The following is a 57,671-nucleotide window of genomic DNA, read 5'->3' as shown; positions in this document are numbered from 1 at the left end:
GTATGACAGGCGCTCTGAAAATCACGAGGCGATCGACGTAGCCGCCCGCAAGAAACGAAGCGGCGAGGCCGGCTCCGCCTTCCACGAGCAGCGAGTTGACGCCGCGTTCCCTGAGCGTCCTCAGCGCTTCGCCGAGGTCGTGCGCAGGAATGGCATCCACGCCGAGGCGCGCGAGTGCTGGCGGAAGCGTGACGGATGACGATGTGACAAGCAGCGTCGGAATGTCGCGTGCGGTGCGCGCCAGCACGGTCTTGGGCGAAAGGCGCGCCGAGCGGTCGAACACGATGCGCGTCGGCAGCACGCGCGGCGGTGGATCGGTTCGCGCGGTGAGTTTCGGATCGTCGGCGATGGCCGTTTGCGCTCCGACCGCGATCGCATCAGAGTTGGCTCTCATTCTCTGAACCACCGCGCGCGACTGTTCGTTGGTAAGCCAGCCCTTCGTGCGATGCGCGCCGGAATGCGCGCCGGAGATCGCGCCGTCGAGCGAAAGCGCGAGCTTGAGCGTAACCCACGGACGGTCGGAGGTCATTCGATGGATGAACGGCGCGTTCAGCTCGCGCGCCTCGCGCTCGTGAACGCCGAAGTCCACAGCGATGCCCGCCGCCCGCAGCCGTTGAGCGCCACCGGAGGCGACGGGATTCGGATCGGGCATCGCCGCGACGACGCGCGCGATTCCCGCGGCGATAATCGCGTCAGTGCACGGCTGTGTGCGGCCGATGTGGTTACACGGCTCGAGATTGACGTAGAGCGTGCCGCCGCGCGCACGACCCCCCGCATCCGCCAGGGCCATCGCTTCGGCGTGCGGAGCTCCGAACCGGGCGTGGAATCCCTCGCCGGCTTTCTCATTGCCGTTGAATACCACCGCACCAACCATCGGATTCGGTGCAGTCTGCCCCCATCCGCGCTGCGCGATGGCCAGCGCCATGTCCATGCGCGCGGCATCCAGATCTTCCGGCTTCATTCTCCCGAAGGAGGTGACGTTGGCGGAGCGCGCCATGGAAGCGGTGTCAGCCAATCCGGACCTCACCGTTCCCCTCTCTGACATCGCCCATGACCCAGCCGACCACTCCGGCGACGCGCGCGCTTCCAACAATGGCGTCGGCCTCGCGGCGATCAGCGATCACAACCATGCCGACACCCATGTTGAAGACGCGCAGCATTTCGTCACGCGGCACATTCCCCGCCGCCTCGAGAACCGTGAAGACCGGTGGCACCTCCCAGCTTCCCGCATCAATGATCGCGTCGAGCGACTGCGGAAGAGCGCGATCGAGGTTACCGGGGAGTCCGCCTCCGGTGATGTGCGCCATCGCGTGAATTCGCGGAAGCACGGGCTCGAGCGCGCGAAGATACGAGCGATGGATTGCCAGCATTACGTCGGCGACGGACGCGTCCATGTCCGGGAAAGCTGCGTCGTAGCCGAGCTTCAGCCGCTCGTGAACGATCTTCCGCGCCAGTGAATAGCCGTTGGTATGAAGTCCCGAGCTCTCGAGCCCGATGAGCACATCACCGGTCATTACGCGCGAGACGCCGAGGACGGCGTCCTCCTCGACCGAGCCGACAATGAATCCGGCGAGGTCGTAATCGGGCGGCGTATAAAGTCCGGGCATCTCGGCCGTCTCTCCGCCGACGAGAGCACACTCGTTCTCGCGGCAGCCGGCTGCGACTCCCGCCACGACAGCTTCGAGGACAACCGGGTCCAGCCTGCCGAATGCGACATAATCGAGAAAGAAATGCGGCCGCGCGCCCTGGACCAGGATGTCGTTCGTGCAATGATTGACGAGATCGTGGCCGACCGTATCGTTGCGTCCTGACTCGATCGCCACCTTGATCTTGGTACCGACGCCGTCGGCGCTCGACACGAGCACCGGAGACCGCATCCCGGCGGGCATCCGGAACATCCCGCCGAATCCGCCGAACGCTCCGACTGATCCCGCAGTGCGCGTCGAGGCGACGAGCTTCGCGATTCGCGACCTGGCGTCGTCAGAGGCGTCGAGATTGACGCCCGCACTCCGGTAGTGGAGCGCATCGGCGGTCAAGCGGGCAGCTCCTCCTCGAACGCCACGAGCTTACGCAGGTCTCCGATGCGTGCCGCGATCTCCTCGCGCGTCAGCGTCATCAGGCGCTCGGTCGAGAACTTCTCCACGGCGAACGATCCCATCGCCGATCCGTACATCACCGCGCGCCTCATGTTCGCTTCGCTCAGGTCGCCGGTGCGCGCGAGATATCCGATGAATCCGCCGGCGAACGAATCGCCCGCTCCGGTGGGATCGAAGACGTTCTCGAGAGGAAACGCAGGGGCGAAGAAGATGCTCTCGCGGTTAAACATGAACGCGCCGTTCTCGCCCTTCTTGATGATGACGTGTTTCGGCCCGCAGTCCATGATCCATCTCGCGGCCTGAACGAGGTTCACCTTTTCGGTCAGCTGTCGCGCTTCACCGTCATTGAGCGTGACGAGATCCACGTGTGAGAGCAGCTCGATCAGATCCGGACGGCGGCTCTGTATCCAGAAATTCATCGTGTCGCAGGCGACGAGGCGCGGCCGCTCGACCTGCTTCAGCACGTCGAGCTGCAGTCGCGGGTCTATGTTGCCGAGAAAGACGAACGGCGCATTGCGGAATTGCTCGGGAATCTTCGGACTGAAGCGCGAGAACACACCCAGGTGTGTCTCGAGCGTCTCCGCCGAGTTGAGGTCGTGGCTGTAGCGTCCCCTCCATCTGAACGACGGGCCTTCCGCGTGCTCGAGACCGGAGAGATCTACCCCGCGGTCAGCCAGCGGCTGGAGCTTCTCGACGGGATAATCCGTGCCGACGACGCCGACGAGCTGTACCGGCGTGAGCAGGCTCGCGGCGGCGGAGAAAAAGGTTGCTGATCCACCGAGCACGTCATCGGCCTTGCCGAATGGTGTCTCGACCGAGTCCAGCGCTACAGATCCGACGACAAGTACGGACATTGAATTGAGTGAAGGTGGGTTGCGGTCAAGCGGCCGGCTACATGCGCTCGGGGGCGTTGATCCCGAGGATGCCGAGTGCATTGCGGATGACGATCTGGGCGGCGCGAGCGAGGGCGAGGCGGGCCTGCATGATGAGCTCGGGCTCTCCCAGCACGTGATGCCTGTGATACCAGAGATGCGCGAGGCGCGCGGTCTCGGTCAGATATGTGGCGATCCTGTGCGGCTCCAGTGATGCGGCGGCAGCGGCGACGACCTGCGGAAAATCGGCGAGCGCCTTTATCAGCTCCTGCTCTTCGGGCTCGCGCAGCACACCAAGGTCAATGCCGTCAGCGGAGAAAGTCTCACGGTCGATCTCGCCGACGCGGAAGATGCCGCACATCCGCGCATGCGCCATCTGCACGTAATAGACGGGATTCTCCTCCGACTGCTTGAGCGCCACGTCAATGTCGAAAACGAGCTGCGAATCGCTCTTCCGCATGAGGAAGAAGAAGCGAACCGCGTCGCGGCCAACCTCGTTGATCAGATCGCGCACCGTCACGTAGCTTCCTGCGCGCTTGGAGATCTTCACCTCCTCGCCGCTCTTCATCACCGTCACCATCTGATGAAGGACGTACTCCGGATAGTCGGGCGCGATGCCCATGTTGAGCGCCTGGAGGCCGGCACGGACGCGCGTCGTAGTGCTGTGATGGTCGGCGCCCTGCACATCTATGGCGCGATGGAATCCGCGCTGCCACTTGGTGACGTGATACGCGACGTCGGGGAGAAAGTACGTGTAGGTGCCGTCGCTCTTCCGCATCACGCGGTCCTTGTCGTCGCCGAACTGACTGGTACGAAGCCAGAGTGCTCCATCCGACTCGTACGTCATGCCCGCGGCATTGAGAGCCTGGACGGTCTCATCCACTTTGCCGTCGGAGTAAAGCGACGACTCGAGGAAGTACCTGTCGAACTTCACACCGAAGGCCTGGAGATCGAGATCCTGCTCGGCACGGAGCGCCGCGATCGCGTAGTCCTTCACGTCGCCCTCGTCGCTCCCATCCACTGATCCGCGCTCGCGCGCGTACCGCTCGGCGATCTCGCGGATGTACTCCCCGTGATAACCGCCTTCGGGAATGATCATCTCACCGCCCTGCGCAGACTCGATCCACGCACGCACGCTCGCCGCGAGATTCTCGATCTGCGCGCCGGCGTCGTTGTAGTAGAACTCGCGCGAGACATTCCATCCGGTCCACTCGAGGAGCGTGGAGATCGCATCGCCGAGCGCCGCCTGCCTGCCGTGGCCGACGTGAAGCGGGCCAGTGGGATTCGCGGACACGAACTCGACATTTGCGCGCTCGCCGTGCCCGACGTCGGTGCGGCCGAACTTATCGTTCGCCGCAATGACGTCGCGGACCGACTCGGCGATGCTCGCCGGATCGAGCCAGAAATTCATGAACCCCGGTCCGGCGATGTCCACCTTCTCCACGGCGGCATCGGCCAGATGCATGCGGTCGCGCAGCAGTCCGGCGATCTCGGCTGGGCGCTTGCGAAGAGGGCGCGCGAGCGTCATCGCGAGGTTCGTCGTCCAGTCGCCGAGCGAGGGATCGCGCGGCCTCTCGATGACAGGGTCCACGGATTCATCCGCGCCCAGCTCACGGGCGGCGGCAACGAGCTCCACGCGAATGCGGTCGGCAGAGCTCATTCGGATTTCCTGGGCGTCGCAGCCAGCTTTGCTGGCGTCGCGGCCGGCTTGGGCTCCGAGACTGCTTTCGGCGCGTCCGAGCCCGAGCTGCTCTCTGCCGGCTTTGCCGGCGTCGCCTCGGCCGTCGAGGGCTTGGTTTCCGCCGATGTGGTTTTCGCGGCGCTGCTGGCTGCAGCAGCCCGTTCCGCCTTCTTTCCGTCCTTTCCGTAATCCGTGATGTAGAAGCCGGATCCCTTGAACACGAGACCGGTCGCGGAGATTCGGCGCACGGCTGTGGCGCCGCACTCGGGACACTTTTCCTCCGAGCTGGCGGAGCCTATGGAGCGATAGAATTTTTCGAAATCATGCCCAATCGGGCAGCGAAACTCGTACAGCGGCATGCTGAATTACGGGAAGGGACGCACTTGGGACGCGAACCTTCAAAGTTACGAGGGCGCGGTGGCTCCCTCAAGCGACGACCCTATCTACAGTAGTGGGTCAGTTTCGAGTTGGCAGGATGGAGGCGAGCCGCCCTGCTTGCCACGGAGACACGAAGACACGGTGAAAAACGCCTCAATCTTCGTATGTCGATTCCAGCAATCCCGGTCCAGGATGCCGATGCACTTCTATCGCAGCGCCGATAATACGTTTCGTGAGGCTCTCGGTCTCCTTATGGCTCAGGCTCATGCTCAATGGAGGCCCTCAGCACCGCACTATGCGTGGTCCCGCAGTTCCCCCAACAACCGTTTCCCTCCGTGTTCTTTGTGTCTCCGTGACGAGTGCAGAGACATGGCAGACGACCGGTCACGCCGGTGGCCTGTACTGACCCCAGCGCTCGACGAGCACCGAAGAAATCTCGCCCACTGTCGCTCTCGCACGCACCGCGTCAATGATGCAGAGCATCATCGGAGCCGAGCCGGCGCTCTCCATCAGGGCGGACGCAGCTTCTCCGAGGGCGGCGAGACTTGCCCGCACCGCACCGTCATCGCGCCGTTGCCGGACGGACGCGAGAGCTGAACACTGATCCGTCTCGAGGCGCGAGAAATCTGGAGCCGGAATCGGCGGCGGCGGCTCATCGTCGGTGAAGCGATTGACGCCGACGACAGTCGTCGCTCCGCTTTCGACGCGCAGCTGATGCTCGTACGCGCTGCGCGCGATCTCTTCCTGGAAAAATCCGGCGGCAATCGCTGCTTCGGACCCGCCCAGCTCGTCCGACCTGGCGATCAGCTCGGTTGCCCGTTTCTCCAGCTCGCTGGTGAGATGCTCGACGTAGTAACTGCCAGCAAGCGGATCGACGGTTGTCGCGACACCGGATTCGTATGCCACTATCTGCTGCGTGCGCAGGGCGAGGGTCGCCGCCCCGGCCGTCGGAAGCGCGAGCGCTTCGTCGTAACCGTTCGTGTGGAGCGACTGAGTGCCGCCGAGAGTCGCTGCCAGCGCCTGCACCGTCACGCGCACGACGTTGTTGAGCGGCTGCTGAGCGGTCAGCGTGACGCCGCCGGTCTGTGTGTGAAACCGCATCCGGCAGCTGGCGTCGGCGGCTCCGAATCGCTCGCGCATGATGCGCGCGTACATGCGGCGCGCGGCGCGAAACTTCGCGACTTCCTCGAAGAGATCATTGTGAGCCGCGAAGAAGAACGAGAGCCGGGGCGCGAACGAATCGACGGGAAGCCCCGCGGCGATCGCACGGCGCACGTACTCGATCGTGCTGGCGAGCGTGAAGGCGAGCTCCTGCACCGCTGTCGCGCCCGCCTCGCGTATGTGATAGCCGGAGATCGAGATGGGATTCCAGCTCGGCACCTCAATCGCGCAGAAGCGGAAAACTTCGGAGATGAGACGAAGGCTTGGCTCGGGCGGATATATGTACGTTCCGCGCGCGATGTATTCCTTGAGGATGTCGTTCTGAATGGTTCCGCTGATCGAGTGCCGCGGAATGCCGCGTTCTTCGGCGACGACGATGTACATCGCCAGAAGCGTTGCCGCGGTGGCGTTGATCGTCATCGAAGTGGAGACAGTATCGAGGGGCAGATCGGCCAGCAGGGCGTGCATGTCTTCGACGGTATCTATGGCCACGCCGGCCCGGCCCACTTCTCCCAGCGAGCGGGGCGAGTCCGAGTCGAGGCCCATCTGCGTCGGCAGGTCGAATGCGACGGAGAGCCCGGTCTGGCCGGCCTCGAGCAGATGGCGGAACCGCTCGTTGGTGTCCCGGGCCGTTCCGAATCCGGCATACTGGCGCATCGTCCAGAGCCGGCCGCGATACATCGTCGGCTGAACACCGCGAGTGAACGGCCAGCGGCCCGGGTCGTTCAGGTCGGCCGCGTAATCGAGCGGCGCGTCCGCGGGCCTGAGGACGGCGGCGACCGGGATTCCGGACGGCGACAGCTTTTCGGCGGACTCGCCGCCGGCGGAGCTCATCGGGCCGCTAGCGGCGTCTCATCCGGAACGGACCCGGCGAGCATCGAGGTCGCGATGTCCACGTCGCCCTTGCTGCCGATGTACAGCGGAGTACGCTGATGCAGATCAGTCGGCTCAAGGTCGAGAATCCGGGTGTCGCCGTTGGTCGCCGCGCCGCCAGCCTGCTCGACGATGAATGCGAGCGGATTTGCTTCGTACAGCAGCCGCAGCTTTCCCTTGGGGTTCCTGGTGTTCGACGGATACGCGAACAAGCCGCCTCCGAGAAGGTTGCGGTGGAAGTCCGCGACGAGAGATCCGACATACCGGACACTCATCGGCGTCCGCTCGCCGTCGATACCGCGAAAGCGCCGCATCACTGCGCGCACCTTGTCCGACCACAGCTGCTCATACGAGTCGTTGACCGAGAGATACCTGCCGCTGTTGGGAATGCGGATGTTCGGGTGCGAAAGGAGGAACTCGCCAATGGATGGATCCAGCGTGAATCCGTGCGCGCCCCGTCCCGTCGTGTACACGAGCATCGTGCTCGATCCGTAGATGACGTAGCCGGCAACGACCTGGCGCCGTCCCGGCTGCAGCATGTCCTCCATCTCGCCGCGTGCGCCGCGGCTGATCTTCTTCACCACGGAGAAAATCGTCCCCACGGGCACGTTCACGTCAATGTTGGACGAGCCGTCGAGCGGATCGAACAGCAGGCAGTACTTGCCGCACTTGAAGTTGTCCGGAATCTGGATGATGTCCGGCTCTTCCTCCGACGCCAGAGCGCACAGACGGCCGCCGTGATCCACCGCCTTGATGATGATCTCGTTGGAGATGACGTCGAGCTTCTGCTGCGTCTCGCCCTGGACGTTCGTGTGGTCAGCGGATCCGAGGATGTCGGCGAGCCCGGCGCTGCGCACCTTGTTGGCGATCATCTTCGCCGCGAGTGCCAGATCGTAGAGAAGGCCCGACAGCTCGCCGGTCGCGTCCGGGTGAAGCTTTTCCTGCTCGATGATGTACCGCTCGATCGTCACGACCGAAGTAGCCGTATGCTGCACCACGTTATGCATCCTCTTCGGACCCGGATCCGGTAGCGCGCGCGAGGCGGCGAGCGGCGTAGCTGCGCGCGTCGGCCTCGTAGCGATTGGCGTGATAGCCTCTCCGCAGACTCTCCCAAATGTAACGGAGGGGAAACGATCTGCGCTCGGAAAACTGCTGGACGTGACGAAGCTCGTGCAAGAGCAGCTCAGGGTCGAACCGGGTGGCAGGCGCAAGAAAGATCGTTCGTCCCAGAGTGATCGCCGCAACGGTCGCCTGACCGAGCAGCCAACCGCCTATCCGCAGCGGCAGGCCGCCCCGTCTGAAACGCAGCGTGACGAGCTCCGGCCACGACTCAGTCAACGCCTCCGGCAGGTCCACCGGGTTGCCAACAAGTTCCTTCCCTACTCTCGCGAGATATCCCAATGCTCTCCGCCCGCTTCGAACGTTATGCGCGTGCCGTCGCTCCGGACAACGACGGTTCCCGATCTGTCGGTTCGCACGGTCCGCGCCCCGACGCGCCCGAGCGCGGCGAGAACGTCGGCGCTCGGATGCCCATACAGATTATCGGCTCCGACGGAGATGATCGCCAGCGACGGATGCACGGCCGCAAGAAAATCGTCCCCACTGCTCGTCGAGCTCCCATGGTGTCCGACCTTGAGGACGTCGGCGGCAAGATCGCTTCGCGCGTGATCGAGGAGCCAGCTTTCCTCCGCACGCTCAGCGTCGCCGGTGAGCAGGAATCGCGTCGAGCCGTATTGCACGAGGGCGATCGTGCTCGCCTCGTTTGGATCGGCGAGCGACGACGTCCACGCTGAATCCGGCGCGAGAAACTGAATGAGCACTCCATCCACGCGCAGCGAGTCGCCCGCATGCACGCGCCGCCATTCCACACCGTTACTTCGCGCCGCCTTCAGAGTCTCCTCGTAGACGCCGCTTCCCTGTGGAAACGCGGAATCCCAGAAGACGCGCGGACGCAGTGACCTGATCACCGACACCGCGCCGCCGACATGGTCGGCGTGCGCGTGCGATAACACGAACGCGGAAACCGCTCCGCCGCGGCTCATGATATACGGAACGATTGTCGCGCGACCGGCGTCGCCCGAGCTCCATATCCGCCCGGCGTCGAACACGATCCACCGGCCGCGGTCCGACCGGACCAGGATGGCGTCTCCCTGCCCCACGTCGAGCACGTGCATCTCCATGCCGCCGCCATAGGGCAGCGGTAATGCGGGCGCCCACGCGATGAAGCAAAGGCACGCCGCACCCGCCACTATCGGCCGCCCTGGATAGCGGCTCATGCACGCGGCCACGAACGCAGTCACGGCCGCCCCGCCGGCGACGACAGCGAGCAGCGAGGGAATTACCGTGACCGATGCGGCCGGCAGCGCGGCCGAGACCCTCGCGATGTCGTCGAACAGGATCAGCATGGGATGCGCGGCATCGGCGAAGAACTGAGCGAAGACCGGCGCGGGCGCGAACGCCAGCGCCAGGAAAAGCGTCGGCTGAAGTATCGAGATGACCGGACCAGCGGCGAGGTTCGCGAATGGCCCAATCAGACTGATGCGGCCGAAATACCACGCAATGAGGGGCGCGGTCACCACCGTCGCGACAACCGATGTCAACAGCGCCTTCCCAATCCTGAGCCGCCATCCGTCGAGGCGATTCACCAGCACCCTGCGAGCGAGCATTCCGCTCGCGATCAGCCCCGCGATCCCGACGACGCTGAGCTGATATCCGAGATCGAGCACCGTGCGCGGCACTATCAGCGGCGCGAACGCGCCCACCGCGAGCCCCGCCCACGGAGAAGTCGGCCGCTGCGTGGCCCGCGAGGCCGCGATGATGGCGAGCATCATCGCCGAGCGCACGGCCGGGGCCGGAGCTCCGATTACAGCAACGTAGAACGCCGTGATCCCGACACCGAGAAGCGTGGCCGTGCCGCGAGGTATTCGCGCGGCCTGCAGCAGCAGGATCACTGCGCCGGCAACTATCGCGACGTGCAATCCGGAAATCGACAGCATGTGCACCATGCCGGCGCGCGCGTAGCGGTCACGCATTTCGGGAGGAATGCGGTGCTGATCCGCGATCAACAGCGCACGCGCCATCGGAGCGTCCCGCCCGAAGTATCGATCAATTGCGCGCGAGGCCCGGTCGCGCATGCCTTCGAGAAGCTGATTGGCGTCCTGACCCTGCGTCACAGCGGGCGGACGCGCGGCATCGGCTGGCCTCGGGGCATGTCGCCGAGTCGGCGCCTGCGAAGTCAATGGCAACAGCGCCCCGCCGATGAGCATCAGAGCAAGTGCCGCAGTTTTCGTACGGCGGCACACCGCGGCCACGAGCAGAGCGAACAGCCCCATCGTGCAGGCGATCCAGGCGAATCCACCGAAGCCCGCGACAAGGCCCGCGGCGAACCAGAAATATGCGAACGCGATCAAAGGCAGCGGGCGATCCTGTGCGGCAATCGTCCCACTATGGTCGCGTGAGCGAATCGCGCGGCATCACTTCGCCGCGCGGGACATGCTACTGCTGCGTCAGACCGCTACCGGCAGATGGGCCCTGTCGCGCACGATGGATCCGGTGAACGTGGATCCCGTCGTGCCTGTCAGCTCCACCGTCGCGTAGCTGCCGATCAGCGACGCCTCCCCCGGAATGATGACGGTCTTGAAGTCGCGCGTGCGCGCCTGGAGCAGGCCGCCGCGGCGCGCTTCCTTCTCGACGAGCACCTCTCTTCGCTCGCCGAGCATGCGCAGATTGCGCGCTCGCGTTCCCGCGCGGACCGTCTCGATGAGCCGCGTCAGTCGCTCGCTGGCGACGTCATCGGCAATCGTCTCGCTGGACGGCATCCGCGTCGCCGGAGTACCTTCGCGCGGGGAGAACCTGAACGTGTAGGCGTCCTCGAATCCGACCTCCCGAACGGCGCTCAGCGTCTCCTCGAAGTCGGCATCGCTCTCGCCGGGAAATCCGACGATGATGTCCGTCGTCAGCGAGAGTCCCGGCACCGCGCGGCGGAGACGCGCGACGCACTCCATGTACCCTTCGCGGCTGTAACGCCTGAGCATGCGCTTGAGAACCCGCGTGGACCCGGACTGCATCGGCAGATGAACATGCTCGCACACCGCCGCGGTCCCGGCGATCGCGTCAATTACACGGTCGCTGAAGTCGTTCGGATGCGGACTGGTGAACCGCAGCCGACGAATGCCGGAGACGCTTCCCACCTCACGAAGAAGATCGGCGAAGTCATGCCGGCCATCGGTGTAGGAGTTTACCGTCTGGCCGAGCAGCACCACTTCCGACATCCCTTCGGCGACGACTTCGCCAGCTTCACGCACGACTTCCTCGAGGCGCCGGCTTCTCTCCGGACCGCGCGTCGTCGGCACGATGCAGTAGGTGCACCGGTAGTCGCATCCGCGCTGAACGGGGATCCACGCCTTGACCTTGTCGAACCGGCGCGGCTTGAAGTCCTCGTAATGCTCCTCGAGATCGAAGTCGGTCGCCGTCGCCTTCATCCCGCGCCGCGCGTTTTCCAGGAGAAACGGCAGCGAGCGATATCCATCGGGCCCGATGACGAGGCTCACATGACCCGCGCGCTCGAGAATCTGAGGACCCAGGCGCTGCGCCATGCAACCCGTGACGCCAAGTATCGCATCGGGCTTCATTCTGCTTTTCATTTCGCCGAGGCGGCCCATGACACGCTGTTCCGCGTGCTCACGGATCGCGCAGGTGTTGACCAGAATCACGTCGGCCGCTTCGGGTGTCTCCACCTCGTCATACCCGGACGCAGCGAGCTTTCCGAGCATTAACTCGGAATCGCTGACGTTCATCTGGCAACCGTAGGTCTCGATGTAGACTGTGGAGCGGTTCACTTCTGTCATGCCTGGGTATCGCCGGCAGGAAACGCGATGAGCTGGCCATCAACATCGCGAAGAACTCCCGTGAAGCGGGAGCATCTCGGCATGGATGCGTCCGAAACCGAGACCGAAAGATAATCCTCGGTGAGCCCTTTGCCGCGCCCAGTGACGACGACGTCGCAATCCCCTCCCGCGCGCCTCGATCGGTAAGTTGCCGCCTTCTCCTTCGCGAGCTCGCGGAGCTCGCGCGCACGACGGCCGGCGACCGACGCTTGCACATGATCGCCGAGCCCGACAGCAGCGGTCCCGGGACGCGGCGAATACGGGAATACGTGCAGCGACGTGAAGGGCAGCCGCTCGACGAGTCGAACGGTGTCCATGTGATCCGATTCGCTCTCACCGGGAAAACCGCTGATGACATCGGCGGCAAGGCCGAACGGCCGCCCGGTCCCCGTAAGGCGGAGGACAGCCGCCTCGTACGCCGAGGCTGTATACCAGTGTCGGCCCATACGTCGAAGTACCGAATCGGATCCGGACTGGAGCGGTGCATGAAGATGGGGCGCCAATCGCGACCCACCGGAGCCAAGCAGCGCGGCGAGGCGGTCATCCACTTCGGTCGCTTCGACGGAAGACAGACGAAAGCGCACATCCGGGATGCCGCCGATCAGTGTCTCGACCAGCTCACCCAGTGACGATCCGATGTCGAGTCCGTAGCTCCCGATGTGAATTCCGGTCAGGACAATTTCCGGGTGTGATACCGCAAGCCCTCGCGCTTCGTGAAGAACATCGGCAACCGCACGCGAGCGGCTCGATCCACGCGACAGCGTCGTCGCGCAGAACGTGCAGTGCTCGTCGCAGCCTTCCTGGATGCGAAGCAGCGCACGAGCCCCAGTCTGCATTGCAACTTCACCCGGTGAAGCGGCGCCGGCCGGTTCGGAGCGCCGTATCCCCAGCGCGGCGGCGACGGCCGGAACATCCGCGCCGGCGACGATCTCGCTCACACGCGGAAGCGTCCTCAGCGGCGCAACGCCCTCGTCCCGCCCGGGAAGTCCCGACGCGCAACCCATGATCACCGTCCGGATGCCGGGATTGCCGCGCGCCAGCGCCCTGACATCGGAACGTAGATCCGCTTCCGCCGATGCGGTCACGGTGCAGCTGTTGAGGACAGCGTAATCTGCTTCCGAAGGATCTACGGTCTCTTCGACGCCGGCGGATGCGAGCATCTGTCGCACCGCTTCCGTATCGTACTGGTTCGCGCGGCAGCCGTACGTGCGTACGAAAACCTTCATCAGCCGCCCGGGAGCGTTCCGCGTGAGCGCGTCCGTGGCGCGGTTCCCTCCTCGGTGCCGGAATCTTCGACTGGCTTGATGGGAATCTGCACGAAGAACGCGCTTCCCTCCCCCTCGTGGCTCCGCACCCAGATCATCCCGCCGTGGAGATCCACTACGAGCTTGCAGAAGGTGAGTCCGAGGCCGGAGCTGCGAACACGTGGCGTTTTGGTTCCGGCGACCTGGCCGAACTTGCGGAAGATCACCTCATGATACTCCGGTGGAATTCCTGGCCCATTGTCGGAGACCGTGAACAACACCGAATCTCCCGCCTGGCGCGCGCTCATCACGAGATCAATTGGACTGGACGAGTGCGTCACCGCGTTCTGAATCAGGTTCGAGAACACGCGCTTGAGCAGCGCCTTGTCGGCGTGGAAGACGGGAGTGTCCTCGTCCACCTTGAGCGAGGCAGTCGTTTTCTCCTGCTGGAACCGGTGCTGCCACTCGTAAACCAGTTCACTCAATAGCGCCGCCGGCGCGATCGGCGTACGCGACAGCTTCACCGCCGACTCCTCGATGCGCGACACTTCGAGGATGTCCTCGATGAGGGCGAGAAGATCCTCCGCCTTCCCCTCAGCGTCGCTCACCGCGCGCTTCTGGTCGTCCGTCAGGCCGCCGAAATCACCGTCGGCGAGCAGCTCGAGCGTCGCAAGCACGGATGTCAGCGGGGTCTTGAGATCGTGCACGATCATCTTCATCAGGTCGTCGCGAACCTTCTCGAGCTCGCGGAGCTTGCGATAGCTGTTCTCGAGCGCGTCGGTCGCCGCCTTCAGCTTGAGCAGGCTGCGAACGCGGGCGCCGAGCACGAGACGATTGTGCGGCTTGGTGAGAAAATCGTCTCCGCCGGCCTCGATGCCGCGCACACGATCGGTCGTGTCGTTCATCGCCGTCACGAATATCACGGGGATGCGCGACGTGCGGGGGTCGCGCTTGATGCGACGGCAGACCTCGAAGCCGGTCGAGCGCGTGTCCACGCCCAGGTCGCCCGCGGGCATGGACACATCGAGAATGCAGAGATCGGGATTGTGCTCGAAGCACGCGGCGACCGCTGAAGGGCCGTCATGAGCGCCAATCGTCCTGTATCCGAGCGTGTGGAGCTGGTCTATCAGCAGCTCGACATTGGTCGGGACATCATCGGCCACCAGAACGAGCGGGCCCGATTCAATAACCGGCTCGGCCATGATAATTACGGGCGGACGCGCAGCCCGAAGCTGAGGATGAACGCACGCTCGCGCGCGTCGAGGCTGCCCGCGCTCACGGAACGCCCCGCGCGCTCGACCGTCATGTCGAACGTCGCGCGGTTGCGGAAGAACTGCGCGCCGATTCCTCCGGCGAACGACAGCTCCTTCACCTCGTTACCCGCGGCGGTGAACGGCAGCGTGCGATACCGCGCGCCCAGTCTCAGCACGGTCTGCCTGTCGGCGACGCGAGGGCCGAGCGATTCGACGCCGAACCCGCCCTCCCACGTATCCACCGCGTTTGCCGCGCTGGATCCGAGGCCGTTCAGGCTCGACCACTGCTCGCGCGCGAGATGCGCCGAAATGCTCGAGCCCGGGATTCCTTCATACGACACGCCGGCTGCGTACCGGTCCGGAATGTTGGCCTTCGACACCGTCGAATCACCAGCACGCGCTTCAATCCTTGCACCTTTACGGCCGCTCAGTGCGAACCCGATGTTCCGGGAAGGACGAACCAGAACGCCCGCGGAAGCCGCAAATCCAGTGAAGCCGAGCGTAGAGACCTGCGAAACGCCGCTGAACTTGAGCGTGTCGGGGAACGACTGCGAGAAGAATACGCGATTCTGGCCGGTGTAAACGTGCCCTCCGACGCCGAACTGGACCTTCGGGCTCGGTGCCCATCCGCCGGCCAGGCGGATGTCGTTGATCGCGCCGAGTGTCCGTGTCGTCTCGGTGATCGTGGCGACGACGCCACCGACTTCCTGTTCGCGAGTGCTGGTGGTGGACGACGAGCGATCGAGCAACGTCGCCACGGAAAGCCCGATGCTTCCCTTCGACCCGAATGGCATCGACGCCGATGCCACGGGGAAACGAGCCGTCGTGCTGTTCGACGACGCGCTCCCGTTGGTCAGCTTGCGGAACTCGGGCTCGTACTGGAGGAACATCCGCGGATCCGAGGTGAGCGCGATTGCCGCCGGATTGAGCGGGCTGTCAGGATCGAATTCGGAGATTCCGCCGCCGGTAGCGAGCGCTCGCGCGCTGAGCTGCCCCGTGGGGTAGCCGAACCCCTGTGTGCTGAGCGTGCCCTGCGCGCCGGCTGACGCGGCGGGAATCGACGCGACGAGGAAAAAGAACGCCGCTGTCCGTCCGGGAGTATGCCGCATCAGGGGAGCCCCGTTGATTTTCTGGCCGAATAACTGATCCGCAGCCGCGGCCGGCGGTCCGGACTCGCTTCAATCGAATAGAAGCGGGCCTCGAGAGGGGATACGCCTTCCCGAATGCTGAGCAGCACGAGAGCGCGCGGCGTGTCTTCGACCTTCTGAAGACGCCAGAGAGCGACGACCGACGCCACTTCAACGCTTCTCACGCCGCTTCCGCCGGGCTGCACGCGAAGCGTGTCGGTGTTGGCGAGCGCAGTGATCTGGGCCGCCTTGGCGACGTCGGTCACAGCCGTCGCTGCGAGCGAAACGTGAGGGATGATACTCACCGTGTCGGTCGCATCGAGCCCCGGATTGGCAATCTGCGTCAGGAGCAGAGTCGCGCGCACGACATCAACCGAGTCCACGAGGAACGCTGGAATGTTGAACCGCATGTACACGCGCCGCGCAGGAAGCCCGCCGATGTTCAGCGAGCTCAGCGGCCCGGCGGGCGAGCCCTTCACCAGCAGGGTGTAATCCGCGAGCGAGCCGGCCAGCACTGTCTGATTCGCGGGCGTCTTCGAGTACGGAGTGAGCGAGACCTTGGCGATCGTCGTGTCAGGCGAGACGCGGAACGACAGGAGCGACGGATTGCCCGCACCTTCCTGCGAGAGGAGCCGCACCTCGACCGATTGCGTGCTGCGGGCGCGGATCCCGATGCGCATCGGCCCGCCTTTGCGCGCGAGGATTACCCCCGACGGAATCGCCACGAGGATCGTGTCCTTGAGCGCCGTTTTCTCGTACGTGGCGGACGTGATGAGGCGATCGGGCGTGAACAGCGCGGCGATCGGCACGACGGCGCTGTCGGGCGCGTCGGAGTTCACGTCGTAGAGATCGAGCGTGAGCGGGCCCGGAATCTTCGCTCCGATCGTATCCACACGAAGGCGAAGAAACGCGCTGTCCACAGTCGTGATCGCCGTCGTTGTCGTATCGCTTCCCGGGCGACTGAATCTCGCCGGGATGCTGTCGAAGCGAATGATGGCGCGGGAGTCGAGGGTATCGCCGCGCGTTGCGAGCAGCAGCGAAGACTCCGTTCCCTGGCCCGTGAGCGCCGACACCGTCGAATCGAGCGACACCGGATCGATGGTGATCGTCTCGATCTGTCCGCCCTGGTCCGGGCAGAGGATCGGGCAGCCGGCGCTGTTGTCGAGCTTCTCGGTACAGGCGGCGGCGATGGTGGTCAGTATCACTAGGCCGGCCAGCCTGAGCCGGGCTGAAATCAATTCCACTTACTGCCTTCCACGTAGATGGTTCAGCGTAAACGCCGCGGGCAGAAGATCGGTGAGACGCCACGTCGCCTGCTTTCCGTTCTTCGCATAGCTCGTGACCTTCAGGTCGGGAGCGAACTCGCTCATCGTCTGACGGCACGATCCGCACGGAGGCGTCGGATCGTCCGATTCGCTGGCGATCACGATCTCCTCGAAATCCCTTAGTCCCCGAGCGACCGCCGCGGCGATAGCCGCCCGCTCAGCGCAGAGCGCTTCGCCATATGCGGCGTTCTCGACGTTGCAGCCGGCCACGATTTCCCCCGTCGCGGTCCTCACCGCGGCTCCGACACGGAACCGCGAGTAAGGCGCGTAGGCGTTCTCCATGGCGGCAAACGCAGCCTGACGCAGGGCGTCGGGCTTGCTCATCGTATCGTCCGCTCCACTCACGTGGCGATCAGCTGACGAAGAAACGATTCACCCTGCCCGCGGAATGAGACACCAAGCCACTCCCCGACAGTTGCGCCCAGATCCGAAAAAGTCCGGCGGACCCCGAGATCGCCCGCCCGGACCCGCGCGCCGATGGCGAGCAGCGGGACCATTTCCCGGGCGTGATCCGTTGATGCAGTGGTGGGGTCATTGCCATGGTCGGCGGTTATGAAGAGCAGATCGTCCTCGCGCATGGCGTCGGTGATTAGCGGGAGAGCGAAGTCGAACTCCCGTAGCGAGTTGTAGAATCCCCCAACGTCGTTGCGGTGCCCGTACAACTGGTCGAAATCTACTAGGTTGGCGAAGAGCAGCCCACTCTGGTCGCTCTCGAGCCACTGGCGAACGAGATCGATTCCCTCGGCGTTGGATGCCGTATGCTGCGCGACGATCGACCGCCTGGCGAAAAGATCGTCCACCTTGCCGACGCCGTGTCTGTCGATGCCCGCATCGGCCAGCGCGTCGAGAAGCGTCTTCTCCGGCGGCTCGATCGAGTAGTCGCGCCGGTTGGCGGTTCTCTGGAACGATCCCGCCGAGCCCACGAATGGACGGGCGATCACCCGCGAGACGTCGTGCGGCGGAACGAGCATCCGCCGTGCGGTCTCACACGCCGCGTACAGCTCTTCCAACGGAACGACCGCTTCGTTGGCGGCGATCTGAAAGACCGAATCAGCGGATGTGTAGAGTATCCAGGCGCCGGTACGGGCGTGCTCTTCGCCGTATTGATCGAGGACAGCAGTTCCGCTGCCGGCGATATTGCCGATGACTCCGCGCCCCGTGAGCCGGCTGAACTCGCTCACCACCTCGGCGGGGAATCCGTGAGGATACGTCGGGAAAGGGTGCGCAAGGTGAACGCCGGCGATCTCCCAGTGGCCCGCCGTGCTGTCTTTCCCTGCGGAAGCGGGCTGCATCCTCCCCCACGCGGCCTCGCAGGCGGGCTCTCGCGGAATCCCGACAAGTTCGAGGACGTTGCCAAGTCCGTAACGCGCGAGCGCAGGCAGGTTGAATCCGCCGACGGCGCGCGCGACGTGCCCGAGCGTATTGCTTCCGACGTCTCCATATGCGTCGGCATCCGGGGCATCGCCAGCCCCGACGCCATCGAGAACGAGAATGACCGCTCTGTTCATCTTCACTGGCCTCTGTAAACGCGGGTCAGGCGCCCGCGCAATCCGGTGAGCAGCTCGTAGGGCGACAGTCCCGCAATCGCCGCAACCGATGCGACGTCCACCGGCGCCTTCGACGCTGATCCGTCACCAACAAGCGTGACGACGTCGCCGACTTCCGCACCCGAGTCCGTGACATCGAGCATGATCATGTCCATCGTCACTCTGCCCGCGATCGGCGCAGGATATCCGCGTACGAGCACGCGTCCGGCGTTGCTCGCGCCGCGCGGATAACCGTCGGCATACCCCGCCGGAACAGTCGCGATCAGCCGACGCCCGGCAGCTGTCCAGGTCGCGTCGTAGCTGACCGTGTCCCCCGCTTCGACCCAGCGCATCTCGACGATGCGCGCTCTCACGTGCACGACGCACTCGGGCTGAAGGGCGGCGCTTTCACTGCTGCCGACTCCGTACAGGAAAATGCCGGGACGAATCGCATTCCACGGCGAGCGCCCGTGCCGGACGATCGCCGCGCTGTTGTCGGTGTGAAGCAGCGCGGGGCCGAGTGCGAGCGTCGCGAGCGCCTCGCGGAATCGCGACTCCTGAAGCTCCATCGAGCCGTCGTCGAGCTGCGCCGAATGAAAATGCGTGAACGCGCCTTCAGGCGGATGATCCGCAATCACGCCGGCGAGTGCTCCCATCTCCCGCCACGGCACACCCGCCCTCGACATGCCGGTGTCAATCGACAGGTGATATGGGCCTCCGTATGCTTTCCACGCGGCGATCTCCTCCGCCGAGCCCAGCGTGGGCGTCAGCCGCGCTACGTTGGCTGCCCCCATCTCCTCTGGCAGAAGCGGACTGAAGAGGATGATGGGACGAACGATGCCGGCAGCGCGGAGCTCGGCACCTTCGGCAACCGTCGCGACGCCGAAGCCATGCGGATCGAGCTGTTCGAGCGCATGCGCCACCTGTATGGCCCCGAGGCCATACGCGTCTGCCTTGACCATGGGGATGAGCGGAACCCCTGCGCGATCGCGGAGCGCGGCCGCGTTCCGCACCAGCGCGGCGAGGTCCACCTCCATCCATGCGCGGCTCAGCATTGCCGGCGGCAGCGGGGGTCCGGTACTATTGCAATCACACGCCCAATCTAGCGAGCCAGCCCTCCATGGACGACAGATCCACACTCGACGACACGATCGCGCTGATGCGCGATCTCCGCAAACGATGCGACTGGGATGCTGCGCAGACGCACGAATCGCTGCGCCCCTATCTGATCGAGGAATGCCACGAGCTTGACGACGCGATACGCGAAGGCAAGCCGGCGCTGCTTCGTGAAGAGCTCGGTGACCTGCTCCTCCAGGTCCTCTTTCACTCGGTAATCGCCGAAGAGCGCGGCGAGTTCGACGTGCATGATGTCGCGGGCGGGCTCATCGCGAAGATGAAAGCGCGCCACCCGCATCTGTACGGCGACGGGGTGAAGGAACCGTGGGAGAAGATGAAATCGAAGAAGCGCGAATCTATTGCCGACGGACTCCCCATGGCGCTGCCTCCCCTGCACCGTGCGCATCGCCTTCAGGACCGGGCCGCCAGCGTCGGCTTCGACTGGCCGGATACCGACGGCCCCGCGGGAAAAATCGAAGAGGAGCTGGCCGAAGTCCGGGAGCACCTCGCAGGGCGGCCCGCTTCGGCCCCCGGCGCACCGCCGTTGCTCGACGCGGCGCATGGTGAGCTCGAATCCGAGCTGGGAGACCTGCTGTTCGCATGCGTCAACCTCTGCAGGAAGGCCGGCGTCCACGCAGCACTGGCTCTGGACAAGGCGAACGCGAAGTTCGAGGAGCGCTTCCGGGAAGTGGAGAGCACGGCCCGCGAGCGTGGTCTGGACATCCGATCGGCCGGACTGGATCAGCTCGATTCGATCTGGAACGAGGTCAAGAACCGCGCCGGGAGAGCCAGCCCCGGCTGATGCGCTATGGCCTAAGGCGATTCATCATGCGGGGGAACGCGATCGCCTCCCGCAAATGCGGAAGACCGCAGATCCATGACACGGTCCTCTCGAGTCCGAGTCCGAATCCCGAGTGCACGAACGTCCCGTAGCGGCGCAGGTCCAGGTACCAGCTGTATGCATCGAGCGGCAACTTCTCTTCCTCGATCCGGTGCAGCAGCTTGTCGTAGTCATCCTCGCGCTGTGAGCCGCCGATGATCTCGCCGTAGCCCTCTGGCGCCAGCAGGTCGTTGCAGAGCACGGTCCGCGGATCGGCCGGGTTCTCCTTCATGTAGAAGGCCTTGGCTTCCTTCGGGTAGTTGTATATGAAGATCGGGCGATCGTATCCCTCGACGAGCAGCGATTCGTCCTCCGCACCGAGGTCGTCGCCCCACACCACGGAGCTGCCTTTCTCCTGGAGGATGTGAACCGCTTCGGCATAGTCGATTCGCGGGAACGGAGAGACGACGGTCTCGAGCTTCGAAAGGTCGCGTTCGAGGATGAGAAGCTCGTCGCGGCGACGCTCGAGGCAGCGCTGCACTATGTACGAGACGAACTCCTCTTGCAGCCGCATGTTGTCGTCGGAGTCGTTGAACGCGACCTCGGGCTCGACCATCCAGAATTCGGACAGGTGGCGGCGCGTCTTCGACTTCTCGGCGCGGAATGTCGGGCCGAAGCAATAGATGCGACCAAGCGCGGCGGCCGCGGCTTCACCGTAGAGCTGGCCCGTCTGCGCGAGATACGCCACCCCCTCGTCGAAGTACTCGGTGGAGAAAAGCCCGCTCCGCTCGCCGATGGCCGCTGTGAGGATGGGCGTGTCCACCAGCGTGAAATCGCGCTCGTAGAAGAAATCGCGGATCGCCTGCTCCGTCTCGTGGCGTACGCGCGCGATGGCCCACTGGCGCTCGGTGCGCAGCCACAGGTGGCGGTGATCGAGGAGAAAATCGATCCCGTGCTCCTTCGGCTGAATGGGGTAGTCCACCGGGCTCGGGCCGACGATGGCAAGGTCGGTTACGCCAAGCTCGAAGCCACCTGGAGCCCGCTTGTCGGGACGTGCCTCTCCGGTGACTTCGATCGTCGTTTCCTGTGTAAGCTCCGAGTACCGTTCCCACGCTTCGGCGGGGAGACTACTTTTCACCAGAACACACTGCAGAATGCCACTCCCATCGCGCATCACGACGAAGGCAACCTTGCCTGAGGAGCGTAGATGGGTGACCCAGCCCTTCACCTGGACATTCTGTCCGGCGTGAGGACTGAGTTCGGCTATACGTACGTATGGGGGAGTCATTGGGTTCTGGTTCAACTGGGCGGGTGCGCGGCAAGCTAGGTGTCCCCTATAGGGGTGTCAACCGCGCATGAAACTGCGTACGCGTCTCGGATTGGGGATCGTTTCGATCACCGTGATCCTGCTTGTCCCTTTGATCCTTGCCCTGCGTTCTCTCGATGCCGTCCACGAGCAGACACGCCTGCTTCGTGACCGCGAGTTCGCGGCATCGCTTCTCCTCGGCGGTTTCCGTGAGCTGGCGGACGACGTCAAGCGAAGTGAGGACGCGCTCATACTCGTTGCCGAGCCGGCCTCGCTCGAGCGTATGCGGAAGCAGATTGACCTGCTCGCGACGCGCGCCGGGTCACTCACGCAGTTCATGCCCCGCCAGTCGTCCACCGACCTGTCGAACGCGATCCTCGCTCTGCGGGCATCCACTGAAGCCGAGTGGCAGGCGGCCGCGTCGGGCGCCGTCAACACGGCAGACGACATATCGGCACAGCGCACTCGCCCCGCCCTGCTCACAATCGACAGAGTCATCGCCCGGACGGAAGCGCGTCTTCGGGACGAGACTTACGAGCGCGTAGAGGAAGCGGCGTCCATGACCGTTGACGCGCAGCGCACCGCCGCCGGCTCGCTGGCAATCGCGCTTCTCATCGCGACGCTGATCGCGATCTGGCTCACTCGCTCGATCAGCCACCCCGTCTTCGAGCTCGACAAGGGAATGCAGGCGGTCGCCGACGGCGACTTCACGCAGCGCCTCCCCGCGATGGAGAAGCGGACGGATGAGTTCGGGCGGCTCGCCAACAGCTATCACGGAATGACGGCGCAGCTCGCCGAGCTCGACAAGCTGAAGGCAGAATTCGTATCGGTTGCGTCACATGAGCTTAAGACGCCGATCAACGTGATCGTCGGATATCTGGAGCTGCTCCAGGAGAACATCTACGGTGAGCTCAACCCGAAGCAGCGCGAGATCTGCGGCACGCTCGGCAAACAGGCGCACACACTCACGCGCCTGGTGAAGCGGCTGCTGGACATCAGCCGCTTCGAGGCTGGCGGCGGAAAGCTCGAGCGCCGTCAGGTGGATCTCGACCGGTTCCTGCATTCCTTCGAGACGTCGTTCCAGGTCCTGGCGCTTCAGCGCGAGATCAGCTTCCGCGTCGTGCGTGGGGGCGATCTGCCGTCGCACGTCCTGTGGGACGAGGACCGCATCAACGAAGTGCTCGGAAATCTTCTGTCGAACGCGTTCAAGTTCACGGACCGGGGCGGCACGGTCGAGCTCGGTGTCGAAGGATCCGAGAACGAGGTTTCCATCACGATACGCGATACCGGAGTGGGGATCGCGGCGGAGCAGCTGCCTCACATCTTCGAGAAATTCTTCCAGGCGAGCAACCAGGCTTACGCTGCCGCGAAGGGGACGGGTCTGGGCCTCGCCATCGCGCGGGAGATCGTGGAAGCCCATGGCGGCACGATAAAGGTTGAAAGCACCCTTGGAATGGGCACGATTTTTTCTATTATTCTCCCAGTGCGGGCGGCCATCACCCGCCGCACTCCATTCCGCCGCACACCAGTCGTCGAGGAAGTCGCTTGATCGGAAGCTCCCCGTTCAGGAGAATCGCAGTAATTGCAGCACTGCTGACCGTCGGCTGCGGCAGAGGCCAGGCGGGTAAGCCGCCAGCACCCGCGGAGGTATTCGCCGGTGTGGTAGCGTCGGCGAACAAGCGTATCGAAGCCGGTGATTACGCCGGAGCTGACCGAATCCTGGCCGATTTCGCGCTCAAGGCGAAGGGGACGACCGAAGGGACTGAGATATCGTTCTGGCGTGCAGTGTACATGGTCGATCCAGCCAACAGGACCGCCGCGATGGCTGAGGGAGTCAATGCTCTCGACATCTATCTCGCCACGCCGGGCGCGAAGTTGTATCGGCCGCAGGCGCAGGTGCTGAGGCGCATGGCGCAGACGGTGCTGACGCTTCGGCTCGCGCAGGCCACCCCAAAAATCGTCGGACGCGACACGGTCTTGGTCACACGTGAGGAAGAGATCGCTACGCTGCGGGACCAGCTCGCGAAGGCGAACGCGGAGCTGGAGCGCATCAAGAAGAGGCTGGCGAACCCCAGCCGCTAGCCGACCCGGAACAGCTGCAGCGCGCGCGCGTATCGCGCCGAGAGCACGCCACGAATTCCGGCGTGCTCTTTCTTTTCCAGCTCGGGATCGTCGTCAAGAAGTTTTTCCGCCGCCTCGAGCGCTTCGCTGTTGAGGCGCTCGTCGCGAACGAGATCGGCGATGCGAAACGTCCTTTCGCCACTCTGCTGCTCGCCGAAAAGATTTCCCATTCCGCGAATGCGGAGATCGGCCTGAGCGATCTCGAATCCGTCTTCTGTCGAGGCGAAGATTCGCAGACGATCGGCGGCGTCGGGTCCGAAGTCGCCGAGCAGGATACAGTAGGACGCTTCGGCCCCGCGTCCGACGCGGCCGCGCAGCTGGTGCATCTGCGACAGCCCGAATCGCTCCGGATGCTCGATCAACATCACTGTCGCGTTGGGAACGTCAATGCCGACCTCGATGACGGTGGTGGCGACGAGCACGTCTATCAACCCATCCCGGAACTCGCGCATCGTAGCCTCCCGCTCGGAAGCGGAAACCCGCCCATGGAGCAGCGCCACGCGCTTCCCGTCGAAGACACCCGTTGAAAGCTCCCGATACATCGTCGTCGCGGCCTTGAGATCGGTCTTCTCCGATTCCTCGATCACGGGATAGACGATGTACGCCTGTCTGCCGGCTTCTGTCTCGCGCTTCACGAACTCGAGCACCTTCTCCCGCCCCTTCTCGGCGCGGATGACAGTCGTGACCGGCTGCCTGCCCGCGGGCCGCTCCCGCAGCGTGGAGACGTCGAGGCCGCCGTAGTAAGTCAGCGCGAGCGAGCGAGGGATCGGTGTCGCACTCATCAGGAGTACATCGGGCGAATCGCCCTTCGCGGAGAGCGCGGCGCGGTGCTCCACTCCGAATCGGTGCTGCTCGTCTATGGCGACGAACCCAAGCCGCGCGAAGGCCACGCTCTGTTGCACGAGGGCGTGCGTGCCGATCACGAGAAGCGGCGCGTCCGCAGACATTCGTGCCGCCGCTTCTGCCCGCTCCCGCGTGGTGAGACTTCCCGTCAACAGAAGCGGCCGGATACCGAGCGGCTCGACGAGCTGCGAGATCGTCTGGCAGTGCTGCTCCGCAAGGAGCTCGGTCGGAGCCATCATCGCCGCCTGGTAACCGTTCTCCATGGCGAGAAGCGCGGCGAAGAGTGCGACGATCGTTTTTCCGCTCCCGACATCGCCTTGCAGCAGCCGGTGCATTTTCCGATCGCTGCACATGTCGGCGAAGATCTCTCGTATGGCAGTCGTCTGCGCCGAGGTGAGCGTGTACGGAAGCGCGGCGCGAAGGGCGGACGTGAGCTCTCGCCGGTTGGTGAAGGCGATTCCCGTGCGGCGCTCGCGAGCGAGCCGGTTGGCGCGACGCTGAAGAATGTTCATGAACAGGAGCTCTTCGTAGGCGAGCCGGTCGCGGCCGCGCACCGCTTCGGCAATGGATGCCGGACGATGAAGCATGCGGAGTGCGTCGCCGAGCGGCGGAAGCGCCGATTGCCGTAGCATCGCCTTCGGCAGATACTCACGCACGAGCGGGAGTAGAGCATCGAGGTGCGACTCGATGATTCCGCGAATGACCTTGAACGACAGTCCTTCGGTCGCCGGATAGACGGACAGCACGCGCCCTTCCGCGATTCCCGAGGGATCACTTCCGAGATTCACATATTCGCGCGGCTGGAGCTGACGGCCGTGGAAAAATCTCACCGAGCCCGTCAGCAGCAGTGTGTCGTCCCTGGAGATCACGCGGTCGAGGAACGGCTGCCCCGGCCAGGACGCCTCGATGATACCACTGTCGTCGCGCACGACCGCCTGGAAGATGCGCAGGCCCTTCCGCGTTGGAATGATGCCCTTCGACACGACACGGCCGATGACCGTCGCATCCATCCCCGGCTCGAGCGACGATATCGGCCTGACAGTGCTGGCGTCTTCATACCGGTGCGGAACGTGAAAAAGGAGATCGCGCGCCGTGACGATCCCCAGCTTGCGGAGCGCCTCCGCCCGCATCGGTCCGACACCTTTGAGATAGGTGACGGGCATGTCGAGATAGAGTTTTCCGGACGTCGAACCTCGCCGTTCGCCGTCGCTCAACGCCTATCCCTCGACCAGCTTCGCAGCGAATGCCACGGGATTGAACGGCTCGATGTCAGCGATCGTCTCTCCAGTTCCGATGAACTTCACGGGAACGCCCAGCGCCTCGCGAACGGCGACGACGATTCCGCCGCGCGCGGTACCGTCGAGTTTCGTCATCACGAGCCCGGTTATGGGGATCGCCTCCGAGAAGGTCCGCGCCTGTGCCAGCGCGTTCTGGCCGATGGTGGCATCGAGGACGAGGAGCGTCTCGTGCGGCGCGCCAGGAATGCGCCGGGCGATCACGCGATGGATTTTTTTCAGCTCCTCCATCAGGCCGGAGCTCGTGTGCAGTCGTCCGGCCGTGTCAATGATGACGACGTCGGAGCCGCGCGTGACCCCTGCATCTATTGCGTTGAACGCTACGGAGGCCGGATCACTCTCCGCCTTCGCGCCGACGAACTCGGCACCGCTCCTCTCGGCCCAGCGCCTGAGCTGATCGACCGCCCCGGCGCGGAACGTGTCCGCGGCGCCGACCAGAGTCTTCTTCCCGCGCGCCTGCATCAGCGCCGCGAGCTTGCCGATGAAGGTCGTCTTCCCCGCGCCGTTGACGCCGATTACGAGAACCACCGTCGGACGCTCCGCGGCGAAATGCATCGAAGAGTCGTCCGTATCGGCGCCCAGCGACCGCGCAACGCCTTCCTCGAGTGCACGGAGGAAATCGTCCTGCGAACGCACCTCACCGCGCTTCGCCATCCTCTCGACGTCCTCGACGAGCCGCATACTGGTCGCCACGCCGAAATCCGCCTCGATGAGAACTTCCTCGAGTTTTTCGAGGGATCCCTGAATGCTCCCGCCACGCGCAAGCGTCGTGACGTCGAGCATAGCGACGTCCTTGACCCGCTGCCATAGCGAGCGTATCGGAACGTCGCCGGCACGTCTGAGAATCCGTGGCATGCTGCTGTTCAGAGGTGGAAGAATCGCTGCGCGATGAAAGATAACAGTCCGGGGCGGTGCGCCTGAGATGGGACTGTAGCGAGATCGCGTTCGTGGCTGCGTGCCATACGCGCCGATGCAGCCGCGCACCGAGTCGTGCTCAGGTGCGCGGAATCAGTTGCTGGCGGTGGGGCTCGACGAAGCGAAGGTGGCGAGGGTGCGGCTCCGGAGCTGCTGGAAGACGCCTCGCTCGGATGACGGGATCGGCTCGCCTCCCTTCATCTTGAGGGCGACCCGCGGGTCGCGCTGGACGCCGTTGACAAGCACCTCGAAGTGCAGGTGCGGACCGGTCGCCAGGCCGCTTTGTCCGACGCCGCCGATGGTGCTGCCTATCGAGACGCGGGTGCCGGCTCGGATTCCCTTCGCGAAATTCCTCAGGTGCCCATAACGACTGACGAATCCGTTGCGGTGACGGATATCTATGACGTTTCCGTAACCACCCTTCCGGCCGGCGAAGATGACCACTCCGTCGCCGATGGATCGCACCGGTGTGCCCATGGACGCCGCGTAATCAGTGCCCCTGTGCTTTCGCCAGATACCGAGGACGGGATGACGGCGTCCGCCGAAGATGCTGGAGACGCGGCGGAATGCGACCGGGGCGCGCAGGAACGAAGCGCGCAGCGACTTGCCTCCACCGTCGAAGTACTGCCCGCTGGCCGCGCGGCTCTCGAAGCGGATCGCCTCGATCTCGCTCCCCGACAGCGCGAGCCGCGCGCCGAGGACCTTGTTGATGATGATAGCGCCGTTGGGCTTCTGCAGTCGCTCCACGAGAATGTGGAATTTGTCGCCGACCTGCAGATCCCTGCTCATGTCCACGCGGTACTCGAAGATGTCGGCGAGCGAGAACGCGAGCTCGGCGCGAGCGGACCGCGGGAGCGAGGCACCACTGCTCTTGTCGAGCGCCGAGAAGAGGCTCGACTGGATGACGCCGCTTACAGTAACCGTGTCAACCTTCACCTTGTTCGACGCAACGACGACAACCGGTGCGACCATCGACTCGGTCGGCTCAACGATGACCGGAGCCATTGCGGGAGCGGCCGCCAATTCATCGGGGTTGTTCGTGTAGGTCTGACTGCTGAACCCGCCGAGTGCGCGGGTGCCCGGTGTGCGGGCGATCGGCGGCGTCATGCGCACCGCGAAGATCGTAAACAGGCCGACTACCGAATACGTGACTGCACGTGCGCTGCGAACCGTCAATCCATCTGTCTCCGAATAAACGTCGGAATCTCCATGTCGCTGAGATCCTGACCGTTTCCGTCCAACTTCTCCGGGGATGACGACGGGCCGGACAGTGGGGTAACGCGGCGGGCTGGATCGTTCGGCGCGATGTTCCGGGCATGCAGTGTCGGGGCACGGCCGCGTACCGGCAGCTGAATCACGGGAGTGCCAAACTTCGCCGCATGCGGCTCCTTGGCGGCCGCGGCGGCAATCTGCGCCGGCGCCTTGTCGAAACCAGTCGCGATGACCGTGACGCGGCACTCGCCCTGCATCGCCTTCTCATTCACCGTTCCGAAGATGATCTCGGCGTCTTCGCCGACGGCGTCCTTCACGATCTCGACGATCTGGTGCACGTCGCCGAGCGTGAGGTCGTCGCCGCCGGTGATGTTGACGAGCACGCCGGTGGCGCCGGAGACGGACACGTTGTCGAGCAGCGGACTGGCGATCGCCTGCTGCGCCGCGTCCGTCGCGCGGTTCTCCCCGCGGCCGATTCCCGTGCCCATGAGCGCGGAACCGCCTTCCTGCATCACCGTGCGCACATCGGCGAAATCGACGTTCACCAATCCGGTGACGGTGATCAGCGTCGAGATTCCCTGCGTCGCATGGAGCAGAACCTCGTCAGCTTTCTTGAGCGCGTCGTGGAACGGGATCCCCTTCCCGACAACGGCGAGCAGCCGCTCGTTGGGCACGACGATCATCGTGTCCACGTGCTTCCGCATCTCGGCGATGCCGAGCTCCGCTTGGCGCAGCCGCTTCCGTCCCTCGAAGAGGAATGGCCGCGTCACGATTCCGACGGTGAGGGCTCCCGCTTCGCGGGCCAGCTCGCAGATAGTGGGCGCCGCGCCGGTACCCGTACCGCCGCCCATTCCGCACGTCACGAAGACCAGGTCGGAATTGGTGAGAGCGCAGGACACCTCCTCGCGATTCTCCTCGATAGCCTGCTTGCCGATCTCGGGACGAGCTCCGGCGCCAAGCCCGCGCGTAAGCTTCTTCCCGATCTGGATCTTTACGTCGGATTTCGAGTTGAGAAGGGCCTGCGCGTCAGTATTGATCGAGATGAACTCGACGCCCGAAAGCCGCTCCTCGATCATCCGGTTGACGGCGTTGCCACCACCACCGCCAACGCCCACGACCTTCATGCGAGCAATCTGGGACGCGCTCTCCTCAAACTCGAAATTCATCAGGCGGGGTACTCCGAAGCTTCTGGGTGGGGAAGAGCGGACGGCCAATATATATGCGTTTCCCTCGCCTCATCCAATAGCCAATCGGCCTATCGCGTGAAGATTCTTACCGGCGGCCGCGCGCGCCGATTTCCCACAATGGCAGCGGACCGGGAAACTTTATGATGTGGACACAGCCAACAGCCGGTGCCTGCTCGACTTGCCGGAGTTCGAGCCGTCTAGAAAAAATCCTGAAGCCAGGTCTTCACACGCTGCACGAAACGATCCATGTTGGGCGAAGAAATCGCGCGCCGTTTTCCGCCCGCTGAAGCACCCCCGATCGCCATCCGGTTGGCTCCATAAAGCGCCAGACCGACCACCGTCGAGAAACGCGGGGCTTCGACCGAATCACTGAGACCGCCCACGTTCTCGGTCGGCAGTCCGATCCGGACGCCGGTGCCGAACACGTCGGTCGCCAGCTCCGCCACACCCTGCATGGCGGCCGCTCCGCCGGTAACGACGACGCCTCCGCTCAACCGGTTGGCATACCCGGCGCGCTGAATCTCGCCGTGCACCAGCGAGAAGATCTCGTCTATGCGCTGGTGGATGATGTGGGCGAGAACCTCGCGCGGGATGTGTCTCTCACCCTGTGCCACGGTGCTGGGCAGCTCCACGACGTCGTCGGGGTCCACCATCGGCTCGTACGCGCATCCGTAGCGCTCCTTCAGCCGTTCGGCGTCTGCCTGGGTCACGCCGATCCCCTGCACGATGTCGCTCGTGACGTTGCTGCCACCGAAGCTCACCGTCGCGAGGTGACGGATCTTTCCCTCGTGGAAGATCGCGACGTCGGTCGTGCCGGCGCCCATCTCCACGAGAGCGACTCCCAGTTCCTTCTCGTCCTCGGTGAGGACGGCCAGTGCGCTCGCCAGCGGCTCGAGCACGAGCTCCTTCACGTGATACCCCGCCCTCTCGACCGACTTGCGGAGATTCATTGCCGGCGAGCTGCCGATCGTCACGAGGTACATCTCGGTCTCGAGGCGGGTCCCGATCATCCCGATCGGATCCCTGATCCCATGGTTCTTGTCTACCGTGTATTCCTGGGGAATGGCATGGAGGAGCTCGCGATCCTGCGGGATTGGCTGGGCGCGGGCAACTTCGTTGGCGCGATTCACGTCCGCCCTCGAGATCTCGTCGCCATTGACGGCGACGATTCCCGTGCTCGTCATCGCCCGCACGTGCTCGCCCGCGATGCCGGCGTAGAGGGACTCGATCTTCGTTCCCGCCATGCGCTCGGCATCTTCGATTGCCTTCTTGATCGAGCGCGTGGTCTCCTCGATGTCGGCGACGATACCGCGGCGAAGACCGGTGGTTCTCGCCTGCCCTACGCCCAGAATCCTCAGGGATGTCCGACGCTGGAGATCGCCTGTCGCTTCCGCGATGACCACCGTTGTTTTCGCGGACCCTATATCGAGACCGGCGATGACACGTTCAGGATTCATTGAAGCCTTGCGATCACTTGATCACGGTAGCGTAGGTCGAGCTCGGCGACATTAGCCCGGCGCCGCAGAAGGTCTGACTCGACGGGAAAGATATCGGCCAATCGCGAGACGGACACCCCCAGCGAGGCGCGAACGCGAAGAGAGGGCGGCGCCACAGCGACTGCGTTCGCCGCCGATGCGCTGTCGGCCGAGGGCTCCGGCGTCTCCGCCTGCGGCCGGCCAAGCGGCACAAGACTCAGCACCAATCCGTCCCTGCCGTCGCGCGCGATCTCGCTGATACGGCGAAAAAGCATCGGATTGCGAGCGCGGGCGTCGGCGAGCAGCGAAAGGATCGACTTGTCACGCTGTGCAGCGATGGGCAGGTCCAGATCGTCGCGAGTCGGGTCTATCGGAAGCACCGTTCCCGTGCCGTCCACCGCCTCGAGTCCCCGCGGGCTCGGCGCCAGCGCGACGGGAAGATTTTCCCTGATCGTCACGACGAGGGTGCCCGGGAGTTTCCGGGTGATGCGCACTTCGCTCACCTGTGACATGAGGCGCAGTTTCACGGCGAGCGGACCTGTGTCGTCCCAGACGGAGCGCGTCGTATCGAGCGCCAGATGCTGCATCACTGTCTCCGGCTTCAGATATCGCGTACCCTCGACCGACACCGTTCTGAGATGGAAGAATGCGAGCTTCGAAGCTCCGCGGCGGGCGAGCCACGACGCGGGCGCAATCAGCAGCAGAAGTACGATCAGCGCGATCAGCTTCCATTTGCCGGTCGTTCTCGGGGCTTCGCCCTCGAGCGGAAGCGGACCTGTCATGCGCTCTGCTCGAGCAGCGACAGCAGCTCCGGACCGGTGGCGGTGATATCACCGGCGCCGATCGTGATCACGACGTCGCCCGGCCTGACCACTTTCAGGAGCGCGTGCGCAAGCTCGTCCCGCGGGCCTTCCCATACCGGTGCGCTTCCCGCATCCCTCATCGGAGAGGCGATCATATCGGACGACACTCCCTCGATCGGCTCCTCGCGTGCGGGATACAGGCTGCAGAGAAAAACCATGTCAGCGCGCGAAAGCGCGCGTGCGAACTCCACGTGGAAGTCGCGCGTTCGCGAATAGAGATGCGGTTGAAACGCGGCGATGATCCGCCGGTTCGGGAAGGCTGATCGCGCCGCTTCGAGAGTCGCCTCGATCTCCGTCGGGTGATGCGCGTAGTCGTCTATGATCGTCGCGCCGCGCACTTCGCCGATCACCTGAAATCGCCTCTCGACTCCCGTGAACGACTCGAGCCCCGGCGTCATCCGTCCAAGCTCGGCGCCGAGTGCCAGACCGGAAGCAATGGCGGCGAGGGAGTTGCGAACGTTGTGCATGCCCGGCACGCCAAGCCGAACTTCTCCGAGCTCTTTCCCGTCGTACATGCAGAGGTAGCGCGACCCTCCGGGCAACGGCTCGATCGCGTGCGCAACGAGCCGGACCTCGCCCGGATGTGTCCCGTACCGGATCACCTCGGCAGTGCTCGGTGTGGGCAGCGTGGACGCTCCATAGTCGTCAGCACAGAGAACAATCGCACGGGCACCGCGGATGTATTGCGCGAATGCCGCACGGATTTCTTCGATTCCGCCTGGATATATGTCGAGGTGGTCCGCTTCCATGTTCGTGACGACCGCGACAGTCGGAGCGAGAGCATGGAACGACCTGTCATATTCGTCGGCTTCGACGACGAACAGGCGATCGCTTCCCTCGCTGATGTTGCCGTTCCACGCGCCGACGCGACCACCCGCGATTCCAGTCGGCTCCATCCCCGCCGCGGCGAGAGCCTGTGTAGTCATTACGGTCGTGGTCGTCTTTCCATGCGTGCCGGCGACTCCCACCAGTTGCCCGCCGGAGACGGCGCGACCAAGCGCTTCGGCGCGGCGCGTGACGGGAATGCCGAGTTCGCGCGCGCGCACGAGCTCGGGATGGTCACGCCGCACGGCCGACGTTACGATGACTTCGGCGGCCCCTTCGACGTGGGCCGGGTCGTGGCCCTGCGCGACGGGGATCCCGAGCCGCACGAGGTCGCCAACCGATGCGACGTTGGTGTCGCAGCCGGTGACGAGATAGCCGCGCCTCACGTACAGCTCCGCCAGCGCGCTCATGCCGGCACCGGCGATGCCAACGAAATGAATCGGACGCGTGTTGTCGGGACGCGGCTCAGTCATCGGACACCGTCAATCCAGACGAGTGGGGCGCCGCCTCAAGCGGTTTCACGCGCGCACCATCCCGAGAATCCGGCTGGCGATCTCCTCGGCGGCGTGCGGCCGCGCGCGTGCAGATGCCGACGCGGTGCGGCTGGCGAGAAGATCCGGATCGCCGATCAGCGCACCCACGGAGCGGTCGAGCGTTTCTGCAGTCAGATCGCTCTGACGAATGAATTCCGCCGCTCCGGCTTGCGCGAGAGCGCGAGCGTTCGCCGTCTGATGATCCGCGGCGGCGGTTGGCAGGGGCACTACGATCGGCGGAATTCCCCACGCGCAGAGCTCGGCGGTGGCAATGGCTCCGCCGCGCGAGAGCGCGAAATCGGTAGCGGCGTATGCATCCGAGACTGGCGACAGATACGCGCGAATGCGCACGCGGCTGCTCTCGAGCGCGGCGTAATCCGCATGCGTATTGCGCCCCGTCGCCCAGATGACGAACAACGAATCCGGTACACCGCGCTTAACCCATTCCGCGACGACGTCGTTGATTGCCTTCGACCCCTGGCTTCCGCCGTAGATCAGCATCACTCGCCCGCCCGAAGGCGCGAACCCCCACGCGAGACGCGCGGCTGACCGGTCGGATCGAGGGCTAGGCGGCGGCTCGATCGGATTGCCCGAGTCGAACACCTGTGTGTCCTTCCCCGGTCTCAGATGAGCCGCGGCCTCGGGAAATCCATTGTGAACCTGTCGGGCATAGCGGCTGAAAAAACGCGTCGTGAGCCCGGGGAAGCTGTTCTGTTCCTGAATCGCGAAGGGAATCCCGCGCGTCGCCGCATATGCCAGTGCGATGCCGGACGCGTAACCCCCGGTCCCCACTACGCACGCCGGCCGCTCGTCGGCGACGATCTGCCGCATTCGCGACCATGCCGTCGCGCCTCCGCGAATCGTCTTCCAGTTCTCCCACGGCCGCGACCGGTAGAGCGGATGCAGGTCGAGCAGCTCGTAGGGGAATCCGGCGTCCGGCAGCACACCTTTTTCAATTCCTCGTTGCGCGCCAATGAAGAACGGGCGCACATCAGGCGAAAGTCGCTGCATTGCGCGAGCGATTGCGAGACCGGGATAGAGATGGCCACCGGTGCCGCCACCGGCGAACAGGATGCGCACGCTAGACTCTCTGCATGGCGAACGACGGATCAGTGGCGCGCGATCCGATCACTTTCTCACGCGTGCTGCCGATGTTGACGAGAATTCCCGTCATGAGCAGCGAAAGCACCATGTTCGACCGCCCGTACGATACGAACGGCAGCGTCAGCCCGGTTGTCGGAAGAAGGCCGATCGCGACGCCAATGTGAAGAAACGCCGTGATGACCACGGTCGCGGTAATTCCCACCGCCGTGAGCTGAAGAAATGGAGAGCGCGCCTTCTTTGCGATTCTGAAGCCGAGAAACGCGTAAGCCGCGAACGCCAGAATCAGAAGCGCGAGTCCGACGAATCCCCGCTCCTCGCCAATGGATCCGGCGATGAAATCGTCGTATGCGAGCGGAAGGAATCCGAGCTGCTGCCTGCCCCGCCCGAAGCCAAGGCCAAAGATCTGGCCGGATCCGACGGCGATGAGAGACTGCTTCAACTGATCGCTGACGTGGGTCGGCGCGCTGCCTGGGTCGAAGAACGCCGTCATGCGGAGGAGTGCGTAGTTCAGCCGCTGCATCTGTCCCCACAGAAGCGGCACAGCGACGATCCCGAGGACGACGAAATGCCCGATGCGAACCCCGCCCGCAAAGAGGATGATTCCCATTATGAGCGTGTACATCATCGCCACCGAGAGATCCGGTTCGAGGGCGACGAGTATGTCGAGCGCTCCGACGACCACCAGAAATGGCAGCAGCCCTTTGGTCAACCGGCGCAACGCGTCTCCTTTCTTCACGACGAGCATCGAGGTCCACGCTATGACCGCGATCTTGCCGAGCTCCGACGGTTGAAGCGACGATCCCACCAGAAATCGTCGCGATCCGCGAATCCGCGGCGCAATGGATTCGGTGAAGGGCATGATGATGAGCAGCAGGAGAAACAGCGACAGTAGCATCAACGGCCATGCGTACTTGCTCCACAGTTCAGCATCCACCTTCGCGAAAACCGCGAGCGCCACCAGTCCCACCGCGATACCGGCGAGCTGCCGGATGAAGAAGTAGCCGCTGCCGAGGTCCTTGCTTTGGGCGAGAATCGCACTGGCGCTGTACACGGTCGCCAGCCCGAACGCGAGCAGGCATGCGGTCATGAGAAGAATGAGCCGCGCCTCCGGCCCCATGTACCATCTGAATCGCACATCCGCAACGGACACTGCCATCTATTGCTCCATCGCCAGCTCTCTGAACCGCGCGCCGCGCTCCTCGTAATTGCGGAACATGTCGTAACTCGAGCACGCTGGTGAAAGCAGGACCACATCGCCCGGCTCGGCGCTTTCGCGGGCGTGTCGCATTACCTCATCGAAATCGGAGCCCAGCCGCTCGACCGGCACGACTCGATCCAGATCCTTCTCGATCATGGGCGCGGCCTCGCCGTACGCGATGACTTTCTTCACCGACCGGCGGATTGCGTCGGCCAGGCCGGTGTATGGCTCGCCCTTGTGCCTGCCGCCGAGCAGCAGAATCGTCGGTTTGCGCATGGCCGCAATTGCCACGAGCGAAGAGCTGACGTTCGTCGCCTTCGAATCGTTGATCCATTGCACACCGTTCTTCTCGCCGACAACCTCGAGCCGGTGCTCGAGCGCGTTGAAGCTGCCGAGCGCGGCCGCCATGTCGCGCCTTGCGTCGGGCTCCGTGAAACGCGCGTCAGCGAGGGAGACGGCGAGCGCGGCGGCGAGCGCGTTGGCGACGTTGTGGTCGCCGAGAAGATTGATCTCGTTCCTCGCCATCAGTGGCAATCCCAGCACGTGCAGCGCGCCGGTGCGGTTGTCGAGCCACGCATCGGCCTCGTGGCGCACGGAGAATCCGGATTTCGTTCCTGCGATGCCGGCGGCCATACGCATCACGCGCTCGTCATCCGCGTTGAGCACCCACCGGGAGTCGTCATCCGCGTTCGCGAACAGCAACGACTTGTCCGAATAATATTCCTCGGCTGTCGGATACCGGTCCAGGTGATCAGGGCTGAGGTTGGTGAGAACTCCGATGTCTGGCGCAAGGCTCGGTGTGTCGTGAAGCTGGAACGACGACATCTCCAGAGCGATCCAATCAGGGTGATCGTCCCGCCGGGCAATGTCGGACAACGGTGTGCCGATGTTGCCGGCATCTACGGCATTTTCACGAAGTCCGCGCAGGATGTGGCCGATGAGCGCTGTCGTCGTCGTCTTTCCGTTCGTGCCCGTGACGGCAATGATCCGCGTTCCCTCCAGGTAGCTGAGCGCGATCTCTATCTCGCTGACGAGTGGCTTCCCTGCCTCTCTCGCCGCCGCGATCGGTGGAGCGGCGGGATCGATTCCCGGGCTCGCAACGACGCGCGACGCCCGCGCTATTCGAGCGAGGTCATGGCCGCCCACGTCCACTGCTGCGCCGAGATCTCGCAACTGCCGGGCGGTCGCCTCCAGTGCCGGCGACGATCCGGAGTCCGACACGTACACACGCTTTCCGTCAGCGAGGAGCAGCCTGGCAGCCGCGGTGCCGCTCTTTCCGAGCCCCAGGATGGCAACCTCGCCTCCGGGTCGCTCCGCCTCCGTCATCTGAGCTTCAGTGTGCTCAGCGCCAGGAACGCGCACAGAATCCCGAGAATCCAGAAGCGCACTACGACCTGGCTCTCGTCCCATCCGCCCTTTTCGAAGTGGTGGTGAAGCGGCGCCAGCCGGAACACCCGATGAGTCTGCGCATACTCGAGCCCTTTCATCCTCTTGTTCAACTTGAAAACGACACGCTGAAGAATCACCGACACCATCTCCGCCACGAACACGCCGCCCACGAGCAGCAGAACGAATTCCGATTTCAGCAGGATGGCGATCGCGCCGAGGGCTCCGCCAAGCGCAAGCGAGCCCGTGTCACCCATGAATACCTGCGCGGGGTGGGTGTTATACCATAGAAATCCGATGCACGCGCCCATGATCGCCGCGCAGAAGACGGTCAGCTCTCCGGCGCCGCGCAGATAGAACACCTGCAGATACGCCGACGCGTCGATGCGTCCGATGACGTAGGCGAACAGCGCGAGAGTGAGCACGGCGATGGCGGTGAGCCCCGCCGCGAGGCCGTCGAGGCCATCGGTGATGTTCACCGCATTGCTCGTGCCGGTGAGCACGAAGGTGACGAACAGCACGTACACCCATGCGAACGTCGGGACAACCAGGATGTACTTGTAGAAAGGCAGCGTCGTCGAAGCACCGGGCAGAGTGGAGAGCGGAAAGTGCCAGAGATACCATCCGAGCGCGATTCCGATCGACACCTGGCCGATGAGCTTGTAGCCCTCGATGAGCCCGGTGTTCTCCTTTCCGGCCTGCCTCTGCTTCAGCTTCAGATAATCATCGACGAATCCGATGAACCCCATCCACAGCATCACGAACATCGCTATCAGTACGTAGCGATTGTTGAGCTTGGCCCAGAGGAAGGTCGGTATCAGAGTCGCGGCGAGAATGATCAGCCCACCCATCGTCGGGATCCGCTTCTTTTCCTGGTGACTGTCCGGCGTTCCTTCGCGGATTACCTGGTGCAGCCGCATCCGCCTCAGCCGCTTGATGATGAGCGGCCCGACGATGAACGACACAAGCAGCGCCGTCACCGCCGCCCCCGCCGCGCGGAAGGAGATGTAGTTGAAGATTCGCAGGAATCCGAAGTCCCTGACCAGCGGAACCAGCAGGTAGTTGAGCACTAGGGATTTGCCCAGGTTGTGAGGTGCGGAACGAGCTGCTCCAGCTGGACCCCCCGAGAGGCCTTCAATAGAATAACCGCGTCGGGCTGCATCCGCGGGAATAACCGCGGCCACAGCTCGCTGACGGATTCAGCCGTGACGATCCTCGGGTCCTCTTTACCGATTCGTGCCAGGGACTCGGCGAACTCGCCGATTCCGGCTACGACGTCAGCTCCCGAGTCGAGCGCCAGCCGGCTGATGTCGTCGTGACAGCGCGTCGACGCTTCGCCCAGCTCGCGCATGGTACCGAGCACGATCACCCTCTGCCTTCCGGGTCCGACACTCTTCACGAGCTCGATCGCCGCGCGTGTGGAGCCGGGATTGGCGTTGTACGCGTCGTTGATCAGTGTTGCCCTGCCGAGTTGCTCCCATGCAACACGCATCCGCAGCGCCGGCATCGCCTCTATCCCCGCCGCGGCAATCTCGTCGCTCACGCCGCACGCGCGCGATACGGCAATCGCGAGCATCGCGTTCCGAAGGTTGTGAATCCCGCGAAGCGGCGGCGTCATTGTGACGTTGCCGAATCGAACGGTGCCGACGCCATCGCTCGATATGGACCATGAGTCGGGCTTCACGTCGCCTTCGTCAAGTCCGGCGGTGATGACCTCTTCCGCCCGCTCGTGCGCGGCGTCGCCGATTTCCGGCTGCGAAGCAGGAGTGATGGCGATGCGCACGCCATCGAACGCCGCGGCTTCTTCGCGAAGGACCCCGGCGAGATCGCCCAGACCTTCGAGATGTTCCTCCGCGACTGACGTGACGACGGAGATGTCGGGATCCGCGATTGCGCGGAGGATCGCCACTTCGCCGGGCAGATTCGTGCCCGCCTCGACGACCGCGATCTCGCAGTCGTGAGGGATCGCCAGCAGTGTCAGCGGAACGCCGATGCGATTGTTGAGATTGCCAGTCGTTGCGTGCACGCGCATCGCCCTCGAAAGCGCAACGCGGATGAGATCCTTGGTCGTCGTCTTGCCATTGCTTCCCGCCACCATCACCAGCGCGCCGCCCCACGCGCGGCGCCAGTGGCTCGCCAGTCTGCCGAGCGCTACGAGCGTGTCGGGCACCTCGTACACGGCAACGCCCGGCGATTCGATCCGGACCGGACGCGACACGATCACCGCGGATACGCCCTGCCGCAGCGCGGCCTCCACGTAGTCATGTCCGTCGAACTTTTCTCCGATCAGCGCGACGAAGAGCTGGCCGGCGGACACCGATCGGGAATCGGTGCTGATGCCGCCGAGCTCGGCCGGTCCGCGCGGCGGCTTCGTCGTCACGTAGCTTCCCAGCGCTTCGGCCACGGTGGCGAGAGTCCAGAAGCTCAATTACCAAGCTCCGCGACGAGGGCCTTCACGATAATATTTTCATCGAATGGAAGCTTCGCCGTGCCTATTATCTGATACGTTTCGTGTCCTTTGCCGGCGAGGAGCACGACGTCGCCGTCACCCGCTTCCTCGATGGCGCGCCGGATCGCCGTCTTCCTTTTGACAATGCGCAGATGCCGGCCGGGCGACATGCCCGATTCGATGTCGTCGAGGATCCGCTCCGGATCCTCGGTGCGGGGGTTGTCATTGGTGACGATCACCAGATCCGCGCCGGCCTCCGCCGCGCGCCCCATCTCCGCGCGCTTGCCACGATCCCTGTCGCCGCCACATCCGAAGACGAGGATGAGCCGCCCCGATGTGAATGGGCGGATCGCCGCGAGCGCACGCTCGATGGCATCCGGCGTGTGCGCGTAATCCCGGAGCACCGTCGGATTCTGCGAGATCACCTCGAGGCGTCCCGGCACCTGCGGCAGATTTCCGAGAGACGACGCCAACTCGGCCAGCGGCACACCCATCGTGAGACCGACCGCCACGGCGCCAAGCGCGTTGTGCACATTGACGTCGCCGATGAGCGGCAGCTTGACCGGAATAGCCTCGCCGCCGTACGTGAGGTTCCACTCGCTTCCGGATGGAAAGAATCGTACGTCCGTGGCGCGCACGTCGGCGCGGGGGTCCACGCCGAAGAGAATCTTCCTCCGCGAATTGGCCAGCGCGGTCCAGTTCTCGTCGTCTATGTTGATCGCCGCGGCGCCGTCCGGCTTCAGGTAGTCCATCAGCCGCGCCTTCGCGGCGAAGTAAGCTTCCATCGTCCGGTGATAGTCGAGATGATCGCGAGTGAGGTTAGTGAACACCGCGGCATCGAAGCTGAGCCCGTCAATCCGCCGCTGGTCGAGACTGTGCGACGACACCTCCATCGCGACAGTCTTTACGCCTCGATTCACGAGCACACGCAGCACGCGCTGCAGCTCGACAGGCCCCGGAGTCGTCAGCTCGGCTCCGCCGGGCACGACCTCCGCCTCCGTACCGAACAAAACGCCGAGCGTTCCGATGGAAGCCGCGCGCGAACCCGGATGATCGAGAAGGTGGCGAAGAATTCCGGCGGTCGTGCTCTTTCCGTTGGTACCGGTGACGCCGATCATCCTCAGCTCTTTGGACGGATCACCGAACGCCGCGCCGGCGGCGACCGCGGCCGCCTTGCGGCCCTCGCGCACGAGAATAGCCGGAAGCGATGTCCAACCCGCATCCTCCACCATCACCGCTGATGCGCCACGCTCGCCCGCGCGGTCGAGATAGTCGTGACCATCGAGAACCGATCCACGGACGGCGATGAAGAGAGACCCCGGAGAGACGTGGCGGCTGTCGTCCGAAATGCCCTCCACCACGTCGGGGAGGTCACCTCGCACGCCGGCGAGCAACCCCGCCCGCACGAGAGCGTCGACGATTGTGCCCAGCGTAAAGCTCATCAGGGGTTGTGCTGAAGTTTGACGATTGCGCCCGCCGGCAGCACTGTGCCTGGCGCGGGAATGGTCGGCGCGTCCTGAGAGCTCACGAGCGTCACTCTGAATCCGGATGCATGCAAAGCGCGAACCGCGCTTCTTGTCGGGAGCCCCCGAACGTCAGGAACGGCCCTGGGGGATCGGTCCTCGGGAACCCGCGCCGGCACGAACGGGAGAGAGATGACCCGCGCTGGCTGCGGCGTCTTCTCGGAGTACGGCGCCGGATCAACGCCGAAAACCGCCGGTGTATCCGGCTCCGCGGCTGCATCTTCAACCGACGCTGCCGGGCGCTGCGGCGAGGCTTTCCCGGCGGCCGGGCTGTCCGCGGACGACGGGAGCTGAACTTCGCGCTCGACGCTCGCCAGATCCTCGCGATTGAGCGCGGCGTCCCGCGCCGCGAGTGCCGCCCGCAGCACGACCGCCAAAACGGGTGCCGCGATCTCACCACCATAATAGGCGCCGCGAGGCGAATCGAGCTTCACCAGAACGATGTATTGGGGCTTGTCGGCGGGAAAGAGGCCCACGAACGATGCCGTGTAATCGCCCTCGACGTACCCTTGCCCCCGCACCGCACGCCGCGCCGTGCCGCTCTTGCCCGCCATCTCGAACGTTGCGAGGTCTGCCTTCACGCCGGTTCCGCTGTCCACCACGCTCTTCAGAAATCCCCTTACCTCGTTCGCGGCGTGTTCGCTGAACACGCGGCGCAGAACGCGCCTCCTGGCTTTGTAGATCAGCTCGCCGTCGGATCCGCGAACCTCGCGAATGACGTGCGGTTGCAGCAGCTCACCACCGTTCGCGAGAGTCGCGTACGCCGCGACGAGCTGGAGCGGAGTCACGCTGAGCTCGTACCCCATCACCATCGAGGCCGCAGATTTATTGGTCCACCGACGGGGCTCGCGCAGCGTGCCGTCGGCCTCACCCGGAAGCGGCACGCCGGTGGCCGTCCCCAACCCGAGGTCGCGCAGCGTCTCGTACTCCTCGCGCGGCGTGAGACGCGCCGCGAACTGCACGATGCCGATGTTGCTCGAGTACCTGATGACATCGGCGAGAGTGAGCTCGCGCGCCTTGTGAACGTCCGTGAACCGACGGCCGTCCAGCACCATCTCGCCGCCGAATGTGTTCATCATCTCGTCAGCGCGCGCGCGCTTGCGATCGAGGAGAGCTGCCGCGATGAACGGCTTGAGTGTGGACCCCGGTTCGAACGGCTCGGTCACCGCTGTGTTCGACAGCGAGCGCACTCCCTGCCGCCGACTCGCCATCGCCAGCACTTCGCCATTGTTGGGATTCATCACGACGATGTCTCCCCCGCTGGCATTCAGACTGTCGGTGGCGCGGGCCAGCGCGCGCTCGCAGATCTCCTGCAGATCACGATTGATCGTAAGCGTGACATTGCTTCCCGCTCGCGGAATTGTTTCCCATTCGCCCGGCGAGCCGAGCCGGCGGCCGCGCACGTCCCGGGCGACGGGCGAGCGCAGTGAGTCGCCGCTCAGCACGCTGTCCAGCGCGAGCTCGATGCCGCCAAGTGCGCGGCCGTCGGGATCGAGATTCCCGACGATCCGACGGATTCCTGCCGTGTTCGCGTACTCCCTGATCATGAGCGGAACGAAGTGCACGCCGGCGAGCGAAGTGAAGGTGGCAACGTCGGCCGCAACGTACAGCCCGGGAAGCGAGACCCATTTCCGCTTCCTGTCGGTGGACGCGCGGATCCACTCCTGCCCTACCCCGGCCCTCCTGAGCTCACGCGTGAGCCGGGGCGCATCCTTCACCTCGCCGGGCGCAACGTTCAATCGGAACATCTCGCGGCTCTCGACGAGCACGTTGCCGGATGCGTCGAAGATATTTCCGCGCGCCGCCGCGACATCTCCGTTCCTGTATTGCTGGCGCCGCGCACGCTCCGCCCAGTCCTTGCCCTGCACGAGCTGCACGCGCGCCGCCTGAGTGATCAGCGCCACCGCAAACAGAGCGAGAATGAGATGGATTACGCTGACGCGGCTAAGGCGCACCATTCTTCCTCGCAATCCTGTTCAGTATCACGATCTGCAATTCCGACGGTATGTGCATGCCGAGGCGGTGCTCGGCGATCGGAACTATTACGGGGCGCGACGACGCATCACGTATGTCCTGGGAGAGCCGCACGCGCTCGCTTTCGAGGTTCGATCTTCGACGCTGCAGCGCCGTCAGCTCGAGTCCCTCCCTGTGGCCGTAACTCCGCCGCGCGATCACCGCGGCGGAAACGAGAACGAACACGGTGAGGCCGCCGGCGATCATCCAGCGGCCGCGCTTCAGCCCTCGCTTCGCCATGCGCGCAGGCGCGCGCTGCGCGCGCGCGGATTGCGTTGTATCTCGGCATCCCCTGCCTTGACCGCCTTTCTCGTGAGCAGCCTGCCGAGCGCGCGGCCGCGGCACGTGCACTGGATCTGTCGTGGGGGGCATACGCAATCGAGCGACCACTCGCGCATGGCGTGCTTCACCAGCCGGTCCTCGCCCGAGTGATACGATATGACCGCCAGCGTTCCACCGGGCTCGAGCCGGTCGCGCAGCATCGGGAGCGCCGTCTCGAGCGACCGCATTTCATCGTTGACCGCAATGCGGATTGCCTGAAAGATCCGGGCGAAGTCGCTCGACCCCGACCGGGGCCCGAGAACGGCGCGGATCGCACCCACCAGGTCGTCGCTCGTTGCAAAAGGTCTGTTCTGGCGGCGGCGTACGACTTGCCGCGCCATACGTCTGGCGCGCGGCTCGTCGCCGTACTCGCGGAAGATCCGCGCGAGCTCCTCCTCTTCCGCCGTATCGAGCAGATCGCCGGCGGTCTGCGCGGATCGCTCTCCCATTCGCATGTCGAGCGTCGCACCCTCGCGAAATGAGAAGCCGCGGGCCGCGTCGTCAAACTGATGTGACGACACACCGAGGTCGGCGAGAATGCCGTCGAACTTCTGTGATGGATCGGGGAGCAACCTGTCTGCCTCGGCGAAGTTGCCCAATATAACGCGAAACCGGCCTGCCGCCTCATACGCGGCAAGCCGGTCTCGGGCCGTTCGAATCGCTTCCGGGTCGCGATCTATCGCGGTGACGTTGGCGCCAATAGCAAGAAGGGCGGCGCTGTGTCCGCCGCCCCCCAGTGTGCAGTCCAGTATCGTTCGGGTACCACTGAACAGTCCGACTATTTCATCCGCGAGCACCGGCGCGTGATAGGCGCTGTCCCACGCGCCTGGTGCCCCCGGTGTCACTTGCAGAAGCGACGGATCTGGTCGTCTACCGCCGGGGTGAACTGCGGAATGGCGGTCAGAAGCTGCTTGGCCGCCTCGGAGTATGACTGGAGTCCGGCCGGCACGTTCTCCTGCGCCGTCGCGAACGACTCCTTGGCGAGACGCGCGAGCGAGCAGCTCTTCGTCTCCTGCGCCTCGTTCACCGCGCTCTGGCCGATGAGGAAGGCCGAGGCGCCGGCGAGGAACTTGGCATCCGCTGATCCCTCGAGCTGATCGGACAGCATCAGGAACTGCACGGCACGCTGCAGGTCCGCGCGGTTCTTCGACGCGTTGCCTGCCTTGTAGGCGTCGCTTCCCGTCTTGAGCGCGACCTGGGCCAGGCTCTTCTTGTCTGCGCCGCTCGCCGAGGCGGTGCGGATCACGGCGAGCACGCTGTCCGGCTGGTTCAGTCCGCTGAAGATCAGCGCCTTCTGAGCGTAGCCGCCTTCGATCCTGGGACTGATCGCCAACGCCCGGTTGACCGATACGAGCGCCTGCGCGTTCTGGCCGGCCTTGCTCAGCGCATTGGCCTGCACGAGAAGCAGCGAAGCATTGGCCGGATACTTCGCGATTCCCTGCGACAGGATCCCGGCTGCCCGGGCCGGGCTGATCTGTGACGCGGCGGCCGCGCTCCGGACGTAATAAGTGGTGTCGGCAGCGGCAGTGTCGGCCTTGATCAGCTCGGCACCAGTCGCCAGCGCCTTCTCGTAGTCCTGAGCGGCAAGGTACACGCGCCATGCCATGTTGAGAGTCTTCGGATCACCCGGATTGGCCCGCAGCGCATCCTCCACGATCGGCAGCGCGAGCTTCACGCGACCGGTGGTGACGAGGCTGGCGATGACCTGGTCGCGAAGACGGTCGTTGCTCGGATCGGCCGCCATGAGGCCGGTCAGGGCTTCGGTCGCCTTTTCGGTGTTCCCACGAGTCTGATAGATCTCGGCCTTGAAGCGAAGCGCAGCGATGTTGCGAGGGTCAATGGCCGTGATGCGCTCGGATACCGCCAGCACGGAGTCAGTCTGCTTGAGCTCCTGATACGCATTGGCAAGGCACACCATCGCGATCGTGCCGTTGGGATATTTCGAGAGCGCCGAGCGGGCCATCATCCCGGCTTCAGCGTACTTCCGGTCGCGGAAAAGCATGTAGCAGGTCTTTTCCGCGGCCAGCTGCTCACGGGCGGCCTGATAGGACTTCGAGACTGCGGCGGCGGCCTGGTCAACCTTGGCCGCCTCAGCGGGCGGCAGAGGCTGCTGCAGCGTCTGGTCGCGCGACAATACCATGCGGGCGTCGATCCTGACCCCTGTCGGAGTCTTCGACACCGTGCCTTCGACGTACTCGTCCGCGCGCAGCAACGTAGCCAGCTGCTTGGCGTCGTTGGACGCGAGGGCCTCGGTGGTCGAGTAGCCGGACGCTTGCAGGGTGTTGTTGATGTCCGTCTTGGGAATCACGACCAGCTTTCTCACATCCACGTCGCGGGTGACGCGCGAGCGGAGCGCCTCGGCGGTCTGAATGCCGAGATCCTTCTCCGGGCTTGAGAACGTCGCGATCATCACGCGCGGAACCGGATCCGGGGGACGCCGTTGGGCGGAAGCAGCCGCAAGAGGCGCGGCGGCAAGCGTAGCCAGCGCGACGAACGCGCACCGGGCGGAAATTCGATAGTGACCCAAAGTCAGACTCCTTGCACTCAATGTTCTAGCCTCGAAACGTATGAACATCCGTACACCGCGGCGATTCTACTGGTCCAGAAACATTCATGGGCGAGGAGGGACTCGAACCCCCGACATCCTGCGTGTAAGGCAGGCGCTCTAACCAAACTGAGCTACTCGCCCGGTGCAGAGCCGAGCCCAGCCCTACTTCAGAATGGCAACAGGGACAAGCACGCAGTACCCAAGCACGAGCAGCACTGGGGCAATCGTAGTGCCGCCGCGCGCAAGATCCGCGAAACCTATGGCAATTGTAGCCAGCGCGGCAATCCAGAGCGCGATGGACTTCGTGCGCGGATTCATCCGCTCGCCGACAGACAGTCCTCTTCCCGCTTCGGATTCAGCCATAGGGCGGTAGTGTAGAGGAGCGGGAAAAGCGTGTCAAGCGCGATCGCCCTCGCGGGCGCATGCCTCATTGTATCTTAATGTTGTGCTAACGGGGCATTCAGCTGAAGCTGGGTGGCTCCTGCCCCGCTCGCACGAGACGAATCGCCTCGGCGCAGCGCTTGCCCCACACGCTGAAACGGTTCGCGGCGTTGCCTCCGCGCCACACGTTCTCGGCTTCCGCGGGCTTGCCGACCATCCAGAAGGTCCGCCCGAGCTCGTAGTACGCCTCGATGAAGTTCGGCGCCATTGACAGAGTGCGCCAGAAATAACGCTCCGCCTCGATCACGTCGCGCTGCTGACTGTATAGCAGCCCGAGAAAGAAGCATCCGTAGAGCGCCGCTTTCGGGTCGCCCATCTGGGCCTCAGCGCGCGACATGTGCTCGTGCGCTTCGCGCAGCAGACCCTTCCTCATGCAGACGTACCCGAGACTCGCGCGGGCGAGCCCGTTCATCGCGTCCTGCCCGAGGACTTCGTCGAGGATTACAAGCGCCTCGTCGTACCTTCCCTGCCGCATTCTCGCCCAGCCAAGCAGCGTTCGCGCACGCTGGTCGCTCGGCGCCAGACGCAGTGCGTTCTCGATCGCCGCCTCCGCGCGGACAAAATCCTCGTGGGCGATCAGATGCCATCCCTTCTCGACGAACGTGGATGCACCGAGGTGATCCTCGCGGATCGGGCGAATTAGCGCTGTCGCGCGGGCGGGCGTCATGCGACTGCCCTCCGGGACGAGAGGATATCCGCGACCGCGGCGCCGACGAGTCGAGGCGCGACGACACGATCTGCGCCCGCCGCGGCGAGCGCCGCGCGCGGCATGCCGTAGATGATCGAGCTCGCTCTGTCCTGCACGATCGCGCCGCCCCCGGCGGCGCGAACCGCGCGGAGGCCGTCGGATCCGTCACGGCCCATTCCCGTCAGCACTACTCCGACGAGATTCTCACCGAACGCGAGAGCGGCGCTGGCGAAGAGTGGATCGGCCGACGGTCGTACTCCGCAGATCGCCGGGCCCGAGTCGATCCTCACGAACGGCCTTCCCCGCCGCATCACAACCGACATGTGTCGATCTCCAGGCGCGAGGTAAACGCGTCCCGTCATCACCGGCTCGTCGTCGGCGGCCACCTTCACCGGCAGCGGCCCGAGCTGGCTCAGCCGCCGGGCGAGCGAGTGCAGAAATTCCTCGGGCATGTGCTGAACGATCAGCACGGCAGCATCGAGTCGCTCCGGCAGATGCGACATCACCTCGGATAGTGCCTTCGGGCCCCCCGTGGAGGCGGCTATCACGACCGCCGCTCTCGCCGGCTCGTTGTGCAGAGGAGCGCGCTCCGTGACCGGCTCGGCGCGCTCGATCCTGAGCGGTGCGACGACGTGAGCCACTCGCACCATGGACGCCGCGTTGAGCGCGCGCATCAGCTCCGCGCGGACCAGGGCAAGGTCAATGCTTATGGGCCCGGACGGCTTGCGCACGAATTCTATCGCGCCGAGCTCGAGTGCGCGGATCGTCAGCGAGTTGTCGGATTCCGAACCGGCCGCGCTCAACATCACCACCGGGCGCGGCATCTCCGTCATGATCTGTGCGAGAGCCGTGAGACCGTCCATCCCCGGCATCTCGATGTCGAGCGTGACGATGTCGGGACGCAGCAATCTGGTCTTGGCGAGCGCGTCCGAGCCGTCGCGCGCCGTTCCCACGACGACGAACTCGGGACGTGATTCCACGATCTCGGTGATGAGCCGGCGCATGAAGGCGCTGTCATCTACCACCAGCACTCGCTTCGTCTGTCGCAATGAATTGGAACCGGAATGGGCGTTACAGGCGGCGGAAGACTCGCTCCCGGGAGCTCACCGGCGCGAACATTTCGCGCGATTTTCCGAGCAGCGTCTCCACTTTCCCTAAGACGAGGAAACCGCCCGGCAGCAACAGGTCGTGGAAGCGGTAAAGAGCCATTCCTGCGTCTCGCGGGTGAAGTACAGGAGTCCTTGCAGCTTCAGCAACGGAACTTGCGGTCACGCTCGATCTTTCTGCAGAGAGCGACGAACCCGGGCTCGTCAGCGCCCGCACTCGCCCGCTACCGCCAATACTGTTCAGTTAAGTGGTAAGTGACTAGATTGGTTCGACGCCACCGTGAGGTTGCATGGCTCGGACCGCCGCTGTGTTGCCCGCAGGGATGCGCTTGGCCGATCACATCAGTCTTGGGGTGTTGACGGCGCAATTCCCCGCGGAGCTGGTCGAGCAGGTGTTGTTTGAAACGGAGCGCGTGAGTGAACGCGAGCGCGACCTGCCGGCGCATGTCATGGTTTACTACGCCATCGCGCTCGCGCTCTACGCGGACGTCTCGACGCGCGAGGTGCTCCGGTGCGTCGTGGAAGGAGCCCGTTGGCTGGGCGACCCGACCGCGACCACGATGCCCAGCAAGTCGGGGATCTCGCAGGCGCGGACCCGGCTCGGCGCGGCTCCGCTTGAAGCCTTGTATCGCGCCGTCGTGGCCCCGGTGGCCACGACGGGGACGCCCGGCGCCTGGTACCGCGGCTGGCGGGTGATGAGCCTGGACGGGACGACGCTCGATGTCGGGGACACGGCGGCGAATGCGCGCGTCTTCGGGCGGCCGGCCAGTGCGCGCGGGGCGAACACGACCGGGGCCTTTCCGCAGCTGCGCCTCGTGGGGCTGCTGGAGAACGGGACATATGCCATTTGTGCGGCGCAACTCGGGGCGTACCGCACCAGTGAAGTCGCGATGGCGGCGGACGTGGTGCCCCACCTCACGGGCGAGATGCTGTGTCTCGCCGATCGTGGCCTGCTCAGCTTCGATCTCTGGCGCCAGGCGTCTGCCACGGGCGCGGCGCTCCTCTGGCGCGCCGGCGTGACGTTCACGCTGCCGGTCCTGGAGCGGTTCCCGGATGGGTCGTATCGCAGTGAGTTGCGCTGGAATCGTCAGTGCACGAGCCCCGACCGGACGCCGATGCCAGTGCGCGTCATCGAGTACACGCTGCCCGGTGTGCCCACGACCCACGCGTCGTACCGGCTGGTGACCACCGTGCTGGCACCCGCGCGCGCCCCCGCGGCCGAACTGGCCACGCTCTACCATGAGCGGTGGGAGATGGAAACGGCGTTCGACGAGCTCAAGACGCATCTGCGCGGCGGACAGCGCGTGCTCCGCAGCAAAACCCCTGAGCTCGTGCGGCAGGAGGCGTGGGGCTTCCTGCTCGCGCACTTCGCGCTCCGCGCGCTCATGCACGAGGCGGCGTTGGGTGCACTTCCACGCGCGCGCGGCGCGCGCGGTACACGATCCTCGAGGAACTGCGCGCGGAAGTGGTCACCTCCAGTCGCGGCCGCGCCGTGCCCCGCGGCGTCAAGCGAAAGATGAGTAACTTTTCCCTCCGGCCCCGGCGACGGCAGCGTACGCACAAACCCAGCTACCGCGTCCACGTGCTCCACCGGCATCGTCGCACGAAAACGTGGAGTCGGCGACCTGTTAACTGAACAGCATTGCTCCTAGCTGCAGTTCCGTCTCTTGCGCTTCCCTCTGCGTCTCTGCGTGGCGCAGCCAAGCGGTTCCTCTGCGTCTCTGCGTGGCGCAGTCCTCTGCGTCTCTAGTATCAGTATTCCACCCAGTTATCCACCCATGTGTTGGGCAGCGGCACCAGCGCTCCAAGCCCCATCAGTGCTTTCGCCACCTCGCACGAGTTGTACTGGTACAGCTTCGTTCCATTCACGGTATTGATCGGTACAGTCTGGCCGAGCTTCACGTTGAGAGCGCTCACGATCGCGCCCTTGATGTAGTTGTTTCCGTTTCCCGTGAGGTCCCCGCCGACGAGAACCACTCCGTTCCAGTTGAATGTCGCGCCGCTGCCGGTGTCGAGATTTCCCTGCACGATGAGAGTTCCCCGGCCGCCGTTCAGCGACGAGCTGCCGATGTTGCCGGTACCCATCATGAGGATCGTCGGATAGAATGTCGTGTCGGCGAAAGACGGAATGGCGTCAGGCGGCACGGTGTAGTCGGGGGTCAGCGCGGTACCAGCAAGAATGCCCGCCCAGTCAATCTCAACTCTTGCCGCGCCCGCCCTGGCGCTGTCGGCAAGGTATGCGAGGCTGTCCGTCGTGCCCGGCTGATTGAATCCCGGAACCTGCGGGACTGCCACTCCAGCGATGGTGTCCGACACAACGCAGGCATCCACACCGAGGAACGAGCCGGAGTTACCCTTCTTCATGATTCCGCTGATAGCGGTCCACCCGGCGAGCACTTGCATGGATGCCGGCTCCCACGCGGCGTACTGGGCCACCGTGCGCACCCCGGCAGGTGCGCCCCCAATGGCGCCCTGCGTCTGCGTGCCTTTCGATCGAACGACGAAGACTCCGGCCAGTGAGCCGGTCGGCGGCCGTACGCGATCGAGCTGCACATCGGCATACCCGCCCTTCATGTAAATGCGGATTGGACCTTCCTTCACCGCGGGAGGCCTCGAGATGAACCCCAGCGAATCACGCTTGACGAAGAATATCTCCAGCCCCTGCTCGGCGAGCACGAATGCACTGACCTGCGCCTTCTGATCGTCCACGCCTCGGCGCTCGGAGTTCACGAGAGTGAAGCCGGCGGCGATCGAGATCGAGAGAATGCCGATCACGAGAATCGCCATCGGAAGCGCAAAACCCTTTCTATGCTGTTCCAGTGACATTGAGGTCTCCGTTCAGTCGAGACGGTTCTTGAAGAAGATTGCGGTGACGAAAGGCGCCCGCTGGGGCTGCGAGGCGCCGGAAGGTGCGCGCTCGCTCAGCCCCGTCATGTTCAGCTCGATGCCCCGAAGCGTGGAGAGATCGGCGGGCGGGGCATCCTGTGCCGTGAAGCTGCTGCCGACGAAGAACCTGAATCTGGCGGAAGCGTCGTACGGCGCCGACAACTCCTCCGACTGATTGGTTTCCATCCTCGTGCGGAAGAGACCGATCGAGCCGGGCAGGGTCGTGGACGCCGCGAACGAGTAGCGGATTTTCCGGTAGAGAAACACCGCAGTGCCCATACTGGCGGTATCCGGAAGCAAGGGAGTTATTTGTACTATCCTCGCGCCCTGGGACGTGAGTGTCCCGATCTGTTTGGCGTTGCAGACATCCAACGTTCCAACGTCCTTCGTCTGGTTGTCCTCCCTGTATCGGTACACGCCATTCCCGCCCCGCCACGCGTATCCCGAGTAGCCTGGTGCGGAGAACATGGCCGAATCCACCGGAAGAAGGCTGATGTGCGTCGTGGTGTTGTTCGGTCCCGGCCCGCACACCACGCCCATCGCATACGGCACGCGCAGCTCGACCACGGAAGCCGATGCGGTGATCACGCCGCCACGCGCTTCAACCATTCGAATATCGGAGACGACGCGGTTCAGCGGTCCCCTCGCAACGCTGCGCGCGAGATTGCTTGTCTTCTGATGATCGAAATACATCGCCTGCGACCTGAGGACTTTCGTCAATGCCAGCCCGATTATCGCCAGGATGACCATACCGATGATGAGCTCGGCGATGCTGAGACCTTTCCGCGGACCAGCCGTGAAGGACCTCATCATTGGCCGTCGTCCACGAAGCTCGTCCTCGTAGCCGCGCTGGACCGTATGAATTCCGTCGTATCCGGCCGGTAGAGCGGATTGGTCGGCGTGATGATGAGCGTGACGCGTTTGGCCTTCAGCTGCCATCTCTGGAAGTACTGCACCACGGTGACAGTCGTGGTGTGCGGGTAAGGCATCGCGGTGATCGTGGTGGTACTGGTGCCCACGGTCAGGCTGTCATAGGGAAGCGCCTCGAGCAAGTTCACCTGCTGCATCAGGACTCCGTTCCGGTAAGTGTTGCCGATGGTCCGGTGCGACCGCGCGGTGATCTTGTAGACCATCGCCGCGAGAGGGGTCATGATGAGAGCGAGCAGCGTCATCGCCACGATGACTTCCATGAGGATGAACCCGCCCCGGCGAGCGCGTATGCCGCGCTCGGCCGGAGACCCGGTGCCCGGGGCGCTGGCGACGGGAGGACCCGCCTCTGCAGAGTATTCGACCATGATGGTTCTCTCCTTTACTGTGGAGTCATCCTGACGAAGCCGGCACTCGACGCGCTGACCTTACGTGAGTAGTCGTTCAGCGTCAGCGTCACCGTGAACTCTGTGGATCCGATTCCGTTGGGCAGAATGTCTACTGTATTGGCCAGCTGTCCGGAGGCGTTGTAAGAGCTCATTCCGGTGAGCGAGTACTCGGACCCCTGGCTCATGATCCGGGTCTGGAGGACTGTTCCGGTCGCCCGATCGCTGAGGACGTATGTCTTCGTGTCAGGCGTGAACGTCAGACGCACCGGGGCACGCTGCCGGCCGGCCATGGCGAATCCGTTCTGAAGGTCCTGGACGAGGACCTGTGCGGCGCGGTTGACACGCTCGTGCTGAATGATGCGCCCAATCTTCGGAACGCCGATCGCGACAAGCACGCCGATGATGAGCATGACCACCAACATCTCGAGCATGCTGAAGCCGGAGGCGCGATTCAATCCGCGACGCCGCCGGCTGGGTGCGCTGGCGCACATGAGGCGCATAGACTCCTTCATCATTACGTGAATAAAGCCGGGCGCTGATCTCTCCCACGCGGGCTCGTTCAGCCTGTCGATGCACCACAATGACGAGCGGCCGTCGCGCAAGTCACAAGGACCAGCGCCACGGCCGTCTGAAAGCTGGATCGGTTGTTTACGGGAGCTTCGCTACTTCCGCGAGAATCTCCTCATTCGTCGTCGAGAGCGCGGCAAAATCCGGCACGATGTCGCCTGGCTGCGGCACTTTTTGCAGATTTGAAGTCGTCATCCGGTGAAATTAACAGAATCGGGAGAATCGCCGATGGAAGCCGCAACTGTCAGGACCGACCCGTCAACGAGAGCCACTCTTCGCTGCCAGTTCTGTGGCAGCTGGAACAGGATTGACGTCGCACGGGCGGCGGACAAGCCGAAGTGCGGCAAATGCGGGAAGCCGATGCTCCTCGACCGTCCCATCGTGCTCGATGAGGAGAGCTTCGCGAGGACAATCGCGGAAAGCGAGGTGCCCGTGATCGTGGACTTCAATGCCGACTGGTGCGGCCCCTGCAAAATGATGGCGCCGGCCGTTGACCAGCTCGCGGCGAACTATTCTGGAAAGGCGATCGTCGCCAAGCTCAACACCGACCTCGCGCCGCGCACGTCCGAGTCGTTCCAGATTCGTGGGATCCCCACCACGATAGTCTTCATCGGGGGAAAGGAAACCTCGCGTCAGTCGGGAGCGATGCCATATCAGATGCTGGCATCGCTCCTCGACCGCGCGCGGTCACTCGCCTGACGGCTGCCTAGTTGAGAGTTACGAGGACGTTGTCCAGTCCCCAGCTCTCGTCACCGACGCCCTGAAGCGTCGTGGTGGTGTGAAAGGAGAACACCAGTTCGCGCAATCCCGGATTTGCTACCGTGAAGCTCATGCGGTAGATGGCGTCGCCGAGGTCGTTCTTGTTCATGGCCCTGGGATATCCAAGCGTGTTCACCGCCAGCGCGCCACGCCCGCTCGGGCTCGTGCCGCCCTGATCAACCTGCTTCGGATAATTCTGCGGCTTCGTCGCCTGGTTCGAGAACGACGTGTGGAAGACGTTCTCGCGTGCTCCACCGGCCTTGCTCACTTCGAGCTGCCAGGTGTCTGCACCGAAGCCCTGCATTCCAGCTCCGTCCCACGTTCCAATGACGTAGAGATCGAACGTCAGGGTGAGGCAGAGCGCCACCGCGGGGAGGAAAATTGCCTTCTTCATGCCAGTGCTCCTTGATACATAAAGGTTTGCCGGAATTTCCGGCGACCTTTACGACAACCAGGCTATCTCCTGTCCAGGAGACCCTTTGGCTTTGCGGACCGGCCTCGCGACCGGTTGAGACCGAGCTCAATCTTTTTTTTATGACTTTTTTGTCACAGTTCAGATTTCCACAAACGTATCGCGCAAACGTTGCTGCACTTCCGCGATGTCTGCGCGTGTCGAAAGATCGAGAACCGCTTCACGCATTCGCACTGCGGTGAACCGCATTCCGAGCTCACGGATTCCGAGCGCAACCGCCTGCGGCAGCTCGAACTCGCCGCGCGCGGACACGGGCACGCGACGGCACGCCTCGAAGATTGCGGGCGTGAACGACCAGCAGTTCATGCTGGCGTAAGGCTCCTCATCGAACGCCGCGTCGGCGGCTCCGATCGCAACGATGCGACGGAGCATGCCGTCCTCGCCGATATTCAATGACCCGAAACGACGCGCACGATCGGGCGAGACGTTCCCAATCTCGATCAGTGCGCGCACGCTGAAGGCGATGAGTGCCGGCGGGCGCGTCACGCGAAGCGCGCGCAGTGCCGCCAACGGATAGTAGTTGTCCGAGTTGAGCACGATGAACGGCTCGCCTGCCGCGAACTCCTCCGCGGCCAGGACCGCGTCGGCAGTGCCGAGGGGTTTTTCCTGCACGGCGAATTGCAGCGTGACCCGTCGGGGTGGCGACGCGACAGTGTAATGCTCCCTGATGGCCTCGTGCTCAGGACCAATGACGAGACAGGCCCGTGAGTATCCGGCGTCTGCAAGCGCGCTGATCACGTAGTCCAGGAATGGTCGCCCGATGGGGATCATTCCCTTCACTCCCGAATCGGCTACCGCCGCCTGCGCCGATTCGACGGCGGCTTCCGAATCCGGTTTCCGCATTCTCGTCCCGAGACCGCGCGCGAGAATCACGGCAGAGCTGACGTCCGGACTCGATAAAATGTTCATTTGAAAATCCGCCGCAATTTGCGATTATTCCGCGAAATGCGGCACAAAGCCACTGATCGAGCTTCACAGCGGTGCTTTCGTCGTTTCATGGAGCGTACAATAATCGAAACCTGCGACTTCAATGCCCCGGCGCCTTGCTCAATAGGGTAGATTGAATCATACGTTCAAGGGGCAAAGTGACGCAGGAATTCGAGTTCGTGGATGCAGGGCGCAAGTTCTTCTGCTCGGTCGAGGCGCCCCGGCACGCGGGGATGCCGCCGTGGTGGTGGGTCCGCCTCGACACCGAGGGGAGCACGCGCTACGCTCCGTTCGAGGCTTCGGCGAAAGACACGAAGCAGTCAGTGCAGGCGCGGATTGTCGCCTACTATGCGGAGTTGCTGGTGATCAAAGGACGACCGGTACATCAGAGGCTGGCCTGGCAGAAGCCGGTGCGTGTGCCTCCCCCCGAGGAACTGAGTCCAGCCGCCTCGACAACGCCGGCCAAAGTCTGACGCGCCGCGGCCCGGGCACGCTCCCCCGGCCGAATAGATACAAAGGCCCTGCAGTCGATTTGACTGCAGGGCCTTCACTTTACGCATGGAGCGTACAGGGATCGAACCTGCGACCTCCTGGTTGCAAATAAGAGGGTTCGGCGTTCCTCACAATTCCTCCCGTTTCCGTTTTTACGCGATTCTCATAGGGGAAACCCGCTATTGTGATTCCTTGCCTCACAAGTCGATCTGGGGGATGTCCGATGCGCGGGAAGCTAACGAAGCGGAGCGTAGATGGACTGAAGCCCGACACGTCGAGCGATGTGTTTCTCTGGGACCGCGAGCTACGCGGCTTCGGTGTGCGCGTGAAGCCGGGCGGCTCGAAGACGTTCGTCGCGGGCTACTACGCACCTGGCTTACATCGTGTGCGCCGACGCGCGACGTGCCACGCGAGAGGAAACAGTCGAACGGCTCTTCGCCGATTATCTCGACTATGGCCGTGCACACGTCAAAGAGCGGACGATTGAGTCATACGAAAGTCTCGCGCGGCTCTATGTGTTGCCCGCCATCGGCTCGCTGCCCGTCGCGAAAGTCGCCACGCGAGACATAGCGCGGCTGCACCTCAGTCTAGAGGATAAGCCGGGCACCGCGAACCGCGGCGTGCAGATGGTGAAAGCGTTTTTCTACTGGCTTGAGCGAGGCGGACTATTCAGCGGAACGAATCCGGCGCGGAATGTTGAGCTGTACGCCGAGCACCCGCGCGAGCGGTTCCTCACCGTCGAAGAAATGGCGCGCGTCGGTCAAGCGTTGTGCGTCGCCGAGACAATCGGCCTTCCCCCGGCCCCTGAGCACAAACTGACGAAAAGTGTGAAGCGGGCGCGCAATTCGGGAATGTTCAAGAGTGAGCTGCAACCCGCGAGTCCGGTCACGCTCGCCGCGTTGCGGTTCCTCATCTTCACCGGCTGGCGCGAGCAGGAGGCGATGACGTTGAAGTGGTCGGACGTGAATCTCTCGGCGGGGATCGCCACGCTCGGCGACACGAAAAGCGGGAAGAACGTGCGAGCCATTACCGCCCCGGCGCTTGAGCTGCTGGGCGCACAAGCGCGCGTGAAGGGATCGGCCTACGTCTTCCCCGGTCGCGATCCACAGAAGCCCCTAGAGAGCGTACATCGGCTCTGGACAGCCGTGCGCTCAGAGGCGCGACTCGAAGGCGTGCGCCTTCACGACTTACGCCATTCCGTCGCGTCGTTCGCCGGCGGACAAGGCTACTCGCTGTTCCTGATTGGCAAGCTCCTGGGCCACAAAACGGCGCGAAGCACGGAGAGATACGCGCACTTAGCCGACGACGCGCGGAAGATTATGGCGGACGACGTAGGCGAGACGATCCGCGCCGCGATGGCAGCGGACCCGTACATCCACACTGCCCCCGTCGTCGATATTGCCACACGGCGACGCTAGGACGCGCGCCGGAGCTAAATACGGGTGAGCAAACGCCCCACATTGGTGTCGCGAAGAGTCTCGCGAGTGTGCCCTGCGGGGCGATATGTGTTGTGCTACCAATTGTTACTGCGAACTACGGTATGAGGCAATAGCGAAGGTGGTACAGCGTGGGCTACTCCCGGCGTGCGATCCCGGCGTTCTCCTCGAGCGGGAGCCGAAGGGGCGGCGATGCGCATCATCGCGGTCATCACGGCGCGGGCCGTCATCGATCGCATCCTGACGCACCTCCCCGGACGCGCGCTGCCACGCCGGTGGGTACGCAGGGGCCGCGCAGCCCCCAGGCCGGCGCTCCCCCCGCCCACCGATGTCGACGTTGAGCGTGTCGACGTTAAGCTGCGCTCACCCGTCCTGAGCGTCACCCCCCGCCCCGGCCCACTCGTCGGGGCCGCGTGGCGCGTCACGTGGTCCGCTCCGGCCCGCGCGGTCGCCGGCGCGCCTGGTTCCACGCCGGCCATCACGCCGAGAAATCACGGGTGACCCGGTGGAGCCCGCCGTGGCCCGCAGCCCACCCAGCCGGCACACATGTGGTCTTGACGCGTCTTGACGCGCCGCTTGTTCACGGCGTGGGGACGTTCGCATACTTGACGAGCTGCGATTGATGCCTATCGTGCGATCCCCGTCGATCTGTGGATCGCGGGCTGCCCGCCACACCCGTTGACGATTCTCGACGGCCTGCTTCGCCTGCTCGGCCGCATCGAGGATCGAGCTGGCCGGGGTTAGCGGCGTGCACACCATGGAGCTCGTTCGGCTCGTAGGCCGGCGACGACCCGGCGCGAGAGCGATTGCAGGCCAGCCCTGGCACCCAACCGGGGAGGGACGAATGGTGGGCGAATGCGGGTCGTGCGACCGAATGATGCGTTGGCAATGTTGTGGTGACACGCTCTGCGGGCGGAGGCATCAGGTTGTGGGCTCCTGCAGCGATAACCAGCACCGGCCAAGGCTATGCCCGCAGAAAAGCCGCGATTGCTTTCCCAGGTGAAAGGCCGCATGCGCGCGCGACACCTGAGCCCGCGTACAGAGCGGGCATACGTGGGATGGATTATCCGCTATATCCGATATCACGGCACGCGGCATCCCACCGA

52 protein-coding genes, 1 tRNA gene and 1 riboswitch (1 of these 54 running past the window's edge) are annotated in these 57,671 nt (G+C 64.4%); of the genes, 7 read left to right on the top strand and 46 right to left on the bottom strand.

Annotation, left to right across the window (positions count from 1 at the left end):
* From ribD to alr, 17 genes are all read right to left on the bottom strand, one after another.
* Positions 1 to 1,015 carry the 5' portion of a bifunctional diaminohydroxyphosphoribosylaminopyrimidine deaminase/5-amino-6-(5-phosphoribosylamino)uracil reductase RibD gene (gene ribD / locus Q7S20_01105; GenBank protein MDO8500424.1) on the bottom strand. 134 nt of this gene lie to the left of the window's left edge, so only the first 1,015 of its 1,149 coding nucleotides appear in the window; it begins with the start codon at positions 1,013 to 1,015; its stop codon lies beyond the left edge, outside the window.
* Complete coding sequence (gene purM / locus Q7S20_01100) at positions 1,008 to 2,036, bottom strand: phosphoribosylformylglycinamidine cyclo-ligase (protein ID MDO8500423.1); 1,029 nt, start codon at positions 2,034 to 2,036, stop codon at positions 1,008 to 1,010. Before purM ends, ribD begins: the two co-directional genes overlap by 8 nt.
* Positions 2,033 to 2,950 (bottom strand): PfkB family carbohydrate kinase, encoded by a 918-nt coding sequence (locus Q7S20_01095; GenBank protein ID MDO8500422.1) that lies wholly within the window; start codon positions 2,948 to 2,950, stop codon positions 2,033 to 2,035. Before Q7S20_01095 ends, purM begins: the two co-directional genes overlap by 4 nt.
* Positions 2,951 to 2,987: 37 nt before the next feature.
* Positions 2,988 to 4,628, bottom strand: coding sequence for an arginine--tRNA ligase (gene argS / locus Q7S20_01090; GenBank protein MDO8500421.1), 1,641 nt, complete (start codon positions 4,626 to 4,628; stop codon positions 2,988 to 2,990).
* The gene (locus tag Q7S20_01085; protein MDO8500420.1) at positions 4,625 to 5,008 is read right to left on the bottom strand and encodes a zinc ribbon domain-containing protein; all 384 of its coding nucleotides are present in this window, start codon (positions 5,006 to 5,008) and stop codon (positions 4,625 to 4,627) included. Before Q7S20_01085 ends, argS begins: the two co-directional genes overlap by 4 nt.
* Positions 5,009 to 5,411: 403 nt before the next feature.
* Positions 5,412 to 7,022 carry a methylmalonyl-CoA mutase family protein gene (locus Q7S20_01080; protein MDO8500419.1) on the bottom strand — a complete coding sequence of 537 codons (1,611 nt, stop codon included), beginning with the start codon at positions 7,020 to 7,022 and terminating at the stop codon, positions 5,412 to 5,414.
* Complete coding sequence (gene fbp, locus Q7S20_01075; protein MDO8500418.1) at positions 7,019 to 8,056, bottom strand: class 1 fructose-bisphosphatase; 1,038 nt, start codon at positions 8,054 to 8,056, stop codon at positions 7,019 to 7,021. Before fbp ends, Q7S20_01080 begins: the two co-directional genes overlap by 4 nt.
* Positions 8,057 to 8,060: 4 nt before the next feature.
* On the bottom strand, positions 8,061 to 8,462 hold the full coding sequence (locus tag Q7S20_01070) for a DUF4157 domain-containing protein (GenBank protein ID MDO8500417.1): 402 nt from the start codon (positions 8,460 to 8,462) through the stop codon (positions 8,061 to 8,063).
* Complete coding sequence (locus tag Q7S20_01065; protein ID MDO8500416.1) at positions 8,441 to 10,471, bottom strand: DNA internalization-related competence protein ComEC/Rec2; 2,031 nt, start codon at positions 10,469 to 10,471, stop codon at positions 8,441 to 8,443. The genes Q7S20_01070 and Q7S20_01065 overlap by 22 nt, the downstream gene beginning before the upstream one ends.
* A gap of 96 nt (positions 10,472 to 10,567) precedes the next feature.
* Positions 10,568 to 11,899: a tRNA (N6-isopentenyl adenosine(37)-C2)-methylthiotransferase MiaB gene (gene miaB / locus Q7S20_01060; GenBank protein MDO8500415.1), complete on the bottom strand. Its 1,332-nt coding sequence runs from the start codon at positions 11,897 to 11,899 to the stop codon at positions 10,568 to 10,570.
* Between the two features lie 5 nt (positions 11,900 to 11,904).
* Positions 11,905 to 13,173 (bottom strand): MiaB/RimO family radical SAM methylthiotransferase, encoded by a 1,269-nt coding sequence (locus Q7S20_01055; protein ID MDO8500414.1) that lies wholly within the window; start codon positions 13,171 to 13,173, stop codon positions 11,905 to 11,907.
* A complete protein-coding gene (locus Q7S20_01050; protein ID MDO8500413.1) occupies positions 13,173 to 14,393 on the bottom strand; it encodes an ATP-binding protein in 1,221 nt (406 codons plus the stop codon). The genes Q7S20_01055 and Q7S20_01050 overlap by 1 nt, the downstream gene beginning before the upstream one ends.
* Before the next feature lie 5 nt (positions 14,394 to 14,398).
* Positions 14,399 to 15,553 carry a hypothetical protein gene (locus Q7S20_01045; GenBank protein MDO8500412.1) on the bottom strand — a complete coding sequence of 385 codons (1,155 nt, stop codon included), beginning with the start codon at positions 15,551 to 15,553 and terminating at the stop codon, positions 14,399 to 14,401.
* Complete coding sequence (locus tag Q7S20_01040; GenBank protein ID MDO8500411.1) at positions 15,553 to 16,815, bottom strand: hypothetical protein; 1,263 nt, start codon at positions 16,813 to 16,815, stop codon at positions 15,553 to 15,555. The genes Q7S20_01045 and Q7S20_01040 overlap by 1 nt, the downstream gene beginning before the upstream one ends.
* Positions 16,816 to 17,220 (bottom strand): cytidine deaminase, encoded by a 405-nt coding sequence (locus Q7S20_01035; protein MDO8500410.1) that lies wholly within the window; start codon positions 17,218 to 17,220, stop codon positions 16,816 to 16,818.
* Positions 17,221 to 17,237: 17 nt separating this feature from the next.
* Positions 17,238 to 18,404 carry a phosphopentomutase gene (locus tag Q7S20_01030; protein ID MDO8500409.1) on the bottom strand — a complete coding sequence of 389 codons (1,167 nt, stop codon included), beginning with the start codon at positions 18,402 to 18,404 and terminating at the stop codon, positions 17,238 to 17,240.
* Positions 18,405 to 18,406: 2 nt separating this feature from the next.
* Positions 18,407 to 19,477, bottom strand: a complete 1,071-nt coding sequence (gene alr, locus Q7S20_01025; GenBank protein MDO8500408.1) for an alanine racemase — start codon at positions 19,475 to 19,477, stop codon at positions 18,407 to 18,409.
* Between the two features lie 65 nt (positions 19,478 to 19,542).
* Between alr and mazG the strand changes: the two genes are divergently transcribed.
* Entirely contained in the window at positions 19,543 to 20,340 is a 798-nt protein-coding gene (gene mazG / locus Q7S20_01020; GenBank protein MDO8500407.1) for a nucleoside triphosphate pyrophosphohydrolase, read from the top strand.
* A 4-nt stretch (positions 20,341 to 20,344) separates the two neighbouring features.
* On the opposite strand, the gene asnS is transcribed toward mazG, so the two are convergent.
* Entirely contained in the window at positions 20,345 to 21,646 is a 1,302-nt protein-coding gene (asnS, locus tag Q7S20_01015) for an asparagine--tRNA ligase (protein ID MDO8500406.1), read from the bottom strand.
* A gap of 67 nt (positions 21,647 to 21,713) precedes the next feature.
* Between asnS and Q7S20_01010 the strand changes: the two genes are divergently transcribed.
* Positions 21,714 to 23,213, top strand: a complete 1,500-nt coding sequence (locus Q7S20_01010; GenBank protein MDO8500405.1) for a HAMP domain-containing sensor histidine kinase — start codon at positions 21,714 to 21,716, stop codon at positions 23,211 to 23,213.
* Positions 23,210 to 23,746, top strand: coding sequence for a hypothetical protein (locus Q7S20_01005; protein MDO8500404.1), 537 nt, complete (start codon positions 23,210 to 23,212; stop codon positions 23,744 to 23,746). Before Q7S20_01010 ends, Q7S20_01005 begins: the two co-directional genes overlap by 4 nt.
* On the opposite strand, the gene recG is transcribed toward Q7S20_01005, so the two are convergent.
* The 22 genes from recG to Q7S20_00895 form a co-directional block, all read right to left on the bottom strand.
* Complete coding sequence (gene recG / locus Q7S20_01000; GenBank protein ID MDO8500403.1) at positions 23,743 to 25,842, bottom strand: ATP-dependent DNA helicase RecG; 2,100 nt, start codon at positions 25,840 to 25,842, stop codon at positions 23,743 to 23,745. The two genes, Q7S20_01005 and recG, sit on opposite strands and share 4 nt — an antisense overlap.
* 3 nt (positions 25,843 to 25,845) lie before the next feature.
* Positions 25,846 to 26,778: a signal recognition particle-docking protein FtsY gene (ftsY, locus tag Q7S20_00995; GenBank protein ID MDO8500402.1), complete on the bottom strand. Its 933-nt coding sequence runs from the start codon at positions 26,776 to 26,778 to the stop codon at positions 25,846 to 25,848.
* Between the two features lie 153 nt (positions 26,779 to 26,931).
* Positions 26,932 to 28,014 (bottom strand): M23 family metallopeptidase, encoded by a 1,083-nt coding sequence (locus tag Q7S20_00990; GenBank protein ID MDO8500401.1) that lies wholly within the window; start codon positions 28,012 to 28,014, stop codon positions 26,932 to 26,934.
* The gene (ftsZ, locus tag Q7S20_00985; protein MDO8500400.1) at positions 28,011 to 29,216 is read right to left on the bottom strand and encodes a cell division protein FtsZ; all 1,206 of its coding nucleotides are present in this window, start codon (positions 29,214 to 29,216) and stop codon (positions 28,011 to 28,013) included. Before ftsZ ends, Q7S20_00990 begins: the two co-directional genes overlap by 4 nt.
* Before the next feature lie 218 nt (positions 29,217 to 29,434).
* The gene (gene ftsA / locus Q7S20_00980; protein MDO8500399.1) at positions 29,435 to 30,694 is read right to left on the bottom strand and encodes a cell division protein FtsA; all 1,260 of its coding nucleotides are present in this window, start codon (positions 30,692 to 30,694) and stop codon (positions 29,435 to 29,437) included.
* Entirely contained in the window at positions 30,691 to 31,494 is an 804-nt protein-coding gene (locus Q7S20_00975; protein MDO8500398.1) for an FtsQ-type POTRA domain-containing protein, read from the bottom strand. Before Q7S20_00975 ends, ftsA begins: the two co-directional genes overlap by 4 nt.
* Positions 31,491 to 32,873, bottom strand: a complete 1,383-nt coding sequence (gene murC, locus Q7S20_00970) for a UDP-N-acetylmuramate--L-alanine ligase (GenBank protein ID MDO8500397.1) — start codon at positions 32,871 to 32,873, stop codon at positions 31,491 to 31,493. Before murC ends, Q7S20_00975 begins: the two co-directional genes overlap by 4 nt.
* Before the next feature lie 45 nt (positions 32,874 to 32,918).
* Positions 32,919 to 34,013, bottom strand: coding sequence for a UDP-N-acetylglucosamine--N-acetylmuramyl-(pentapeptide) pyrophosphoryl-undecaprenol N-acetylglucosamine transferase (locus Q7S20_00965; protein ID MDO8500396.1), 1,095 nt, complete (start codon positions 34,011 to 34,013; stop codon positions 32,919 to 32,921).
* Position 34,014: 1 nt separating this feature from the next.
* Positions 34,015 to 35,193, bottom strand: a complete 1,179-nt coding sequence (locus Q7S20_00960) for an FtsW/RodA/SpoVE family cell cycle protein (protein ID MDO8500395.1) — start codon at positions 35,191 to 35,193, stop codon at positions 34,015 to 34,017.
* Positions 35,194 to 36,561 (bottom strand): UDP-N-acetylmuramoyl-L-alanine--D-glutamate ligase, encoded by a 1,368-nt coding sequence (gene murD / locus Q7S20_00955; protein ID MDO8500394.1) that lies wholly within the window; start codon positions 36,559 to 36,561, stop codon positions 35,194 to 35,196.
* The gene (gene mraY / locus Q7S20_00950) at positions 36,558 to 37,691 is read right to left on the bottom strand and encodes a phospho-N-acetylmuramoyl-pentapeptide-transferase (protein ID MDO8500393.1); all 1,134 of its coding nucleotides are present in this window, start codon (positions 37,689 to 37,691) and stop codon (positions 36,558 to 36,560) included. Before mraY ends, murD begins: the two co-directional genes overlap by 4 nt.
* Entirely contained in the window at positions 37,691 to 39,049 is a 1,359-nt protein-coding gene (murF, locus tag Q7S20_00945; GenBank protein ID MDO8500392.1) for a UDP-N-acetylmuramoyl-tripeptide--D-alanyl-D-alanine ligase, read from the bottom strand. Before murF ends, mraY begins: the two co-directional genes overlap by 1 nt.
* Positions 39,046 to 40,512 carry a UDP-N-acetylmuramoyl-L-alanyl-D-glutamate--2,6-diaminopimelate ligase gene (locus Q7S20_00940; GenBank protein ID MDO8500391.1) on the bottom strand — a complete coding sequence of 489 codons (1,467 nt, stop codon included), beginning with the start codon at positions 40,510 to 40,512 and terminating at the stop codon, positions 39,046 to 39,048. Before Q7S20_00940 ends, murF begins: the two co-directional genes overlap by 4 nt.
* The gene (locus Q7S20_00935; protein MDO8500390.1) at positions 40,512 to 42,551 is read right to left on the bottom strand and encodes a penicillin-binding transpeptidase domain-containing protein; all 2,040 of its coding nucleotides are present in this window, start codon (positions 42,549 to 42,551) and stop codon (positions 40,512 to 40,514) included. Before Q7S20_00935 ends, Q7S20_00940 begins: the two co-directional genes overlap by 1 nt.
* Complete coding sequence (locus tag Q7S20_00930; GenBank protein ID MDO8500389.1) at positions 42,538 to 42,846, bottom strand: cell division protein FtsL; 309 nt, start codon at positions 42,844 to 42,846, stop codon at positions 42,538 to 42,540. The genes Q7S20_00935 and Q7S20_00930 overlap by 14 nt, the downstream gene beginning before the upstream one ends.
* Complete coding sequence (gene rsmH, locus Q7S20_00925) at positions 42,828 to 43,772, bottom strand: 16S rRNA (cytosine(1402)-N(4))-methyltransferase RsmH (GenBank protein MDO8500388.1); 945 nt, start codon at positions 43,770 to 43,772, stop codon at positions 42,828 to 42,830. The genes Q7S20_00930 and rsmH overlap by 19 nt, the downstream gene beginning before the upstream one ends.
* Positions 43,769 to 45,454, bottom strand: coding sequence for a hypothetical protein (locus Q7S20_00920; protein MDO8500387.1), 1,686 nt, complete (start codon positions 45,452 to 45,454; stop codon positions 43,769 to 43,771). Before Q7S20_00920 ends, rsmH begins: the two co-directional genes overlap by 4 nt.
* An 87-nt stretch (positions 45,455 to 45,541) precedes the next feature.
* A tRNA-Val gene (locus tag Q7S20_00915) sits at positions 45,542 to 45,616 on the bottom strand.
* Between the two features lie 21 nt (positions 45,617 to 45,637).
* Positions 45,638 to 45,838 (bottom strand): hypothetical protein, encoded by a 201-nt coding sequence (locus Q7S20_00910; protein MDO8500386.1) that lies wholly within the window; start codon positions 45,836 to 45,838, stop codon positions 45,638 to 45,640.
* A 97-nt stretch (positions 45,839 to 45,935) separates the two neighbouring features.
* Positions 45,936 to 46,583 carry a tetratricopeptide repeat protein gene (locus tag Q7S20_00905; GenBank protein MDO8500385.1) on the bottom strand — a complete coding sequence of 216 codons (648 nt, stop codon included), beginning with the start codon at positions 46,581 to 46,583 and terminating at the stop codon, positions 45,936 to 45,938.
* Complete coding sequence (gene cheB / locus Q7S20_00900) at positions 46,580 to 47,653, bottom strand: chemotaxis-specific protein-glutamate methyltransferase CheB (protein ID MDO8500384.1); 1,074 nt, start codon at positions 47,651 to 47,653, stop codon at positions 46,580 to 46,582. The genes Q7S20_00905 and cheB overlap by 4 nt, the downstream gene beginning before the upstream one ends.
* Positions 47,654 to 47,675: 22 nt before the next feature.
* Positions 47,676 to 47,813: a hypothetical protein gene (locus Q7S20_00895; GenBank protein MDO8500383.1), complete on the bottom strand. Its 138-nt coding sequence runs from the start codon at positions 47,811 to 47,813 to the stop codon at positions 47,676 to 47,678.
* A gap of 187 nt (positions 47,814 to 48,000) precedes the next feature.
* On the opposite strand from Q7S20_00895, the gene Q7S20_00890 reads away from it, so the two are divergent.
* A complete protein-coding gene (locus Q7S20_00890) occupies positions 48,001 to 49,230 on the top strand; it encodes an IS4 family transposase (protein MDO8500382.1) in 1,230 nt (409 codons plus the stop codon).
* A gap of 232 nt (positions 49,231 to 49,462) precedes the next feature.
* Here Q7S20_00890 and Q7S20_00885 read toward each other — a convergent pair whose 3' ends face one another.
* Genes Q7S20_00885 through Q7S20_00870 form a run of 4 tightly spaced genes read right to left on the bottom strand, consistent with a single transcriptional unit; the run spans position 49,463 to position 52,427 of the window.
* Positions 49,463 to 50,536, bottom strand: coding sequence for a hypothetical protein (locus Q7S20_00885; GenBank protein ID MDO8500381.1), 1,074 nt, complete (start codon positions 50,534 to 50,536; stop codon positions 49,463 to 49,465).
* Between the two features lie 12 nt (positions 50,537 to 50,548).
* Positions 50,549 to 51,409, bottom strand: coding sequence for a hypothetical protein (locus tag Q7S20_00880; GenBank protein MDO8500380.1), 861 nt, complete (start codon positions 51,407 to 51,409; stop codon positions 50,549 to 50,551).
* Complete coding sequence (locus Q7S20_00875) at positions 51,406 to 51,891, bottom strand: prepilin-type N-terminal cleavage/methylation domain-containing protein (protein MDO8500379.1); 486 nt, start codon at positions 51,889 to 51,891, stop codon at positions 51,406 to 51,408. Before Q7S20_00875 ends, Q7S20_00880 begins: the two co-directional genes overlap by 4 nt.
* 14 nt (positions 51,892 to 51,905) lie before the next feature.
* Positions 51,906 to 52,427, bottom strand: a complete 522-nt coding sequence (locus Q7S20_00870) for a prepilin-type N-terminal cleavage/methylation domain-containing protein (GenBank protein MDO8500378.1) — start codon at positions 52,425 to 52,427, stop codon at positions 51,906 to 51,908.
* A 280-nt stretch (positions 52,428 to 52,707) separates the two neighbouring features.
* On the opposite strand from Q7S20_00870, the gene trxA reads away from it, so the two are divergent.
* On the top strand, positions 52,708 to 53,178 hold the full coding sequence (gene trxA / locus Q7S20_00865; protein MDO8500377.1) for a thioredoxin: 471 nt from the start codon (positions 52,708 to 52,710) through the stop codon (positions 53,176 to 53,178).
* Between the two features lie 7 nt (positions 53,179 to 53,185).
* Here the strand turns inward: trxA and Q7S20_00860 are convergent, their stop codons facing one another.
* The gene (locus Q7S20_00860) at positions 53,186 to 53,632 is read right to left on the bottom strand and encodes a hypothetical protein (GenBank protein MDO8500376.1); all 447 of its coding nucleotides are present in this window, start codon (positions 53,630 to 53,632) and stop codon (positions 53,186 to 53,188) included.
* A gap of 49 nt (positions 53,633 to 53,681) precedes the next feature.
* A riboswitch (cyclic di-GMP riboswitch) is annotated at positions 53,682 to 53,764 on the bottom strand.
* A 27-nt stretch (positions 53,765 to 53,791) separates the two neighbouring features.
* Positions 53,792 to 54,619: a nucleotidyltransferase family protein gene (locus Q7S20_00855; GenBank protein ID MDO8500375.1), complete on the bottom strand. Its 828-nt coding sequence runs from the start codon at positions 54,617 to 54,619 to the stop codon at positions 53,792 to 53,794.
* A gap of 176 nt (positions 54,620 to 54,795) precedes the next feature.
* Here Q7S20_00855 and Q7S20_00850 point away from each other — a divergent pair, with 176 nt between their 5' ends.
* Both Q7S20_00850 and Q7S20_00845 read left to right on the top strand, forming a co-directional pair.
* The gene (locus Q7S20_00850) at positions 54,796 to 55,110 is read left to right on the top strand and encodes a hypothetical protein (protein ID MDO8500374.1); all 315 of its coding nucleotides are present in this window, start codon (positions 54,796 to 54,798) and stop codon (positions 55,108 to 55,110) included.
* Positions 55,111 to 55,512: 402 nt separating this feature from the next.
* A complete protein-coding gene (locus Q7S20_00845; protein ID MDO8500373.1) occupies positions 55,513 to 56,547 on the top strand; it encodes a tyrosine-type recombinase/integrase in 1,035 nt (344 codons plus the stop codon).
* Positions 56,548 to 57,671 lie beyond the last annotated feature (1,124 nt).

The sequence above is a fragment of the Gemmatimonadaceae bacterium genome, assembly GCA_030647905.1.
GTDB lineage: Bacteria > Gemmatimonadota > Gemmatimonadetes > Gemmatimonadales > Gemmatimonadaceae > UBA4720.
The sequence above is the reverse complement of the archived record's forward strand: the minus strand, read 5'-3'. Positions and strand labels throughout refer to the sequence as shown.

Excerpts from the sequence above, each read along its gene's own strand:
- Q7S20_01095 (MDO8500422.1), bottom strand. The coding sequence starts at position 2,950 with ATGTCCGTACTTGTCGTCGGATCTGTAGCGCTGGACTCGGTCGAGACA.
- argS (MDO8500421.1), bottom strand. The coding sequence starts at position 4,628 with ATGAGCTCTGCCGACCGCATTCGCGTGGAGCTCGTTGCCGCCGCCCGT.
- Q7S20_01085 (MDO8500420.1), bottom strand. The coding sequence starts at position 5,008 with ATGCCGCTGTACGAGTTTCGCTGCCCGATTGGGCATGATTTCGAAAAA.
- Q7S20_01080 (MDO8500419.1), bottom strand. The coding sequence starts at position 7,022 with ATGAGCTCCGCCGGCGGCGAGTCCGCCGAAAAGCTGTCGCCGTCCGGA.
- Q7S20_01055 (MDO8500414.1), bottom strand. The coding sequence starts at position 13,173 with ATGAAGGTTTTCGTACGCACGTACGGCTGCCGCGCGAACCAGTACGAT.
- Q7S20_01050 (MDO8500413.1), bottom strand. The coding sequence starts at position 14,393 with ATGGCCGAGCCGGTTATTGAATCGGGCCCGCTCGTTCTGGTGGCCGAT.
- Q7S20_01045 (MDO8500412.1), bottom strand. The coding sequence starts at position 15,553 with ATGCGGCATACTCCCGGACGGACAGCGGCGTTCTTTTTCCTCGTCGCG.
- Q7S20_01035 (MDO8500410.1), bottom strand. The coding sequence starts at position 17,220 with ATGAGCAAGCCCGACGCCCTGCGTCAGGCTGCGTTTGCCGCCATGGAG.
- Q7S20_01030 (MDO8500409.1), bottom strand. The coding sequence starts at position 18,404 with ATGAACAGAGCGGTCATTCTCGTTCTCGATGGCGTCGGGGCTGGCGAT.
- alr (MDO8500408.1), bottom strand. The coding sequence starts at position 19,477 with ATGCTGAGCCGCGCATGGATGGAGGTGGACCTCGCCGCGCTGGTGCGG.
- mazG (MDO8500407.1), top strand. The coding sequence starts at position 19,543 with ATGGACGACAGATCCACACTCGACGACACGATCGCGCTGATGCGCGAT.
- asnS (MDO8500406.1), bottom strand. The coding sequence starts at position 21,646 with ATGACTCCCCCATACGTACGTATAGCCGAACTCAGTCCTCACGCCGGA.
- Q7S20_01010 (MDO8500405.1), top strand. The coding sequence starts at position 21,714 with ATGAAACTGCGTACGCGTCTCGGATTGGGGATCGTTTCGATCACCGTG.
- ftsY (MDO8500402.1), bottom strand. The coding sequence starts at position 26,778 with ATGCCACGGATTCTCAGACGTGCCGGCGACGTTCCGATACGCTCGCTA.
- ftsZ (MDO8500400.1), bottom strand. The coding sequence starts at position 29,216 with ATGAATTTCGAGTTTGAGGAGAGCGCGTCCCAGATTGCTCGCATGAAG.
- ftsA (MDO8500399.1), bottom strand. The coding sequence starts at position 30,694 with ATGAATCCTGAACGTGTCATCGCCGGTCTCGATATAGGGTCCGCGAAA.
- Q7S20_00975 (MDO8500398.1), bottom strand. The coding sequence starts at position 31,494 with ATGACAGGTCCGCTTCCGCTCGAGGGCGAAGCCCCGAGAACGACCGGC.
- murC (MDO8500397.1), bottom strand. The coding sequence starts at position 32,873 with ATGACTGAGCCGCGTCCCGACAACACGCGTCCGATTCATTTCGTTGGC.
- Q7S20_00960 (MDO8500395.1), bottom strand. The coding sequence starts at position 35,193 with ATGGCAGTGTCCGTTGCGGATGTGCGATTCAGATGGTACATGGGGCCG.
- murD (MDO8500394.1), bottom strand. The coding sequence starts at position 36,561 with ATGACGGAGGCGGAGCGACCCGGAGGCGAGGTTGCCATCCTGGGGCTC.
- Q7S20_00940 (MDO8500391.1), bottom strand. The coding sequence starts at position 40,512 with ATGAGCTTTACGCTGGGCACAATCGTCGACGCTCTCGTGCGGGCGGGG.
- Q7S20_00935 (MDO8500390.1), bottom strand. The coding sequence starts at position 42,551 with ATGGTGCGCCTTAGCCGCGTCAGCGTAATCCATCTCATTCTCGCTCTG.
- Q7S20_00930 (MDO8500389.1), bottom strand. The coding sequence starts at position 42,846 with ATGGCGAAGCGAGGGCTGAAGCGCGGCCGCTGGATGATCGCCGGCGGC.
- Q7S20_00910 (MDO8500386.1), bottom strand. The coding sequence starts at position 45,838 with ATGGCTGAATCCGAAGCGGGAAGAGGACTGTCTGTCGGCGAGCGGATG.
- Q7S20_00905 (MDO8500385.1), bottom strand. The coding sequence starts at position 46,583 with ATGACGCCCGCCCGCGCGACAGCGCTAATTCGCCCGATCCGCGAGGAT.
- Q7S20_00895 (MDO8500383.1), bottom strand. The coding sequence starts at position 47,813 with ATGGCTCTTTACCGCTTCCACGACCTGTTGCTGCCGGGCGGTTTCCTC.
- Q7S20_00890 (MDO8500382.1), top strand. The coding sequence starts at position 48,001 with ATGGCTCGGACCGCCGCTGTGTTGCCCGCAGGGATGCGCTTGGCCGAT.
- Q7S20_00885 (MDO8500381.1), bottom strand. The coding sequence starts at position 50,536 with ATGTCACTGGAACAGCATAGAAAGGGTTTTGCGCTTCCGATGGCGATT.
- Q7S20_00880 (MDO8500380.1), bottom strand. The coding sequence starts at position 51,409 with ATGATGAGGTCCTTCACGGCTGGTCCGCGGAAAGGTCTCAGCATCGCC.
- Q7S20_00875 (MDO8500379.1), bottom strand. The coding sequence starts at position 51,891 with ATGGTCGAATACTCTGCAGAGGCGGGTCCTCCCGTCGCCAGCGCCCCG.
- Q7S20_00870 (MDO8500378.1), bottom strand. The coding sequence starts at position 52,427 with ATGATGAAGGAGTCTATGCGCCTCATGTGCGCCAGCGCACCCAGCCGG.
- trxA (MDO8500377.1), top strand. The coding sequence starts at position 52,708 with ATGGAAGCCGCAACTGTCAGGACCGACCCGTCAACGAGAGCCACTCTT.
- Q7S20_00860 (MDO8500376.1), bottom strand. The coding sequence starts at position 53,632 with ATGAAGAAGGCAATTTTCCTCCCCGCGGTGGCGCTCTGCCTCACCCTG.
- Q7S20_00855 (MDO8500375.1), bottom strand. The coding sequence starts at position 54,619 with ATGAACATTTTATCGAGTCCGGACGTCAGCTCTGCCGTGATTCTCGCG.